We start from the raw sequence: 41,507 nt of genomic DNA on the forward strand, positions 1-41,507 counted from the left end.
GGGATCGTTGATTCAAGATCTCTGAGGGAGATCTTCTACGGCACATCGCGCTGCTTGATCAATTCCGCAGCCAACGCCATCAAGATTCTTGGCCGTGCTCAGCATGGCGCACTGCGCACCCAAGCTAAATCCGAAGGGTGACCCCAACAAGTACCTGTCTGACAAGGGCGCGCCGTGGAAGAAGTTGGCCAACGAGAAGCCGAAGGGCGAGACGATTCAGTATGACAAGCTGTTGAACGCCTGGAAGGAAGGCAAAGTCCGCTGATCGCCATCGATCGGTTTGACTGGACGTGAGCGCCCCACTGTCGAGCCGGCGTTCTTGAAACCCTCGACGAAAAAACGTCGGGGGGCTTCTTCTTGGTTGGTCACCGAACTCGGGGGCAGGCAGCCGTTGGCTTGAATTGCTGCCCCGTTCGTTGGAACTCCCCAGAGCTGGATAGCCGGAACGGATCGCGCGTTTCTACAGCGGAACTTTGACGTCGGCCAGGACGCGCTTGACGCCGTCGAGGAATTTCACTGCGTGGTCGCGTGTGCCCTGTTCGACCGCACTCCAGACACGAGGCGGAAAGTTGCTCGGCAAGACAATTTGAACCCGGGCAAGTGCCGCATCGACCCCTTCCACCATCTCCACCATCTGCCCCCACATCCCGGCGATGCCGCTTTTCTCGGCAAGCCCGAACCAATGCTCCGTCCGGATCTCGAGCAGCTTGTAGTGCGCATTTTTCGAACGCACAGCCATCGCAAGTGTCGCCTTGTGGCGTGAGATCTTGTTCGGTGCCTCGCCCATGACGGGCCATGCCGAGAGGATGTCGTAGAGCGGTGTCATTGCGAAGCTGCCGCCACGCCGGTGGAAGATCGAATAGTTCTTGGCATGGCCATCGATGGCCGCGAGCAGCCAGAACGCCAGTTGGGTGCGGATGAAGCGGCTGCGATCGAGCTCGCTTTGCTCGCTGGCTGCCAGCAGTTCGAGGCTGGTCCGCATGGACGGGCCACCGTCTTTTTCATATTTGTTGTCGGGAGAGGTGCCGGTGGCTTGGCAGAAGTCTTCTTGAGGCAGTCGGGCGATCCAGGTGCCGGTTTTCGGATTGAAGCCGGCTTGGTCTTCTTCACCGGCGCTTGCAACACCTTGCCACCGGCGGTCGAAGCGCTTGACGACGAGCGCCTTTTTCTTGCCGAAGGTGGCCATTTCCGTCTCGGCCGACGTCAGGCCTAGCTCGCGAACGATTTGTGCGCACAGCCATTCGTTTTCGACCGACTCGGACATGTCGATCAGTCGTCCACCGATGAGGCCGAGCGGCAGCTTGAGGATGTGGGTGGTCGGGGTGGCGCCGTGCGGACGCCGCCAGATGTCCCCGAACTTGAGCAGCGCGGTTTTTTCCTGGGCGCCCGCGATGGAGATGCGGAAGTCAATGTCGTCATCGGTGTCGCGCATGCCGAGTGGTGTGTCGGAGGTGACGCCATTGAGGATGCGCTCGACAGCATCGTCCGTGAGGGGCTCGCTTTCAATGCGGTCCCACCCATCGGGGCTCATGTTCGTGGGCAGGAGCTGCACGGCGCCCACGCAGTCGCGGCCGATGGCCGACAACAGGTCGAAAGCTTCGGTTGATCGGGCCTTGAAGCGCGAGCGCAGGCGCTTGCGGATCTGCTCGTTGTCCGGCAAGAGGTTATCGAAGTAGTTCTCGACCGCTGGCCCGCGAATCTCGCGGCCTGCGGTGATCGGCAGCGACAGCGACAGTGCTCGTGCCGCCGGCGAGCGTAGCCACGATTCTTCGTAGGCAAACGCGGGGTTGCCTGAGCGAGTGGAAAACCAGACGCCGACCAGTTCCCCATTCATCCAGACGTTGAGTGCATCGCGCATCACCAGTCGCCTTCGCCGGCCTTGGGCAGCCCATTGGGTACGGAGGGTTCATTCGCCTTGAGCTCGGTGGCGCCCATCGGGCTCAGCGACATCTGGACGCCGAGGGCCGACAGCAGTTGGAGCAATTGGTCCACGCTGATCGATGTCGGATTGGCTTCGATGCGCGCGATGCGTGCCTGCCCCACACCCAGAACCTTGCCCAGCGCCGTCTGGCTCAAGCCTTTGGCTTGGCGCAGTGCACGCAAGTGAGCTGATAGTTGAGCAGGGGTCAGGATGAAGTAGCTCATTGGTGCAGCGTATTCCTCTTTTGGCATATATGTCAAATATTGCCAATAAGGAATATGTGTAAACATATGCCTAAATTGGCATAAATTGCGTCCCCACGCCAAAGGTGATTGCGCGCATTCCTCGAGCCGTTTCAGCGACCACTGCGGTACGCTGTCGCCCCAAGACCAACAGGACGCTGTCATGAAAAATCTCCCAGCACGCGAAAAACTTGACCTGGCCGAGAAGGTTGCCCTCTACCTCGTACTCGTCGGATCGCTCGACAAGACCTCTCCTGTCGAGGATTACGACCGCGCCAACGAACTGAGCCTGGAGCTCGCCATGCTGCTGCCGAGCAACCTGTACCGAAACATGGTCGAGGCAGCGGCGCACCCGAATAGCAAGGTCAATCCGGCGTCGGTGGCGATATCGATGCGGTCCGAACTGATTGCGCCGGACGAGGGCAACCTCCAACCGGAACAAGTCGCCTTCCACGCGCCCGGCGCGGCGATGGAGCGTCCCAAGGGCAAGGCGCACTGAGAGTGCTGAGAGGATTTCGATCATGCCCGCTTATCACGCCAAAAGACCCCTGCTCGTCGTTGCAAATGCTGGCCATAGCACGAGCTATGGCTGCGCTTTGCGCCTAGATCAGGTGCCTTTTGACGTGCTGCTCGGACACGCTCGAAATACTCTCAGCCTCTGAGAGGCTGAGAAGCTCCAGCGAACCTCGCACGAGAGAGCTCGAACCATGGCCCCGAACAGCATCTTGTCGTGCATTGCGATCACTGCATCGCTCGCATTGACCCCGTCCGTGTCGACCTTCGCGCAGTCCGCGCCCGACGGGCCGATCACTTCGCTGCCGTACTCGCCGAGCCTCGACCTCACGTCGATGGACAAGACCGCAGAAGCCTGCATGGATTTCTATCGCTACGCCTGCGGCGGCTGGGAGCAGAAGAATCCGATTCCCGCCGACCAATCGAGCTGGAGTGTCTACGGCAAGCTGCATGACGAGAACCTGCACTTCCTTTGGGGCCTGCTGAACGAGGTCTCGGTGGCGCGCCTTGATCGCACGCCCTCAGAGCAGAAGACCGGTGATTACTTTGCGTCCTGCATGGATGAGTCGGCCATCGACGTCGCGGGCGCCGACCCCATCCAGCCCGCGCTCGATAGAGTCGCCAAGCTTACGAAGACGAAGGACGCGGCCCGGCTCACCGCGTGGCTGCACCTGACGGGCACCGACAACGCAATCTTCCGGTTTGCCTCCGAGCAAGACTTCGCCAACTCTTCGCAAGTCATCACGACGGCGGACGCTGGCGGCCTGGGTCTGCCGGACCGCGAGCAGTACTTGAAGACGGATGCCAAGTCCAAGGACATCCGCAGCGCCTACCGCGCGCATCTCGCGCGCATGTTTGAGCTGCTGGGAGACTCGCATCAAACGGCCTCTGCCAATGCCGACACCGTGCTCGCGATGGAAACCGATCTGGCCCGCTCGTCGCTCAAAAGCGAAGACCGCCGCGATCCGCACAAGGTCTATCACAAGATGACGCTTGCGCAGCTCAAGAAAATCGCGCCGAACTTCGACTGGCCGGTTTATCTCGAGACCCTTGACGTGCCCGTCGAAGCGGCCATCAACGTCGCCCAGCCGGCGTTCTTCAAGAAGCTCAACATCATGCTCGGCAAGCGCTCGCTGGCCGACTGGAAGACTTACCTTCGCTGGAAGATTGTCGACGCGCAGGCGGCCAATCTGTCCAGGCCATTCGTGCAGGCGAACTTCGATTTCTTCTCGACCAAGCTGCGCGGCATCGAGAAGATGCCCCCGCGCTGGAAGACTTGCGTGCGCGCGGTCGATCGAGACCTTGGCGAAGCACTCGGCCAGGTATTTGCCAAGCGCACCTTCGCGGCCGAGACCAAGCAACGAGCCGCGGACATGACGAAGGCGATCGAGCGCGCCATGGAAGCGCGCATCGCGACCCTCGACTGGATGAGCGCATCGACGAAAGCGGCTGCGCTCGAAAAGCTTCGCACCCTCGTCAACAAGATCGGATACCCCGACAAATGGCGTGACTACGGTGCACTTGAAGTGCGCCGTGGTGACCATTTCGGCAACGTCCAGCGCAGCCAGACCTTTGAGTCGAAGCGCCAGGTTGCCAAGGTCGGCAAGCCTGTGGACCGCAATGAATGGGAGATGACGCCGCCCACCGTCAACGCGTACTACAGCCCCCAGATGAACGACATCAATTTCCCGGCAGGCATTCTTCAGCCGCCACTTTTCGATCCCAAGCTGGACGATGCACCCAACTTCGGCAACACCGGCGCCACCATCGGCCACGAACTTACGCACGCCTTCGACGACGAAGGACGCCAGTTCGATGCGAAGGGCAACCTGCGTGACTGGTGGACGAAGAAAGACGCCGACGAGTTCACGAAGCGGACGTCCTGCATCGTCGACCAGTACTCAGGGTACACAGTCATCGACGACATCAAGATCAACGGCAAGCTGACCGTCGGTGAAGACGTGGCCGATTTGGGCGGCACCATCATCGCGTACCTGGCGTGGAAGGCGACCACGGCCAACCAGAAGCTCGAGCCGGTGGACGGCTTCACGCCCGAGCAGCGGTTTTTCATCGGCTACGCCCAATGGGCCTGCACCAACGCACGGCCTGAAATCTTGCGCCTGCGCGCGCTGACCGATCCGCACTCGCCGGCGCGATATCGCATCAATGGCGTGGTGGCCAACATGCCCGAGTTTGCACAGGCGTTCATGTGCAAGCCCGGCCAGCCCATGGTGCGCGAGAAGCCCTGCAAGGTGTGGTGAGACGGTCGTGTTCATTGGAGCCCTGTTCGCGCTGGCTGCGGGCCTGATGTGGGGTTTGGTCTTCATTGCCCCGCTGATGCTGCCGGAGTACCCTGCGGCATTGCTCTCGTTTGCACGCTACCTGGCTTTCGGCGTGATCGCCGTTCCCCTCTCCTGGTTCGATCGCGCAAGGCTCGCGCAATTCACGCGCAGCGACTGGACAGAGGCGCTCAAGCTGTCGACGGTGGGCAACTTGCTGTACTACCTGTGTCTCGCCGCCGCGATCCAGCGTGCGGGCGGGCCGCTGCCGACGATGATCATCGGCACCTTGCCGGTGGTGATAGCCATCAGTTCCAACTTGCGCGATGCGAAACGCGATGGACGGCTCCCCTGGCGCAAGCTCGCAACCTCGCTTGCCTTGATCGGAATCGGCATCGCGCTCGTGAATCACGTCGAGATCGACCATCTGCGTGCGCAGAACCATGCCGACATCGGCAGCTATGTGTGGGGCGCGCTTCTCGCCATCGGTGCTCTGATCTGCTGGACCTGGTACCCCATCCGCAATGCCGATTGGCTGCGTGCCCATCCCGATCGCAGCCCGCGCACGTGGGCGACGGCGCAAGGTCTCGCGACGCTTCCGATGGCTTTCTTGGGCTACGCGGGGTTCTGGATATGGAACAGCGTCAGTGGGCAGGCGTTTTCCATGCCGCTCGGACCGACGCCTGCGCTCTTCGTTGGCCTCATGCTCGCCATCGGCCTGCTGGCTTCATGGCTGGGCACCATGTGCTGGAATGAAGCCAGCCAACGCCTGCCGACCACGCTGGCAGGGCAGTTGATCGTCTTCGAGACGCTGGCGGCCCTTGCCTATGCCTTCATTCTGCGGGGCGCGCTGCCTGCAAGCGCTACCCTTGCGGGCGTAACGCTGCTCTTGGCCGGGGTCATGTGGGCACTGCGCGCCAAGCCCGTCCCGCTCGTGGCCAAATCCTAGAGGCTGAGAGTGTTGATCATGCCCTCATTCGCCCAAAACCCCCGGACGCTTTTGAAAAACTCTCAGCCCCTGAAGTGCGGAAAATTGCCTGCGTGGAGCTGTAAATTCGATATGTCGCGCAAGGAGGTCAGAACTCCTTTGCCAAGATCGTCCCCAAACTTTGTTGCCATGCACCACCTGGAAGGACCCCGTTACGTGAATCGCCAACGTTCCCTTATCAACGCGAGCGTGCTCGCAGTTCTTGCTCTGACCCTCGCTGCCTGCGACAAGCCGGCACCGACTTCGGAGTCCGCCACCACAGCGACGCCGGCCGCATCCAGCGCCTCGGCCACAACGGCCAGTCCTCAGTCTTCGCCGCGTGACGTTTACGAAGCCGCATCCAAGGGCACCGGCTTCACCACCGGCCCGGTGATGGCAGCCAACACGGTCTACGTCTTCTTCGACCCCACTTGTCCACATTGCGCCCAGTTGTGGACGAACGCCAAGTCGTTGTCCACCAAGCTGAAGATTGTGTGGATGCCCATCGGCCTGCTGCGCAGCTCGTCGGCGCCTCAGGGCGCAACCATTCTGGCCTCACCCGACCCGGCGGCCGCAATGAACGAGAACGAGACCAGCGTGCTTGCCCATGGTGGAGGCATCACCGCCAATCAGAGCGTGGGCGGCGAAGTCATCAAGAAGGTCCAGGCCAACACAGACATCTTCAAGCAGCTCGGCGCAGAAAGCGTGCCGCTGATCGTCTACCGCAACAGCAAGAACGGACAGTTCGGCAAGCACGACGGGGCAGTGACAGCCGAGCAGTTGGTAGAAATGGTGGGGCTTTAACAAGCACCTGAACGGAAGGCCTCGCTAGGCTAGAAGGCAAAAAAAAGGGACCTTTCGGTCCCTTGGGAATGCCCGCTTCGGCCTTTTGTGCTGAATCGCACTTCGAAGTGCCGCGGCGCCACGTTGTGGGTCGCCTCCCCGCGGGGAATGAAAAGAATTGTCTTCGTTGGAAGAGTCGTCGTCCTGAGAGTGGTATTAAACGTTCTGAAAATCACGCCCCTGCATGGGATTTGGGACGTTTGAAACAGACCGGAATCCTGTCATGAGGTCCCCGGTCGAAGACCGTCCTGCCCGAATTGAGCACCCGCCTCCTGAAAACACTGCCCCCGGAGTTCCCTGCAAATGCGTTTTTCAAGAGTTTCCACCTGCATCCTGGCCCTCTGGGCTGGGACAGCGCTCGCCGATCCGAGCCCGAAGCAGGCGGCGGCTTGTGTGGCGGCACTGCATGCCCGAGCCGAACCTATGGCCAAGCGGATGCGCGAAGGCGATGCGGAAGCAGAAGTGCAATTGCTGCCGGTCGTGACGGCCTCGTTTGCCTTCGTCGGCTCCGTCTACAAGCAAGGCGTGCGCGGCCCTGAAGCCGATGCACTGCTGAAAGCCGCTGAAAAGGCGCAGTCCACCGTGTCGCCAGACGATCTTGCCCGCGCGCAGGACGCTTGCCAGGCGCAGGGCCAACAACTGCTCACGCAGGCGAACTATTTCGAGCGTCAGTTCGTTTCGCGCGCTGCCCGCCAGCGCATCGACAAGCTGCGCGGCTCGTCTTAGGCTTAGGCCTGCTCTCAAGCTTCGGTGTTCGCCATGGTGCCGCGACACGCCGCCGCCCCGCACCGGCATGGGTAGTCCGCCGGCTCTGAATCGCCCACGTCGAGGCGATAGTCTATGAAGAGTTCTTCCCCGCGTCGAACTCGCCGTCGTGTGTGGATCAGGATTTGCAACTGACCGTCCTCGTCGGTTTCTTCGCAGGCCTCGCAATTCGGCGCACACGAGTGGTTGATGTGCCGGGTCGCGTTGCCGCCTTCCGCGCCGTCGATCAGCGTGCCATCGGACAGGCCGAAGACATAGGTCAGCTCTTGATCCCACTGCCGGTCGTTCTCCTCTTCCGGGGCATAGCGCCGCCCCTCGTAACGGCCCACGAGATGGCCACGTGGCATGCCGCACAGGGCGAAGGTGCCGATGCCGTGGATGTCGCTGTGCCGCACTTCAAGTTCAGTGTCTTCGGCGATGGATGAGAGCTTCGTCTTGGTAATCATGTCTATCGAAAGATAAAGGCCAGGCCATTTGCTGCAAGCAAGATGCTGCTTGCGCTCGATGGTCAGGGAGTTGATACACGAAAAAAATAATGAGCGATTGATATGCCGGCAGGCTCGTCCCGATTCTGCAAGCTCCGTTCCAGAACGAAGCCGAGATTCGTGCCTTTCGGGCTACCAAAGCGCTTCGTCCACGACCTCCACCCAATGCCTCACCGGCGTCTGCGTCCCGCTCTGCAAATGCTGGATGCAGCCAATGTTGGCCGATACGATAGCCTGTGCCTTCAAGGGTTCAAGCTGGCCGAGCTTGCGGTCGCGCAAGGCATAGGCCATCTCCGGCTGAAGCATCGAATACGTTCCCGCCGATCCACAGCACAGGTGACTTTCTCGTGGCGCGACTTGCACGTCGAAGCCGAGTTCGTTGAGTGCCGTTTCCACACCGCCTCGCAATTGCTGCCCATGTTGCAGAGTGCACGGCGAATGGAAGGCGAGGCGCGTGACCTTGCGGCGACGAACCTTGTTCTTGAGCGTTGGCATGAGACCGGGCAGCAGTTCACTCAAGTCCTTCGTGAGCTCCGAAATTCGCTGGGCCTTGTCGGCATACGCCGGGTCATGGGCCAACGCACGCCCGTAGTCCTTCACTGTCGCGCCGCAGCCCGACGCGTTCATCACGATCGCCTCGACCTTTCCCGACGACACGGTGGGCCACCATGCATCGATGTTGCGCCGCATGTCGGCGAGACCGCCCTCGTGGTCACTCAGGTGTAGCCTGATGGCTGCGCAGCAGCCTGCCTCGTCGGCCACCAATGTCTGGATGCCGGCCGCGTCGAGCACGCGCGCAGTTGCGCTGTTGATGTTGGGCATCATCGCCGGCTGCACGCAGCCCATCAGCAAGAGCACGGCACGCGGGTGCGACCGGTTGGGCCAGCGATGCGTCTCTTCTCCTGCCTTGGCAGGAACCTTGTTTTGCAAGTTCGCGGGCAGCAGGGGCCGCACCAATTGGCCGACTTTCATCGCTGGCGCGAAAAGAGGCGATGTGAGACCTTCTTTGAGCAGCCATCGAACGGCCCGCTCGCCCGCAGGCCGTTGCACGCGCTCTTCGACGATGTTTCGCCCGATCTCCACCAGTTGTCCGTACTGCACGCCCGAGGGGCAAGTTGTTTCGCAATTGCGGCAGGTGAGGCAGCGGTCGAGGTGCAATTGGGTCTTGCGCGTGGGTGCATGGCCTTCGAGCACCTGCTTGATGAGATAGATTCGTCCACGCGGCCCGTCGAGTTCGTCGCCCAGCAACTGGTAGGTGGGGCAGGTGGCGGTGCAAAAACCGCAATGCACGCACTTGCGAAGAATGCCTTCCGCCGCTTCGCCTTCAGGCGTGTTCTTGAATTCAGGCGCGAGTTGGGTTTGCATGAAGACTCAGTCTCAGAGCCCGGTATACAGACGGCCGGGGTTGAACACACCGGCTGGGTCGAAGGATTTCTTGAGATTGCGGTGGATGCGCATGAGCGCCGGCGCGAGCGGTGCGAACACACCCGCCGACTTGTCCTTGCCGAGAAAGATCGTCGCGTGGCCACCCGCCAATTTCACCGCCTCGCGCACCTGGGCTGCGGCCTGTGCGCTCACAAGCCAGCGCTGGGCTCCGCCCCATTCCACGAGTGTCTCGCCGTGTAGTTTCAATGGTGGTGTGGTGCTCGGTACCGACAAGCGCCAGAGCGTCGCGCCACCGTCGACGGCCTTGCCTGCATGCGCGAAGAACTCGTCGGTATGATCGCGAAGCCCTTGCCAGAACGGTGGACCCAAGTCGGCTTCGATCAGGTCGCCGCCCAGGGCATCGATGGCCGCATTGACCGCCGCGAACGCACCGCGCAGCCGCACCACGAGCGTGTCGCTCCACCAGGCACTCGCGTTGATCGGCAAGGGCTTTCCAGCCCATTCGTTCAGACGCTGCAGCGCGGTGGCCTCGTCAATCTGGAACCGCACCGTGGCGCTCGCGCTCGCCATCGGCAGCACCTTGAGCGAGACCTCGAGGATCACGCCCAGCGCGCCCATCGACCCGGCGAGGAGGCGCGAAACGTCGTAGCCTGCAACGTTCTTCATCACCTGGCCTCCGAAGCTCAGCACGTCGCCGCGACCGTTGAGCAGCGTGGCGCCGAGCACGAAGTCGCGCACCGATCCGACCGCGGCGCGCGACGGCCCCGACAAACCTGCGGCCACCATGCCGCCGACGGTTCCGCCGCCGGGCGCGAAATGCGGCGGCTCGAAGGGCAGGTACTGGCCGCGTTCGGCGAGCGTCGCCTCGAGCTCGGCCAGCGGCGTCCCGCAGCGTGCAGTGATGACGAGTTCGGTTGGTTCGTAGACCGAAATGCCTCGAAGTCCAGTCGTGTCGAGAATGGCGCCTTGCTGTTTTTCTCCATAGAAGGCCTTGGTGTTGCCGCCGCGAATGTCCAGGGTCTCGGCGTGGGTGCCGGCCGATTTCACCTGGTCGACCAATCGCCTCAGCGCGGGGTCGGTGTCCGGCATGTCAGTCTTCTTCAGAAGCGAGGGATGTCAGCGAAGGGCAGCAAGCCGCGATGCACGTGCATCTTGCCTCCTTCCGCGCAGCGCGCCAGGGTGGGAATCACCTTGCCGGGGTTGAGCAGCTCCTTCGGGTCGAAGGCATGTTTCACGCCGAGCATCTGTTCGCGTTCGTTGGCCGAGAACTGCACGCACATCGACATGAGTTTCTCGACGCCCACGCCGTGCTCGCCCGTCACCGTGCCGCCCAGGGCCACGCTCGTTTCGAGGATGTCAGCGCCGAACTGCTCGCAGCGACGGAGCTGGTCGGCGTCGTTCGCGTCGTAGAGGATGAGCGGATGCAGGTTGCCGTCGCCCGCATGAAAGACGTTGACGCAGCGCAGGCCGTACTTCTTTTCCATCTGCGCAATGGCGATCAGAATGTCGGCCAGCCGCTTGCGCGGGATGGTCGAGTCCATGCACATGTAGTCGGGGCTGATGCGACCGCTGGCCGGAAAGGCATTCTTGCGGCCGCTCCAGAACTTGAGCCGTTGCGCCTCGTTCTCGCTCACCTGGATGCCGTTCGCACCACTCGAGCGCAGCACGTCGACCATGCGCGCGATCTCCTCGTCCACTTCCTCGGGCGTGCCATCGCTCTCGCATAGCAGGATGGCTGCGGCATCGAGGTCGTAGCCAGCATGCACGTAGGACTCGACGGCCGCCGTCATTGGTTTGTCCATCATTTCGAGCCCCGCGGGGATGATGCCGGCGGCGATCACGTTTGCCACCGCATCTCCTGCATGCCGGATGTCGTTGAAGCTCGCCATGATGCAGCGCGCCTCCTGCGGCATCGGAATGAGCTTGACGGTGACCTCGGTCACGACCGCGAGCATGCCTTCGCTGCCGACCAGCACGGTCAACAGGTCGAGGCCAGGCGCATCGAGCGACTCGCTGCCAATGTCCACCGCCTCGCCGTCGGCCAGGAAGCCCTTCACGCGCAATACGTTGTGCAGCGTGAGTCCGTACTTGAGGCAGTGCACGCCACCCGAGTTCTCGGCCACGTTGCCGCCGATGGTGCAGGCGATTTGGCTGCTCGGGTCGGGTGCGTAGTACAGGCGATGTGGTGCGGCGGCCTCGCTGATCGCGAGGTTGCGCACGCCGCATTGCACCCGCGCCGTGCGCGCGTGGGGGTCGAGCGAGAGGATCTTGTTGAACTTGGCGAGGCTGAGGGTCACCCCCCGCCGATGTGGAAGCGCACCGCCCGACAGGCCCGTTCCGGCGCCTCGAGGCACCACTGGCACGTCGAGCCGATGGCAGGTGCGAAGCACGGCGGCGACTTGCGCTTCGGTCTCGGGAAGAGCCACGACCAGTGGTTGCTGGCGATAGGCGGTGAGCCCGTCGCATTCGTAGGGAATGGTGTCCTCGGTATGCCAGAGCAAGGCATGCTTGGGCAGCACGGCGCTGAGTTCGGCCACCACCTGGGTGCGACGTTGGACGCGGTCGGTGACGGGGGTGGCAGAGTCGTTTCGCAGTGGGGCGTTCATAGGCAGGTCCCCGGGCCTCTCAGGCTGTGAAAACAGTCAGGACGCCCGTGTACCCGTAGAGGTGATGCCGTGCTATCTCGCCGCTTGCGAAAAACCCGACCAGCGGAACATCGCCCAAGGCGTGCCTCACGATTGCAAGCTCCGCCGACGGCGCACCGAAGTGTCCGCCGCCTCGTCCGGCACAACTCACGTACACCGCGCCCGCGATCCGCTGCGGTGCCTGTTCGATGCCGGTTCCCTTCAAGGCAAGCGCCGTCTCCAGCGACAAGGCTGCCGGCGCCAGCTCCTCCCGGATCTCGCTGCAGATGCGCACCAGGTCGCGCCTCGCCGCCATCGTGTTACGGCTGCAGAACGTGAGTTGCGTGCCTACCGGCGCGACATCGCCGATGGCGATGCCATTGCGCGCCGGATCGAGTCCCACCAGATGCCGCACCCGCGTGTCGTTGCCGAACTGCCCGGCCCGCGACAACGCGTTGTCCTGTGAATCGCTCAAACCCACGAGTGTCTGGCGCAGCCGGGGCAGGGCTTCACGAGGCTCGCGGTCGTTGATGTCCATGTCGCGCAGCAGGCAGTCGAGTGCGGGCTCATCGTCGAGGGTGAGCACGACGTTGCGCTGGGAGGCAGTGACGCGCCGCACTGGCCCAACCGGCTGGCAGCCCTGAGTCACGCGCGACATCATCGCCACGTCTGCGCTGAAGGCAACCCCCGACAAGCCGCCTTCGAATACGCCGTCGGCGATGTGCGCGCACCGTGCCGGCCAGCGCTCACCGGGCGGCACGTCCGCCCGCGCTGACGCCAGGCCGCCGAAGAGATAGCCGGTCGATGTGCGGTCCGCCAGCTCGCCGATCAACTCAGACAGATCGCTCGTGTTCGGGTCAGCGTGAACCTGCGCTGTGGCCGCATCGAAGGCGCCGAGCGGGCGAATGCCCGAAAACACCTTGAAGCACTCGCGCGGGATGTCACCCAGCATCAGGGACACCGCAGGTTCATCGAAGTACTCGACTCCGTTGCCCGAGATGCCCACGCCTACCGCACCGACCCAGGCCGTGCCCGGCCAGCGCCGTTGCGCGTCCGCAAGAAGCGCTTCGGCCTGCCCGCCAAGGTGATCGGTCAGGTAGAGCCAGCCGATGGTCGGCTGACTGATGACCGCGTGGACACGCTGCGCCTCGATCTGCGCCGCCGCCTGGGCGAGGGCCGTTTTCCCGTCCGCGTGCGTGGCGTGTGCGTGCAGAAACAGTTTCATGGCCGGCGCCGTGAGAATTTAAGTATCTAGGTGGATTTGCGCTTGCGGGCGGCCGTGGTCGACTTGCGCGCCACGGGGGCGGGCGCGCTGACGGTTTTCTTGATTGTCTGTTCGGCCGCGTCGACGCCTTGTTTGACCATCGCCGTTGCAAGGTTCTTCGCGGCGTCGGCAGCGGTGTCTTTCATCGCGGCGGTGGCAAGTTCAGTGAACTGCTTGGTCAGCGCGCCCCACCACTGCATCGGGTCGACGGGCGACGTGCCGGTGTCGGCCTTCGCCGAACGGGATGTCTTCTTTGCGGCCGTCTTGGCTGCAGGCGGCGGGGGTGCCTCGGCCTTGTCCGCCGCGGGCGCCGCCGTGTCCGTTCCCGGCATGCGGATCTTGAGCGAGTCGCGCAGGTCGTCCATCTGCACGTTCATGGTCTTGAGGGTCGACAAGGTCATTCGCTGCACTTCCATTGCCTGGATGGTGGCGCCTAGCATGCGAGCGTTCTGCTCCAGCCAGAACTGCACCGTACGCAGCTCCTCGATGCGCCTCTCCAGTTCCTCGGGATTCAGCGTCGGCGCGATCCATTGCCCGATGTTGGGCAAGGCAGAGCCGGCGTTCTTTACTAGGTCCTGAAGAAAGTCGAAACCGGGGACTAGCTTGGTGAAGGCAGGCGCGTCGGCCATGAAGTCTCCTTGCAGTCGTTATGCGACTCATTGTGCATGGGTTGTGGCGCCCTTGGCAGATGCGACCCCGACCTTCGCGCAAGTATCACTGGTGCAGTGATTCACTGCTCTGCGGAACTTAGGACATGGCCCGAAACAACTTGCCGTTTTGGGGGTGCTGGGCGGGCGCGCTGCGGCGTTGCTCCGCACTTGTGTGGCTCGCCACACGGCGCTCGGAGCGCCTTGCATCGCATCCCGCCCAGCGCCCCCAAAACGGGAACTTATTCCGGGCCATGTCCTTATTCACTGCCTCGCGAATTCGACCTTTTCCACCTTGTAGCCCCGTTTGGCCAGAAGTTGTGGCAGGCCCAGCGGCCCGATCATGTGCAGGCTGCCCACAGCGGCGAACACGCGCTTGCCGCCGACATGCAGTGCGTCGATGCGCTGCGCCATCGCAGGGTTGCGGTCGTCGAGCAATCGCTTCATCAAGGCGCGCTCGGAGTCGGTGGACATGCACTGGCACCACTCGTCGTAGCGATCGAGCTCGCCGTAGCGGCTCTCGGCCCACACGCGGGCAATGCGGCGCAGCATGGGACTCGCCTCACCGGTCTCCAGAGAATGAAGTGTTTGTTCGATGCTCTCCCGCGCTTCCTGCCGGGTGCGGCTGCGAAGCGCCGCCAGTTGCTGCTCGGGCGTCTCAAGGGAGATCACCGGCCGACCGAGCTTGTGGCCAAGCAGGGACAACGATCGATCGATCGCGTAGGTCGGGTCGAGCCCGTCGCGCCGGGCGGACATCGCCACGAGGGTTGTCGAAGCCATCTCAGCTGACATCAACTCCAGCAACTGCTCGGGCAGGCAAGCGGCCTGGATCTGCGTGATCAGTCGCGCCTTCAGCGCATCGTCAACGGCGTCCTGCGGACGAGGTGCCATGCCCGCGAAAAGGCGCTGCATGATGGCCGGGTCCAGCACGTCGAGCTCCAGCGCGACCACGTCGCTGTCCCGCATGGCGCTCATCAGCGTTGCACCTGGATAGGCCCAGTCGTGCCTTGCAACATGAACGGTGCCGTAGAGGTAGGAGACCCGCCCGTCCTTCTGGATTCGCCACATGAAACCGCGATCGACCGCCGTCTGGGACGCGGCGTCCTCCAGCGCTGGTGGTTGTGCCGCCGGCGGGCAGGGCCGCGCGCTGTCGGCATGGGCATGAAAGCCGGTGCTCACCAGCAATGCGGCGATGAGCCATCTGAACGGGCGCCCTGCGATGAGATGGTGGATCAATTTCATTGCGAGAGCTTAAGTCCTGGTCCAGGCGCCGCGAAGGATCAGGCCGAGGCTGTGTACAGCGGCGCGATCTTCTGATCGATCGCGCCAAAGATGCTCGCACCATCCGATCCCTTCATCTCGATGCGGATGGTGTCGCCGAAGCGCATGAATTCCGTCTTGGGCGCGCCTGTCTCGATGGTCTCGATGGCGCGCTTTTCTGCGATGCACGAGTAGCCGCGCGACCAGTCCTTGTTGCTCACGGTGCCCGATCCGATGATGCTGCCCGCGCGCACATTGCGAGTCTTGGCAATGTGCGCGATCAACTGGCCGAAGTGGAAGGTCATCTCCGTCCCGGCGTCGCACAGGCCCACGCGCTTGCCGTTCCAGACGCTTTCGAGGTTCAGGTGCACTCGGCCACCCTTCCAGGCGCCGCCGAGTTCGTCGGGCGTGACCGCGACGGGGCTGAACGCGGTGGCGGGCTTGCTCTGAAAGAAGCCGAAGCCCTTGGCGAGTTCGGCCGGAATCAGGTTGCGCAGGCTGACATCGTTGACGAGCATCAGCAGTCGGATGCCTTCGAGTGCCTCGTCCGGGGTTGTGCCCATGCCCACGTCGGCCGTGATCGCCGCCATCTCCGCTTCGAAATCGATGCCGAAGCCTTCGCTCGGCACGATCACGTTGTCGCAGGGGCCGATGAAGTCGTCGCTGCCGCCCTGGTACATCAGCGGATCGGTGTAGAAGCTCTCCGGCACCTCGGCGTTGCGGGCCTTGCGAACGAGCTCGACGTGGTTGATGAATGCCGAGCCGTCGGCCCATTGGTATGCGCGGGGCAGGGGGGCGGCGCACAGTTTGGGATCGAAGGCGAACGCGTGGCGCGCCTTGCCGTGGTTGAGCGTCTGGGAAAGCTCTTCGAGCTGCGGCGAGAGGAAGTTCCAGTCGTCGAGAACCTGCTGCAGTCGGGTGGCGATGCCCGTCGCATAATGGGCCGTGCTCAAGTCGCGCGACACGACGACGAGTTGACCGTCGCGAGAACCATCCTTGTAGCTTGCGAGTTTCATGGTTGCCGAGGGCGTGTCGTGGGCCCGATGTTTTTTGATCCTCCCATTGTCGATGCTCACCGATCCCTCGCAGCTTTTGCCTCGCAGTCATCGGCGCCCGAGATTGCGCGTGCTGTGGTGTTCGGTGATCGTTGCTGCCGTGATGCACTGGTGCTTGCTGGGGACAGGTGATGTGGAAATCGGTGTGCTGGAGCCGTCTGGCACAGTCGCGGCGATGCAGGTGCGGGACGTGCCTGCCCCGATGCCTTCGCATGCTGTTCCAACGCCGGTTCCTGTCGTGCAGCGCTCGCATCCTCGGGCATCCATTGAAGGTGTGGCTGCCCCGTTAGCGGAACCGGCTCCGTCTGTCGCCTCATCCGGCGCGATCGAGACACCGAGCGAACTCGCCGCCATCCCCGCCGATACCGAACTCGTGAATGCCTTGGCCATGCCTGCCGGCCCCACCGAAGTGACGGTGCCCGTATATCGCACCGAGATGCCGCCGGCCGCAACCCTGCATTACGAGCTGCGCAAGGGATCCCTTTCAGGATCCGGTGAACTTGCCTGGAAGCCTGCTGCAGACCGGTACGAAGCTCGCCTTGAAGGCAGCGTCGCCGGCATGAACCTGATCACACAGATCAGCGTCGGTGTTTTTGATGCCAACGGTCTCGCGCCGCTGCGCTACACCGATACCCGTTCGCGCCGAGCCGCCAATGCTGCCAATTTCCAGCGCGACAAAGGAAAGATCACCTATTCCGGCCCGCAGGTCGAATACCCCCTCATCCCCGGTGCCCAGGACCGCGTGAGCTGGATGATTCAGATCGGAGCCATCCTCAACGCCGACCCGAAACTCGCCACTCCCGACGGAAAAATCTCGATGTTCGTCTCGGGCGCCAGCGGCGATGCCGACTTGTGGGTCTTTCGTTATGTGGGGGCGGAAACCCTGCGCAGCGATTCCGGCCCGTTGCACACGGTCAAATTTACACGCGAGCCGCGCAAGGTCTACGACAGGTCGGTAGAGGTGTGGCTCGCGCCCACGCGCCACCATCTCCCGGTGCGTGCCCGTTTCACCGCTACCGCGGGTGGCGACATTTTCGAATTGCTGCTTCGAGACATCCAGTCGCCATGATCCTGAGGATTTGGCCCGATTGAGACACATCTTCCGGCGGTAGACCCATGGCTTGAAATTTGCGTTGTAGGACTCAGCTTCCTGATCAAGGAGTTCTTGATGCAAATGCTTTACAACTCGGATAGTTTCGCGGTCGTGATGTTCGACGTGCCCAACGCGTCCGAAGAGGGAAGCGAGTCCGCCCTCAATCGCGGCGGTTATGAAATCGTCGACAAGTTCGCGCGGCGCGAAATCTTCATCGAAGGTGCCCTCGCGCAAAGTTTCAAGGAGGGTGTCGAAGCGCTCATCGAAAGCCAGCCCTCGGAAGAAGAGATCGACGAGTACCTCGGCCGGTTCTCGTCGTTGATGCAGCACCCCGTGATCCTGCATTGAAATACCGGCGAAATGGCCTCACGACGGTTCAAGCAATATCTCACGCGTGACCTGTAGCCGATCGGGCCCAGGATAAAAGGGGCTTGCTGCTTGGTGCATGCTGCGCCAAGATGGTTGTCCCCTTCCCGGAGGGTCCCATGGGCAAGAGCTTGAGCGATGCACGCGCGGTGTTGTCCCCCGGCCTGAAAGAGGCGCCGGTACTGGACCGCATGTGTTCGCAGTTCGTCCTCACGCTGACCATGCGCCACGTCGGCCGCTTCAACTTGCGTCGCGACTGGAACAGTCTGCTCTCGCTCACCGGGCGTCACCTGGTCTGGCCCACTTCCGTGCTCGCGCGACTGCGCGAATTCCTCAACGGTCGTTGCAAGGGCAATGAGCAGTGGAAAGGCCATGAGTCGCTGAGCGACGAGGTCTTCATGGCGCGCCACGGTGGCTGGCGCGGCCCCTATGAAGAAGCCACGCTGTTTTTCTACGTCGATGAATACATCAAGGACGCACCCAAGGATCTGCTCGCTGTCTTGGGCGCGACGGCAGACTGGCTCGATCGGAGTCTGAAAAAGGAGTCGACGCTCGTCGAGAAGAACATCGACGCATTGGCTGGTCTGCTGCAGCTCAACCCCGCCGAGCGCGCCTTGCTGCTCTATGGAACGCTGGCTCGTTACCAGCGCGACCTGCGCGGCTTGCTGGTTGAGTTCAAGGTCTCGAATGCGCAGGAGGCTTATGCCGCGATCGCGTCCGTGGCGGGTGTCAACGAGACCGAAGTGGCCGAAGCGCTGCGCGCAGGCTCGCGACTCGAACGCATCGGCATGGTCGAGAATCTGATTTCGGAACACAACATCACCGACCTCGCCGACTTGATGAAAGTGAGCGAGCAACTGCCGCCGGTGCTCATGCGCCAGTACGAGGGTCCGTCGGATTTGATGGCTGTTTTCACGCGGCCCGCAACGCGCAGCGAGCTGACGCCGGCCGACTTCCATTACGTGGGCGACGACCAGAAGGTCTTGACCGCCATGTTGCGCAATGCGGTCGCGCACAAGGAGCCGGGCGTCAACGTGCTTCTGTACGGCCCGCCCGGCACCGGCAAGACGGAACTCGCCAAGGTGGCGGCGCAGGCGGCGGGGCTCGAGTTGTACGAGGTGGAATACGCCGACCGTGACGGCAACTCGCTCAGCGGCCGCGACCGGTATCGCTCGCTGCAGATCAGCCAGGTTTTCCTCAAGGGCGGCAGCAACGTCGCGCTCTTGTTCGACGAAGTGGAAGACGTCTTCCCGCCAATCTCCACCGATGCTGCGCAGTTGATGGCGCGGCTTGACACCGGCGACGGTGCGCCCAGCGGCAGTGTGAGCGGCAAGGCCTGGGTCAACCAGATCCTCGAAACCAATCCCGTGCCGGTGATCTGGGTGACCAATCGCATCGAGCAGATCGATCCGGCGTTTCGCCGCCGCTTCCAGTACCACCTCGAATTGAAGAGCCCGCCGCCCGGCGCGCGCGAAGCACTTGTGACGCGTGCCTTGGCCGGCGTCCCCGTCTCCGAAGGCTTTGCAGCCAAGCTGGCCGAGCGCAAGGGCCTCACACCGGCACAGGTGCGAACCGCGGTCAAGTTCGCCCGCCTGGCGAACGAGGCCGGCCACGTCGAGGCGCTGATCGAGCGGCAGATCGGCAATGCAGACAAGGCGCTGGGCAACGGCCTTTTCGGGCGCGGACCGCGCCGCGTGGTCACGTCCTACGATCTCTCGCTCGTCAATACCGCGTCGCGTTTCGAGGTGCCCAAGATCGTCGAGGCACTGCGCCGCAAGGGTCTGGGCACCTTGTGCTTCTACGGGCCGCCGGGCACCGGCAAGACGGCGTTGGCCGAGCACATCGCGCACGAATTGCAACGTCCCTTGATGGTCCGCCAAGCATCGGACCTCGTGAGCAAGTTTGTCGGTGAGACCGAGCAAAACATGGCTGCGATGTTCGAGGAAGCCGAGGCCGAACAGGCGGTGTTGCTGCTCGATGAAGCCGACAGTTTCCTGCGGAGCCGGCGCATGGCCGAGCGCAACTACGAAGTGAGCGAGGTCAACGAGATGCTGCAAGGTATGGAGCGCTATGCCGGCATCTTTATCTGCACGACCAATCTCTTCGACGAACTGGATGAGGCGGCACTGCGGCGTTTTACGTTCAAGATCCGCTTCAAGGCGCTCACTGTGGAGCAGCGCGAGCGAATGTTCATCGCCGAGGTGCTGAACGGCGATGCAGCGGCGCTGACGGTGGAACAGCACGATCGGCTGGTCGAACTCGATCAGATATCACCAGGCGATTTCGCTGCGGTGAAGCGGCAGGTGGACATCCTGGGCGTTGGTTTCGCGCCGGACGAATTCCTCGCCCAACTCGAGACCGAACACAAGGTAAAACCCGAAGTCCGCCAGCGGCGGGGCATTGGTTTTCGTCACTGAAATCCACAGTGTGTGGCCTGGCGGCGAAACCGGTGCGGCAGGGGCTTGACGGCCTTTCTACAATGGTCAGATGAAAGCCATTCAGTACACCCGCGCCCAGTCGCTGCCAGAGATCCTCAAGCAACGCATTGCCGTCCTCGATGGCGCGATGGGCACAATGATCCAGCGCTACAAGCTCGGCGAGGCGGATTTTCGGGGCGAACGCTTTCGCGATCACGGGAAAGACCTGAAGGGCAACAACGACCTGCTGCAACTGACACGGCCGGACGTGATCCGTGAGATCCACGAGCAATATCTTGAGGCGGGCGCGGACATCATCGAGACCAACACCTTCGGCGCGACCACGGTGGCGCAAGAGGACTACAGCCTGGCCCATGTGGCCCGAGAGTTGAATGTGTCCGGGGCAAAGCTGGCCCGCGAGGCCTGCGAGAAATTCAGCAGCGCCGACAAGCCGCGTTTCGCTGCGGGCGCCATCGGCCCCACGCCGCGCACAGCGAGCATCAGCCCCGATGTGAATGATCCAGCCGCGCGCAACGTGACTTTCGACGAGCTCAAGGTGGCGTACTACGAGCAGGCATCAGGGCTGCTCGAAGGCGGCTGCGACCTGTTCCTGGTCGAAACCATCTTCGACACGCTCAATGCGAAGGCCGCGATCTTTGCGCTCGATGAATTGATGGAAGACAGCGGCGAACGCCTGCCGGTGATCATCTCGGGCACGGTGACCGACGCATCGGGCCGGATTCTCTCGGGGCAGACGGTCAGCGCCTTCTGGCACAGCGTGCGTCATGCCCGGCCGTTGGCGGTGGGGCTGAACTGCGCGCTTGGTGCGACCCTGATGCGGCCGTACATCGAGGAACTGGCGAAAGTCGCGGGCGACACCTTCATCAGTTGCTACCCGAACGCTGGGCTACCCAATCCGATGAGCGACACGGGCTTCGACGAGACGCCCGAGATCACCGGCAGCCTGGTCGAAGAGTTCGCCAAGTCGGGCTTCTTGAACATCGCGGGTGGGTGCTGTGGCACGACGCCGGCGCACATTGCGCAGATTGCACAGCGGGTAGGGAAGTATCAGCCGCGGTGCTTGCACAACGTGCCGTTCACGGGGTTGTTGGCCGCATAGGCCCATCCGGGGTTTCACCAGGGCTGCAGCGACTTGTAGCCCTAATCTGCTTCACCCCATCTGCAACACACGCTGCAGATTGAGCCTGATCTTCACCTCGTGCGGAGCCACGCCGCCGGTGATCTCGAACGCCTTCTGACGGATGTCGCGCGTCGAGGGTTCACCCAGCGGTGTTCCGTTGCGGCTGATGATGCAGGCCACTTTGGGTTGGTTCGCGCGCAGACCGCGGCGCAGCACGATTGCGACCTCGGTGCTTGCAAGGCGCACGTAGCTTCCCGGCGGATAAATCCCTACGCCCTTGATGATCGCAGCGCCCGCCTCATCGGCCTTTTTGTTCTCATCGAGGTAGGCCGCCTTGGCTGCGGCGATCGCCGGCATCGCCTGCCGCATCTTGCGGGGGCTCAACCGCGCCGCGAAGATGTCCGCGCGCTGGATCACTCGGGCCATCTGCAGCATGGGAGGCAGGTCTTTCAGCGGGCCGGCCGGCGAGGCATGGTGATGCTCCACAGCCCGAAGCCAGAGTTCATCCTTCACGCCCAGCTCATGCATCTGCGTCGCTGCCTTGAGGGCGTGACCGTCGATGACATCGCGCTGCCGCGGTGTCACAGGACCGTCCTGCAAGGCGAGCATGTCCTGCAATGTCGTCATCGCGATGTTCATCGTGAGCGCAGCTCGGCGCATCGATGGCCGCCATTCCGCCGGCCACGGCAGATTTCGCGCCGCAAGTTCGCAAATCGAAGTGACCAGCAGCGCATGCGTCACGCTGTACTGATGCAGCTCGCTTGTCGTGCTGTGGATCAGCGTGAGCAGGCCGGCATCGGTGTCCGCATCCAGCAGATCGAGCAAATCGCGATCGAGCTTCTCGACGCGCGAAGGGAAGTCGGATTGCGGCGGATCGTGCAGCAGCGAGCTTGCATGCAGCATGAGATTGTTCCACTCCGAGATGGGGTCGCCACCTGCCTTTCGCGCTGCCGTGCCGCCGAGTTCCGACACATCCGGCTGCGCCTTGGCAATCTCGCCCAGCAGCGCATTGCTGCGCACCATGGAATCGACCTTGCCCGCGAGCGCCTTCTTGAACTGCTCCGAGTCGTTCTCGTCGACGTAGATCCCGCGCGTGATCAACTGCTGCCGCTGCGCCTCGGTCGCCACCATCGTGCCGCGTGGCACGAGCAGATGCCCCGAAGCGTCGCGCAAGGCGAACGGCACCGGGAACCCGATTTTCAGAACAGTGGACGGGAGTTGGATGACAGCCATAGAAAGGGCCAGCAAAAAGCACTTCTTGCGGCCTAACGCCGCGTTGCCCTCATTTCGGCAGTTCCGCACCCGACTTGAACCCCGGGCCTTGGGCTGCGCCCGTACAATTGCCGTTCGCCCAAGGAGCGTTGCGACAGCCGATCGGCTGCCAGGCTTGGGCCGATTCTTCTCAACGGCGCTCACCCGACCTTCTGGCCGCGGTGAGTTGCGCGGTCGATTCGCTGTTTGGACGATCCCGCTGCCATGACCACCGCCTCCACTTCCGTTCACGTGCCGCCTATGAAACTCTCGGGGCTTGAACCCGTGCTCATAGGCGATGGGTCGCTGTTCGTCAACATCGGCGAGCGCACCAACGTCACGGGCTCCAAGGCCTTCGCGAGGCTCATCCTCAACGGCGAATTCGAGAAGGCATTGGCTGTCGCGCGACAGCAGGTCGAGAACGGCGCCCAGGTCATCGACATCAACATGGACGAGGCCATGCTCGACAGCAAGGCGGCGATGGTCCGTTTCCTGCATCTCATCGCATCAGAGCCCGAGATTGCGCGGGTGCCGATCATGATCGACAGCTCGAAATGGGAGGTCATTGAGGCCGGCCTCAAGTGCATCCAGGGCAAAGGCATCGTCAACTCGATCTCGCTCAAGGAAGGCGAAGAAAGCTTCCGGCATCAGGCCAAGCTCCTGCGCCGCTACGGCGCCGCGGCCGTGGTGATGGCCTTCGATGAGAAAGGGCAGGCCGACACCTACGAACGCAAGATCGAGATTTGCGAACGGGCATATCGCCTCCTCGTCGACGAGATCGGCTTTCCACCTGAAGACATCATCTTCGACCCGAACATCTTCGCCATCGCAACGGGCATCGAAGAGCACGACAACTACGCCGTCGACTTCATCAATGCGACGCGCTGGATCAAGCAGAACATGCCGGGCGCCAAGGTGTCGGGTGGCGTGTCCAACGTGAGCTTCAGCTTCCGCGGCAACGACCCGGTTCGTGAAGCCATCCACACCGTGTTTCTGTACCACGCGATCAAGGCGGGCATGGACATGGGCATCGTCAACGCCGGCATGGTGGGCGTGTATGACGACCTCGAGCCCGATCTGCGCGAGCGGGTGGAAGACGTGGTGCTCAACCGCCGGCCGGATGCGGGCGAGCGCCTGGTGGAGGTGGCGGAGAGCGCCAAGGGCGCGGCGAAGGACGACAGCGCCAAGCTCGCGTGGCGCGCCAAACCGGTGGACGAGCGCCTGAGCCACGCCTTGGTGCATGGCATCAACGACTTCATCGTCGAAGACACGGAAGAGGTCTACCAGCGCATCAAGGCCGGGGGCGGGCGTCCGCTGCACGTGATCGAAGGCCCTTTGATGGCCGGCATGAACATCGTGGGCGACCTCTTCGGCCAGGGCAAGATGTTCCTGCCGCAGGTGGTCAAGTCAGCCCGCGTGATGAAGCAGGCTGTCGCCCACCTGCTGCCCTACATTGAGGAAGAAAAGCGCCTGCTGATCGACGCTGGCGGCGAGGCCAAGCCCAAGGGCAAGATCGTCATCGCGACCGTGAAGGGCGACGTGCACGACATCGGCAAGAACATCGTTACCGTCGTGCTCCAGTGCAACAACTTCGAGGTTGTGAACATGGGCGTGATGGTGCCCTGCCAGGACATCCTCGCGCGGGCAAAGGTTGAGGGCGCGGACATCATCGGCTTGAGCGGCCTCATCACGCCCAGCCTCGAAGAAATGCAGCACGTCGCCGCTGAAATGCAGCGCGACGATCACTTCCGCATCAAAAAGATCCCGCTCCTGATCGGCGGCGCGACGACGAGCCGTGTGCACACGGCCGTCAAGATTTCTCCGCACTACGAAGGGCCCGTGGTCTACGTGCCGGATGCGAGCCGCAGCGTGAGCGTGTGCAGCGACCTCCTGAGCGACGACAAGGCCGCGGCTTACATCGAAGAGCTGAAGAACGACTACGAAAAGGTGCGCGTGCAGCACGCGAACAAGAAGGCCACGCCGCTCGTTACGCTGACGCAGGCGCGCGCCAACAAGACACCGATCGATTGGGCGAGCTACGCCGCGCCTCAGCCCAGATTCACCGGCCGTCGGGTGTTCAAGAACTACGACCTCGCCGAATTGGCGCAGTGCATCGACTGGGCGCCGTTCTTCCAGACCTGGGACCTGGCCGGGTCGTACCCCGGCATCCTCACCGACGACATCGTCGGCGAATCGGCGCGCCGCGTGCTGAGCGACGGCCAGCGCATGCTCAAGCGCCTGATCGAGGGCCGCTGGGTGACGGCGAACGGCGTCATCGGTCTCTTCCCCGCGAACACGGTGAACGACGACGACATCGAGATCTACACGGACGAGGCACGCAGCGAAGTGCTGATGACATGGCGCGGCTTGCGCATGCAGAGCGAACGCCCAGTGGTCGACGGCGTGATGCGGCCCAACCGCTGCCTCGCTGACTTTGTGGCGCCCAAGGAATCGGGCGTGGCCGACCATGTCGGCCTCTTCGCGGTGACCGCGGGGCTCGGTGTCGACAAGAAGGAAAAGCAGTTCCTCGACGACAACGACGACTACAGCGCGATCATGCTGAAGGCCCTGGCCGATCGATTGGCGGAAGCCTTCGCGGAGCGCATGCACCAACGCGTGCGCACGGAGTTGTGGGGCTATGCTGCGGACGAAACGCTGAGCAACCCCGATCTCATCGCGGAGAAGTACCGCGGCATCCGCCCGGCGCCCGGCTACCCGGCCTGCCCCGATCACACCGTGAAGGGCGAGATGTTCCGCGTGCTGCAATGCGAGGACATCGCCATGGGCCTCACCGAGAGCCTTGCGATGACGCCAGCGGCAAGCGTGAGCGGCTTCTACATTGCGCATCCGCAGGCGGCCTACTTCAACGTCGGCAAGATCGGCGACGACCAGCTTCGCGATTGGTCCGAGCGCAACGGGCTCGACATCGCGCAGGCGAAGCGGTCGCTGGCGCCGCTTCTTTGATCTCGCGCTGGTGGCGATCGCGCGACGCATGGCCGAATCTGACGAACTTTGATGCGGCCAAGCGTAGTCCCGGATACATAGCCTGATTACAGGAGTGCGGGCTCGCCAGCCTGCACACTCTTACAAATGAATCAGGGCTGTGGGCAACGATCGCGAGTGTTCAGTCGTTCAAATGCCTGAGAGGCTGAGTGCGCAACAGCGCGCCAGCAAATGAACAAGGAAACATCAATGAGCACCACCCTCGAAAGTCCGGTGTCCGCCGGCACTGGCCCTCGCAACCTCTTTGCCCGAAACGCATGGCTTGCTGCCGGCGGCCTGGCTCTCACCGGCCTCGGGCTGGCTGCGGGCCTCGCGTGGCATCCGGCGCCGCAGTCTGAATTGCTTTCGGCCGGTTCGATGGAAGCGACTCGGGCATCGCTTGCATCCAATGAAGCGGTTGTCGACACGGGTGCGAAGGCCGGCGACAAGCTCGCCGAGAAATCGACGACGGGTACGCTGGTGCCGCTCGTCGCCAACAACGGCACGCAGGCACCGCCCGCCCGCGTCGCGCCCAATCGCAGCAGCCCGGCACATCGGACGTCGCCTGCGCAGTCGCAGCAATACGCAAGCGTCGGCAGCACGACACCTCTTGCGACGCAGCCTGCAGCAGTTTGTGCGCATTGCGGCGTGATCGAGGCCGTCCGGGAAGTGACAGTCAAAGGCCAAGGCACGGGCCTTGGTGCCGTGGCAGGCGGCGTGCTTGGCGGGGCAGTGGGCAATCAGATGGGCAAGGGCAACGGCCGCGCGGTAATGACCGTGCTCGGCGCCATCGGCGGCGGCTTTGCAGGCAACGAGGTCGAGAAGCGCACCCGCAGCGAACAGATCTATGAAGTGCGCGTGCGAATGGATGACGGCCAGGTTCGCACATTCCAGCAGAAGAGCGCCCCGACGCCGGGATCGCGGGTCACGGTGGAGGGCAACGTGCTGCACATCACCCACGGCAATGGCAGCGGCAACGGCGACGAGAAGATGATGCGCACCTCGACGGGCTCAAGCAGCTGACGTCAACACCCGCCGATATTGAATGGCCTCCGCGAGGTGGCCAATCTTCACGTCGGCGTCACCTGCAAGATCGGCGGCGCTGCGTGCCACTCGCAGCACACGATGGAAGCTGCGGGCCGACCATCCGAGCTTGGTCGCGGCGTTCTGAAGAAACTTGGACGCCGCGGTGTCGAGCGCGCAGTGTGCATCGATGCCGTCGCCATCGAGCGCCGCGTTCAGGCGGCCTTGACGTGTGCGCTGGCGCTCCTGGGCCTTTGCCACCCGCGCAGCCACCAATGCGCTGGTGTCGCCATCGGGTGCGGCGGCAAGCGTCTCGGGCGCAACCGCTGGCACCTCCACCTGCAGATCGATGCGATCAATCAAAGGTCCGCTGATCTTGCCCTGATAGCGGAAGATGCCATCGGGCGTGCATCGGCACGATCGCAAAGGGTTGCCGTGGTGTCCGCACGGGCATGGGTTCATGGCCGCGATCAATTGAAAACGCGCCGGGAATTCTGCTTGGCGCGCCGCCCTGGAGATCACGATGCGGCCAGTCTCCAAGGGCTCACGCAGCGCCTCCAAAGCTGCCCGGGGGTACTCGGCCAATTCGTCCAGAAACAGAATGCCTTCGTGAGCCAGGGAAATCTCGCCTGGTCGCGGTGGAGACCCGCCTCCGACCAGCGCCACCGACGAGGCTGTGTGATGCGGGCTGCGCAACACGCGCTGTGCCCAGCGCGACGGATCGAAACTCGCCGTGAGGCTCAATACCGCGGCAGATTCCAGCGCTTGTGTTTCGGTCAAGGGCGGAAGCAGCCCCGCGAAACGCTGGGCGAGCATCGACTTGCCAGTGCCGGGCGGTCCCACCATCAGCATGCTGTGACCCCCGGCTGCGGCAATCTCCAGCGCGCGCTTGGCACCCGACTGCCCTTTTACTTCACGCAGATCCGGATACGAGGGGGCCGCCGTCCTGCGCTCCGCGATCGCATTTGGCAGGCCCTGTGCCGCATCGCCGGGCAGCAGCGCTTGCACGACGTCGAGCAAGTGCTTGGCGGCCTGTATCTTCAGGCCTTCAACCAGCGCCGCCTCGCGCGCGCTTGCCTGTGGAAGCACCAGTGCCCGCGCCGAGCCGCTGCGCCGCATGGCGAGCGCCATGGCCAACGCACCGCGCACCGGCCGCAACTCGCCGGCGAGCGACAACTCCCCCGCGAACTCGAATCGGGACAGGCGCTGCGCATCGATCTGTTCGCTGGCCGCGAGGATTCCCAGCGCGATTGGCAAGTCGAAGCGGCCTGATTCCTTGGGTAAGTCGGCGGGCGCCAAATTCACCGTGATCCTTCGGTTATGTGGAAATTCGAGGCCGCTGTGGAGCAATGCTGCTCGTACTCTTTCCCTCGCCTCCTTCACCTCGGTGTCGGCCAAACCTACGAGCGTGAAGCTGGGCAGGCCGTTCGCAAGGTGGACCTCCACCGTGACTTCAGGGGCGTCGAGACCGTTCAGGGCTCGGCTGTGCAACACGGCCAATGACATTTGATTCCTGCTCTTTTCTTGAGGCAAACGGGGCTCGATTCTGACGAGGCTGCCCGCACTTGGCGCACCCCTTGCGGGTCACTCCGATGGGCGGGAAAGTGCACCAACAAGCGGCTCACCAAAAAGCAACACCAGCCTGACTGAAGGCCTTTTTGGTCGAAATTCGCACTCAACTCGGGCATAAATGAGCTTCAGCGGTGCGGTCAGCCTTTCGTCATCGCGGGCACAGAAGCTGCAGAGCCTGCCGCGCACCCTTTCTAAACGATCCCGGAGAGCCAATGAAGAAGACCCTATTGAGTGTGGCCGCCGCTACCGTGTTCACCTCGGTACCCGTCCTCGTGCATGCCGAAGACGCGAACCCCCTGTCATTCAACGTCAGCCTGACGACCGACTACCGCTACCGCGGCATTTCGCAAAGCCGCCTGAAACCTGCACTGCAAGCCGGCGCCGACTACGCATTGCCCAACGGCTTCTATGTCGGTACCTGGGGTTCGACCATCAGGTGGATCAAGGACGCCGGCACCATTGTCGGCGTGGACACTGGCAGCGCGCCGGTCGAAATCGACTTCTACGGCGGCTACAAGGGCGAAATTCAGAAGGACTTTACCTACGACATTGGCCTGCTGCAGTACTGGTACCCCGGCAATCATCTGGCGAACATCGCCAAGAACGCCAACACTCTCGAGATTTACGGCGCATTGACTTATGGTCCTGTGACCGTCAAGTACTCGCATTCGCTCACCCCCCTCTTCGGTGCGGTCACTTCAGCTGGCGACAGCAAGGGCAGCGGCTACCTCGACGTGAGTGCCTCGTTCGACGCCGGAAGCGGCTTCACGATTGCCCCACACATCGGCCACCAGAAGGTCAAGAACTGGAGCGACGGCTCCTACACAGACTACTCGCTGACCGTGAGCAAGGATGCCGCAGGCTTCACTTGGAGCGCAGCGGTTGTCGGCACTGACGCCAAGCACGATCCCAACGCAGTGTTCGCTTACCCGTCCCCCTCGGGCAAGAACCTTGGCCGCAACGGCTTGGTCCTCGCGGTCAAGAAGACCTTCTGATCTTTTTTTAACCTGGAGATGACCATGAAGATGGTGACTGCCATCGTCAAGCCGTTCAAGCTTGATGAAGTGCGTGAAGCCCTGAGCGCCATCGGCGTGCAGGGAGTCACGGTGACTGAGGTGAAGGGCTTCGGTCGCCAAAAGGGCCACACCGAGCTGTACCGCGGCGCGGAATACGTTGTCGATTTCCTGCCCAAGGTAAAGATCGAAGTGGCCGTGGACGACGCCATCGTGGATCGCGTCATAGAAGCGGTCGAGGTCGCTGCCCGCACGGGCAAGATCGGCGACGGGAAGATTTTCGTTTCGGCCTTGGAACAGGTCGTCCGCATTCGCACGGGCGAAACCGGTAAAGACGCGCTCTGAAGTCATCACACCAGAGAGAGACCACCATGAAAAAACTGATTGCCTCATTGGCTCTGGGCTTGTCGGCCCTGGGCTTCGGCGGCGCGAGCTTCGCGGCCGACGATGCCGCTTCGGCGCCTGCCGCACCTGCGGCAGCCTCGGCTGCTGCTGCCACCATCACGGCCGCGACCGCTGCCCCTGCGGCGTCCGCGGCCACCACCGCAGCGGCGAGCGCGTCGGCGCCCGCCGTCGCAGCCAGCGCACCGGTGCCCAACAAGGGCGACACCGCCTGGATGCTCCTGTCCACCGTGCTCGTGATCATGATGTCGATCCCGGGCCTTGCACTGTTCTACGGCGGCCTCGTGCGCAGCAAGAACATGCTGTCGGTGCTGATGCAGGTGTTCGTTACCTTCTCGATGATCGTGGTGCTGTGGGTGCTTTATGGCTACAGCCTCGCATTCACCGAGGGCAACCAGTTCTTCGGCGGCGTCTCTCGACTCTTCCTGAACGGGGTCTTCGACCCGATGAAGGGTGAGTTTGCCAACGCGGCCACTTTCAGCAAGGGCGTGGTCATCCCCGAGATCGTGTTCGTGGTGTTCCAGGCGACCTTCGCCGCCATCACCTGCTGCCTGATCGTCGGTGCCTTCGCCGAGCGCATCAAATTCTCGGCCGTGCTCGCTTTCATGGTGCTGTGGTTCACCTTCAGCTACGTGCCGATCGCGCACATGGTCTGGTATTGGGCAGGTCCTGACGCCTACACCAGCAAAGAGGTGGCGGAGAAAGTCACCTCGACTGCCGGTCTGATCTGGCAATGGGGTGCGCTCGACTTCGCCGGCGGTACGGTGGTTCACATCAACGCGGCCGTCGCCGGTCTGGCGGGCGCCTACATGATCGGCAAGCGCGTCGGCTACGGCCGCGAAGCCTTCACGCCGCACTCGCTGACGCTCACGATGGTCGGTGCCTCGCTGCTGTGGGTGGGCTGGTTCGGTTTCAACGCCGGCTCTGCCCTCGAAGCCGGCAACAGCGCCGCGCTCGCCTTCTTGAACACTTTCTCTGCCACTGCCGTCGCGGTGCTCGCCTGGTGCATTGGTGAATCGCTGCTCAAGGGCAAGGCCTCGATGCTTGGTGCCGCTTCCGGTGCCGTCGCGGGTCTCGTCGCCATCACGCCTGCCGCCGGCAACGTCGGCATCATGGGTGCGCTGGTGGTAGGCGCCGTCGCCGGCTTCGTTTGCCTGTGGGGTGTGACCGGCCTGAAGAAGATGCTCGGCGCGGACGACTCGCTCGACGTGTTCGGTGTGCATGGCGTCGGCGGTATCGTCGGTGCATTGCTGACCGGCATCTTCAACCACCAGTCGCTTGGCGGCCCGGGCATGGTGACCGACTGGGTCACCGCCACGGTCGGCTCCAACGGCATCTGGGCGCAGTTCATCATCCAGGCCAAGGCTGTCGGCGTCACCGTTGTGTGGTCCGGCGTGGTCGCAGCGATCAGCTTCAAGCTGGTCGACCTGGTCATCGGCCTGCGAGTCACAGAAGAAGAAGAGCGAGAAGGCCTGGACATCTCGTCACACGGCGAGACGGCTTACAGCAAGTAGGCACCAACACTTCTGCTGATTGGAAAAAGGCCGCCCCCGAGTGGCCTTTTTCTTTTGGGGCGTCAGGCGCACCGACTGTGACGCGAAGGGGCTTGCGACAGGCGATAGGCACCCCAAATGCCTAGAATCCTTTGAAACTCCAAACGCCCTGCTGCCCGGCAGGGCGTCCTCTTCGGATTCCCCCCATGGTTCCTCACCTCATCACGGCGCTTACCGGCCCGATCAACGAACTGGAGCAGCGCATCCTGGAATCGCTGCCCGCCATCGAGCGTTGGTTCCGCCTGGAGTGGATGGAACACACGCCGCCGTTCTACACGTCGGTGGACGTGCGCAACGCCGGCTTCAAACTCGCGCCGGTCGACACCAACCTCTTTCCGGGAGGCTTCAACAACCTGACCCCCGAGATGCTGCCGCTGGCAGTGCAGGCGGCCATGGCGGCGATCGAGAAGATCTGTCCGGAGGCGCGCAACCTGCTGCTGATTCCCGAGAACCACACGCGTAACAGCTTCTACTTGATGAACGTTGCGCGCCTCGTGCAGATCTTTCACCAGGCAGGGCTGAATGTGCGGCTCGGTTCGCTCAACGATGAGATCAAGGCCCCGACGCAGATCGACCTGCCCGACGGCAACTCTCTGACTGTCGAGCCACTGGTGCGCAACCGCGGCAGGCTCGGGCTGAAGGACTTCGACCCCTGCACGATCCTGCTCAACAACGATCTGTCTGCGGGTCTTCCCAAGGTGCTCCAGAACCTGCACGAGCAGTACCTGCTGCCGCCGCTTCACGCGGGCTGGGCGGTACGGCGCAAGACAAATCACTTCCAGGCCTACGAGGAAGTGGCGAAGAAGTTCGCAAAGCTGCTGGGCATGGATCCATGGCTTATCAACCCGTTGTTCGCTCGCTGCGGCGAGGTCAACTTCTCCGACGGCACGGGCGCCGAATGCCTGATGAGCAACGCCGAGACGCTTCTCGCCAAGGTCCGCCGCAAGTACAAGGAATACGGCATTCAGGAGAAGCCCTTCATCATCGTGAAGGCGGATGCCGGCACCTACGGCATGGGCATCATGACCGTGCGTGATCCGAAGGATCTGGCCGACCTGAACCGCCGCGCACGCAACAAGATGAGCGTGATCAAGGACGGCCAGGAGGTGAGCGAGGTCATCCTGCAAGAAGGCGTGCCGACCTATGAGCGCGTGCACGACGCGGTGGCCGAACCGGTGGTCTACATGATCGACCGCTACGTGGTTGGCGGCTTCTACCGCGTGAACGCCGAGCGCGGCATCGACGAAAACCTGAACTCCCCGGGGGCAAGCTTTGTTCCGCTGGCCTTCGCCGAGTCCAGCCAGTTGCCCAAGCCCGGCGTGAAGCCGGGAGCAAGCGCACCCAACCGGTTCTACATGTACGGGGTGATTGCCCGTCTGGCGATGGTGGCTGCGAGCTACGAGCTCGAGGCGACCGACCCGGATGCAGAGGTCTACGAATAGCGCGTCGCTGCAATGCTGCAATGGGAAGCCTGACCGGCTTCTTCATTGCAGCGCTCCAACAGAGAGGCTGAGCCGGAGTCGGCTGATCGGCCTTCCCGTGGCCGAGGGGGTGCCACAATCGGCTTCCCAAAACAATGCCGCGCGGGGCCGAGCCCGCCGCGGTAGACCGTGACTCAGATCCGACCTACCTCCAGCCTGGCCGTCCTGACCCTGGGCGCTCTGGGCGTCGTCTATGGCGACATCGGCACCAGTCCGCTGTATGCCTTCAAGGAAGTCTTCGCACACGGTCACGTCCCGCTGACGCCGGAGAACATCTATGGCGTGCTGTCGCTGATGTTCTGGACGCTGACCGTTGTGGTCTCTTTCAAGTACGTGGTGCTCATTCTGCGCGCCGACAACAACGGCGAAGGTGGCTTGATCGCCATGCTCGCATTGGCATCACAGGCTGTGAAAGACCGGCCGGTACTGCGACAGCGGCTTCTGATGCTGGGCATCTTCGGTACGGCCATCTTCTTCGGCGATGGCGTCATCACCCCGGCGGTGTCGGTGCTGGGTGCGATGGAAGGTCTCGAAGTGGCTGCGCCGGGACTGCACAGTTACATCGTCCCGGTGTCGCTGGTTGTCATTACCGTGCTTTTCATGGTGCAACGGCACGGCACGGGCGGCATCGGAAAGTTCTTCGGGCCAGTGACGGCAGCGTGGTTCGCGGTGATCGCTCTACTGGGTCTCGTGCACATCTTGCGCAATCCGGCCGTGATGTTCGCGCTGAGCCCGCACCATGCCCTGCGATTCCTCTTTCTGCAGCCGGCTGTTGCTTTCGTTGCACTTGGCTTCGTCGTGTTGTGCGTCACGGGTGCCGAGGCGCTTTATGCCGACATGGGCCACTTCGGCAAGCGGCCAATCCGCACCGCCTGGTTCGGCCTCGTGATGCCTTCACTGGTGCTCAACTATTTCGGCCAGGGTGCGATGCTGCTCGAATCGCCCGAAAAGGCGCACAACCCGTTCTACGAAATGGCGCCTGAGTGGGCCTTGTACCCACTGATTGCGCTGGCGACCTGCGCGGCAGTGATTGCCTCGCAGGCCTTGATCTCAGCCGCGTTCTCGGTGACCAAGCAGGCCATCCAGCTCGGCTACATGCCGCGGCTTCGCATCACCCACACGTCCGTGCGCGAGACCGGTCAGATCTATGTGCCTTTCGTGAACTGGGGGCTGTACGTCTGCATCGTGGGCGCGGTGCTGGTGTTCGGTTCGAGCAGCAAGCTGGCGGGAGCCTATGGCATCACAGTGACGATCGACATGACGATCACGACAATCATGACCTTCTTCGTGATCCGCTACGGCTGGGGTTTTCCGTGGGTGCTCAGCACCGCCGCCACTGTGTTCTTCTTCGTCGTGGACGTCACCTACTTTGCCGCGAACATCGTCAAGGTGTTCGATGGCGGCTGGTTCCCTCTCGCCATCGGCGCGGTGATGTTCACGCTGATGATGACCTGGAAGCAGGGTAGGGCGATCATGGCCGAACGCCTGCGCGACGACGCCATCGAGCTCAAGAGTTTCATGGAAGCAGTGTTCGTGAGTCCGCCTACGCGTGTTCAGGGCACGGCGGTGTTCCTCGTGAGCGAACATGGCATTACCCCGAATGCGCTCTTGCACAACTTGAAGCACAACAAAGTGCTGCATGAGACGAATCTCTTCGTGACGGTGAGGCAGCACGAGATTCCGTGGATCGGCTTCGACAAGCGCAGCGAGATGGAGCCTTTGGGGCGCGACTGCTGGCAGGTGACGCTGCACTTCGGCTTCAAGAACGAGCCCGATGTGCCTGAAGCCCTGGCGCTGCTGCACAACCGCAGTTTCCAGCTCGACGACATGGAGACGTCTTACTTCCTGTCGCGCGACATCGTCATCCCGACGATCGGCCGCGGTATGTCAGCGTGGCGCGAAAAGCTCTTCGCAGGCATGCACCGCAACGCATCGGCAGCGGCGGACTACCTGAGCCTGCCGACGAATCGCGTGGTGGAGTTGGGGTCGAAAGTCGAGATCTGAACCGCGAGGTCATGCCTTCTGCTTGGGAGACACGAGCAGCGAGGGCAGCTCACGCTTCACTTCATCTTGTACCTCTCCTACGGGTAAGGCCTAGGTGTCCACCAAGCCCGCAGATGATGATGATCAGCTGCTGGAGCCGCGGTCGACGCGGCGATTTCATTGCGGCGCATGCCTCGATCCGCAGGCTGCGTTGCGCGTCACCGGACGACCCCGAGGAGACACGCATGAACATTCCTGTTTCGTTGACCGTCAATGGCAAGCGCGTCCAGGCCGATGTCGACCCGCGAACGCTGCTCGTGCAGTTCATCCGCGACGAGTTGAGACTGACCGGCACGCACGTGGGCTGCGACACCGCACAGTGCGGCGCGTGCACGGTGCACATGAACGGCCGCGCCGTGAAGTCGTGTTCGATGCTCGTGGTGCAGGCGCAAGGCGCCGAGGTCACGACCATCGAGGGTCTCGCCAAGAATGGCGAGTTGCACCCGATGCAGGCGGCGTTTCGCGAATGCCACGGCCTGCAGTGCGGGTTCTGCACCCCCGGAATGGTCATGTCGGCCGTGCAGATCCTGAAGGACAAGCCCAACGCTTGCGAACAAGAAATTCGCGAAGGTCTGGAAGGCAACATCTGCCGCTGCACGGGCTATCACAACATCGTCAAGTCGGTTCAGCTTTGCCAATCGGGCAAGGTCTCGACCACCGTCTGATGACCGGAGTACGCCATGACCGACATGTCTCAACCTCCCATTTCTCCAATTGGCCAATCCGTACAGCGCCGTGAGGACTATCGCTTCCTGACCGGCGCCGGGCAATACACCGACGACGTGGTGCTGCCGGGTCAGACCTTCGGCGTGTTCCTGCGCTCGCCCTACGCGCACGCACGCATCAAGTCCATCGACACGATCCAGGCGCTGAAGGCGCCCGGGGTCGTGCAGATCTTTACCGGAGCTGACCTCGCCGAAGCCAAGGTCGGCGGCCTGCCTTGCGGGTGGTTGATCCACAGCAAGGATGGATCGCCGATGAAGGAGCCCGCACACCCGGTGCTGGCGCAAGGCAAGGTACGCTACGTCGGCGACCAGGTGGCGCTGGTGGTGGCCGAGACTCAATGGCAGGCCAAGGACGCCGCCGAACTCATCGACGTGGTCTATGAGGAACTGCCGCCGGTCATCGACATCCGCACCGCCGGCACGGCGACCAGTAGCGTGCATGACGACGTGCCCGGCAACGTCTGCTACGACTGGGGCCATGGCAACAAGGATGCTGTGGATGCGGCGTTCGCGAAAGCGCACAAGGTCAGCAAGCTGGAGTTCACCAACAACCGGCTCATTCCCAATGCCATGGAACCGCGTGCAGCCAACGCACAGTACACGCGGCATGACGAGAGCTATACGCTGTATGTCGCCAACCAGAACCCGCACGTGGAACGGCTGCTGATGAGCGCCTTCGTGCTGGGCCTGCCGGAATCGAAGGTGCGCGTGATCGCGCCCGACGTGGGCGGCGGCTTTGGTTCCAAAATCTTCCTGTATGCGGAAGAGACGGCTCTGGTATGGGCCAGCAAGCGCGTAGGCCGGCCGATCAAGTGGACGGCGGAGCGCAGCGAATCCTTCCTCACCGACGCGCATGGACGCGATCACGCGACCACCGCCGAACTTGCGACGGACGACAAGGGAAACTTCCTCGCGCTGCGAGTGAAGACCATTGCCAACATGGGCGCCTATCTGTCAACGTTCGCATCGAGCGTGCCGACCATCTTGTACGCGACGCTGCTGGCGGGCCAGTACAAGACGCCGGCCATCTATGCCGAGGTGAAAGCAGTGTTCACCAACACCGCGCCGGTCGACGCCTACCGCGGCGCCGGACGGCCCGAGGCCACCTACGTGGTTGAGCGGCTGGTCGAAACGGCTGCGCGCGACATGAAGATGGACCCGGCCGCCATTCGCCGGCAGAACTTCATCACCGAGTTCCCGTACACGACACCCGTCGGGCTGACCTACGACACCGGCAACTATGCCGCGCACCTCGACAAGGCGCTGGAGCTGGCCGACGTCGCGGGATTCCCGGCACGCCGGGCCGCGTCGGTTGCCAAGGGCAAGCTGCGTGGGCTGGGCTATAGCTGCTATATCGAAGCCTGCGGCTTGGCGCCCAGCAACATCGCGGGCGCGCTCGGCGCGCGTGCAGGCTTGTTCGAGGCCGGCGAGGTGCGCGTGCATCCGACAGGCACGGTGACGATATTCACTGGATCGCACAGCCACGGGCAAGGACACGAGACCACCTTCGCCCAGGTTGTCGCGGCCAAGCTGGGCATCCCCATCGAAAGCGTCGAGATCGTGCACGGCGACACCGGGCGTGTGCCCTTTGGCATGGGTACCTACGGCAGCCGCTCGCTCGCGGTGGGCGGCACGGCCATCGTGAAGGCGGTAGACAAGATCATCGCAAAGGGCAAGAAGATCGCAGCGCACCTGCTCGAAGCGGCGGACACCGACATCGTCTTCGAGAACGGCGTGTTCAAGGTTGCGGGCACGGACAAGAAGGTGCCATTCGGCTCCGTCGCGCTCACCGCCTACGTGCCGCACAACTTCCCGCTCGACAAGTTGGAGCCGGGTCTGAACGAGAACGCGTTCTACGACCCGACCAACTTCACCTACCCCGCGGGCAGCTACGTGTGCGAGCTCGAGGTCGACCCCGAGACCGGTCGCGTGCGCGTCGAGCAGTTCACGGCGGTGGACGACTTCGGCAACCTCGTGAACCCGATGATCGTGTCGGGCCAGGTGCACGGAGGCATCGCCCAAGGCTTGGGCCAGGCCATGATGGAATGCTGCCAGTACGACCCGGCATCGGGTCAGTTGCTGACCGGCTCGTACATGGACTACTGCATGCCTCGCGCCGATGATCTGCCGAGCTTCACGCTCGACCACACCGTCACGCCATGCACGCACAACCCGCTGGGCGTGAAAGGCTGCGGTGAAGCCGGCGCGATCGGGTCGCCGGCGGCCTACATCAATGCACTGACCGATGCACTGGGTATCCGCGACATCGCCATGCCCGCCACGGTGGAGCGCGTCTGGCGCGCCGCCAATCGCTGAGGACTGGTCAACGCACAACGTCAAAGGAGCACACATGTACAGCTTCGACTATCAACGTCCCACCGACCGCGCTGCGGCCACCGCGGCCATGAAAGGCGATGCCCGCTATCTCGCCGGAGGACAGAGCCTCGTGCAGGCGATGAAGCTCAGGCTGTCGTCGTCCGAGCGGCTTGTAGACCTCTCGGGCGTGGCGGAGCTCAAGGGCATCAAGGTGGATGCGAGCAATGTGGTCATCGGATCGATGACCACGCATGCTGCCGTCGCCGCATCCGCAGAGGTTCAACGCGCCATTCCTGCGCTCGCCGAACTCGCTGGCGGCATCGCTGACCAGATGGTGCGCAACATGGGAACGCTGGGCGGCTCCATCGCCAATGCAGACCCCGCGGCGTGCTATCCGGCGGCGTTGCTCGGGCTCGGTGCCACGGTGACGACCAACCAGCGCAGCATCCCGGCCGAACGTTTCTTCACGGGGCTGTACGAGACGGCATTGCAGCCCGGTGAGCTCATCACAGCGGTGAGCTTTCCCATTCCGCAGAAGGCCGCGTACGTCAAGTTCAAGCAGCCTGCCTCTCGCTTCGCGCTGGTCGGCGTGTTCGTGAGCCAAGGCGCTGGCGGCGTGAAGGTGGCGGTGACGGGCGCGAAGAGCACCGTGTTCCGCGTCAAGGCGATCGAAGACGCATTGACTGCGAGCTTCACACCCGAGGCGGCGAAGGCCGTCAAGGTGCTGAGCACCGACATCAATGGCGACATGCATGGTTCGGCGGAGTACCGCGCCGCGATGATCAGCGTGATGGCGTCGCGAGCGGTTTCTGCGGCGTTGTCACGCTGAGAGGCTGATGACCGAGGTCACGCCCTTCGCCCTGCCCGAGTCGGTCGATGCCGTCATTTCCCTGCTGGCCGCAGAGAACTACGTCTGCGACCGGCAACTCGCGACCGCGCTGTTCCTGAGCCTGAAGCTCTCGCGCCCGCTATTCCTCGAAGGGGAGCCTGGCGTTGGCAAGACTGAACTCGCGAAGACATTGGCGCGCGGGCTCAACACCGCCTTGCTTCGGGTTCAGTGCTACGAGGGACTGGACGTCGCGCAGACTGCTTACGAGTGGAATGTCGCGCGGCAGATGATGGAAATCCGGCTGGCTGAAGCGGCACACGAGGTGGACCGCGAGCGGCTTGCGCAAAGCCTCTATTCGCGCAGCATGCTGATCGAACGACCGTTGCTGCAGGCGCTCACGCAGATGCGCTCGCCGGTCTTGCTGATCGACGAACTCGATCGCGCTGACGAGCCTTTCGATGCTTTCCTGCTGGAGGTGCTGGCGGAGAGCCAGATCACCATTCCAGAGTTCGGCACGGTGCGCGCCGTTGCGGCACCCATCACCATCATCACGAGCAACCGCACCCGCGAGATCCACGATGCGTTGAAGCGGCGATGCCTCTATCACTGGGTCGATTTTCCCGATGTCGCGCGTGAGCTCGACATCGTCCGCCGCAAGGCGCCAGGGGCGTCCGAGCGGCTCTACACGCAGGTGGTCGAGTTCGTTCAGCGCATGCGCACGCTTGATCTCTTCAAGGCGCCCGGTGTGGCGGAAGCCATCGACTGGACCAACGCCTTGCTCGCGCTCAATGCCATCCGGCTCGACCCGGCGACAGTGCAGGACACACTGGGCGTGCTGCTGAAATACCAGGACGACATCGCGAAGCTGCGCGCCGGGGACGCTGCGAAGATTCTCGATGAGCTGAGAGGCTGAGCGTATTTCGATCATGCCCGCTCATCACGCCAAAAGCCCCATGCTCGTCGTTGCAAATGCTCGCCATAGCAGGGCGCGGCCCCTCCTCGAATGAGCCTCTCGAGTCGCCTCGAGTCGGCTCCTTTCCCCAGCGGGCGAAGGAGCGAACGAAGCGCTGCGCGCTGAAATCATGCTGGCCGACAACATCGTCCATTTCGCTCGCGTGCTGCGCGACGCCGGGATGCCCATCGGCCCCGACCGCGTGATTGCAGCCATGGCTGCCGTCGAGTGCGTGGGGCTCGATCGGCGCGAGGACGTGCACGCCGCACTCAGCGCGGTGATGCTCGACCGGCACGAACAACAGGTCTTGTTCGATGCCGCCTTCGATGCGTTCTGGCGCGATCCGAAGTTGCTCGAACGGTTGATGCTTGAGCTGTTGCCCAAGATCAGCGGCCGTGGCGACCGGCCGCACACACCGCGCTCGAATCGTCTCGCCGAAGCCTTGTCCGCGCCGCGTGAAGCACAGGCGCCCAACCCTGCAAACGCGACTGCCAAGGAAGAATTGCAGTTCGACACCACGTTCACCTTTTCCGATCGCGAACGTCTGCAACACGCCGACTTCGAAACCATGACTGCCGAGGAGTTTGAACTCGCCAAGAAGCTTGCCGAACAACTGCCGCTGCCGGTGTCACCGGTTCGCAGACGCCGACACGAATCGGCTTCGCGCGGCGCGCTCGACCTGCGCGCGACGATGCTTCGCATGGCGCGACAGCCGCAGACCCTGAGCCCCGCCTTCACGCGGCCGCGCTGCGAGTTGCCCGCCATCGTGGTGCTGCTCGACATCTCCGGTTCCATGGAGCGCTATGCACGCCTGCTGCTGCACTACGTGCACGGTCTCACGCGACGCTATCTGAAGGTCCACGCCTTCACCTTCGGAACGCGCCTCACCCACATCACGCGTTGCCTGAAAGACCGCGACCCTGATGTGGCGCTCAGGCTTGCCGACGAACAGGTGAAAGACTGGAAGGGCGGTACGCGGATCGCGTCGTGCCTGGATGAATTCAATCGGCTATGGGCTCGCCGCGTGCTCGGCTCCAACGCCGCAGTGCTCTTGATGACCGACGGGCTGGACCGGGACGACCATGGTGATCTTGCAGCAGCCGCTGCCAGGCTGCGCCGCGTGGCGCACAGCATTGTCTGGCTCAACCCTTTGCTGCGCTACGACGGCTTCGAGCCGCGTGCTGCCGGCGTGCGTGCACTCTTGCCGCATGTGGACCGCTTTCTCCCCGTGCACAACCTTGCGAGCCTGGCCGACCTTGGCCGGGCATTGCGCATGGGCGCTTCGCTTCCTTCGACTCTTCTGGATTGAATGCCTCATGGAACTGACTGGTGAACGATTGATCCCTGCGCCCTTGCTTGCCACGTGGGCGGCGCTGAACGATCCGGAGATCCTGAAGCAATGCATTGCCGGATGCGAGTCGCTGGAACGCACCGAACCCGATGCCTTCGCGGCCGTGGTGGCCGTGAAAGTCGGGCCGGTCAATGCACGATTCAGGGGCACGCTCAAGATGACGAACGTGCATGCGCCGCACACCTACACCATCAACTTCGATGGGCAAGGGGGCGTGGCTGGCTTCGGGAAGGGGTCTGCCGACGTGGCTCTGTCGGAAGAGGGCAAAGACCAGACTCGATTGCGTTATGCGGCGCAGGCGCAAGTCGGAGGCAAGATGGCCCAGGTCGGGGCGCGCCTCATCGACGCGGCGGCGGGGAAGATCGCCGAGGATTTCTTTGCTGCGTTCGACGCGCGCTTGCGACCGGCGCAAGCGCCTGCTGCTGAACCTGCCGTCCCCGAGGAAGTCGCATCCGCGGCGTCTGCCGCGAGCAAGACATGGATGTGGATCGCCGTCGGCGCTGCGGTGCTGATAGCGTTGCTGTTCTGGCTGACCCGCTGACCCGCCCTTTCAAAGTCTTGTATTGGCTCCTCTCCCCTCTGGCTGACCTTTACGCAGGCTGGACACGCGGAAAGTTGCGCGTCTTTACTGGCTTTGACGACATTCTCTTGCAGTGATGTGAGTTTTCGACCGAAATCGATGTGAATTTCAGATGCTGGGAGATGGGGGTGATTTTTGAGAGACCCCTCACCCCAACCCTCTCCCC

At 63.1% G+C, this 41,507-nt stretch carries 34 protein-coding genes, 1 pseudogene and 1 riboswitch; of the genes and pseudogenes, 23 read left to right on the plus strand and 12 right to left on the minus strand.

All coding sequences use genetic code 11. The annotated features are described in order from the left end of the window. Window positions 1-103 precede the first annotated feature (103 nt). Window positions 104-265, plus strand: a pseudogene (locus AC30NL_RS05100) (hypothetical protein); the annotation flags it as partial. Window positions 266-460: 195 nt separating this feature from the next. Here AC30NL_RS05100 and AC30NL_RS05105 read toward each other — a convergent pair. Both AC30NL_RS05105 and AC30NL_RS05110 read right to left on the minus strand, forming a co-directional pair. Beyond that, a complete protein-coding gene (locus AC30NL_RS05105) occupies window positions 461-1,858 on the minus strand; it encodes a type II toxin-antitoxin system HipA family toxin (protein ID WP_489462930.1) in 1,398 nt (465 codons plus the stop codon). Beyond that, complete coding sequence (locus AC30NL_RS05110) at window positions 1,858-2,145, minus strand: helix-turn-helix domain-containing protein (RefSeq protein ID WP_489462931.1); 288 nt, start codon at window positions 2,143-2,145, stop codon at window positions 1,858-1,860. The genes AC30NL_RS05105 and AC30NL_RS05110 overlap by 1 nt, the downstream gene beginning before the upstream one ends. Window positions 2,146-2,326: 181 nt before the next feature. On the opposite strand from AC30NL_RS05110, the gene AC30NL_RS05115 reads away from it, so the two are divergent. The 5 genes from AC30NL_RS05115 to AC30NL_RS05135 all read left to right on the plus strand — a co-directional run bounded on the left by AC30NL_RS05115 (window position 2,327) and on the right by AC30NL_RS05135 (window position 7,491). After that, on the plus strand, window positions 2,327-2,662 hold the full coding sequence (locus AC30NL_RS05115; protein WP_489462932.1) for a hypothetical protein: 336 nt from the start codon (window positions 2,327-2,329) through the stop codon (window positions 2,660-2,662). A 208-nt stretch (window positions 2,663-2,870) separates the two neighbouring features. After that, window positions 2,871-4,937 carry a M13 family metallopeptidase gene (locus AC30NL_RS05120; RefSeq protein WP_489462933.1) on the plus strand — a complete coding sequence of 689 codons (2,067 nt, stop codon included), beginning with the start codon at window positions 2,871-2,873 and terminating at the stop codon, window positions 4,935-4,937. A gap of 7 nt (window positions 4,938-4,944) precedes the next feature. Then, window positions 4,945-5,904 (plus strand): DMT family transporter, encoded by a 960-nt coding sequence (locus tag AC30NL_RS05125; RefSeq protein ID WP_489462934.1) that lies wholly within the window; start codon window positions 4,945-4,947, stop codon window positions 5,902-5,904. A 195-nt stretch (window positions 5,905-6,099) separates the two neighbouring features. Next, window positions 6,100-6,726, plus strand: coding sequence for a thioredoxin fold domain-containing protein (locus tag AC30NL_RS05130; RefSeq protein ID WP_489462935.1), 627 nt, complete (start codon window positions 6,100-6,102; stop codon window positions 6,724-6,726). 342 nt (window positions 6,727-7,068) lie between these two features. Beyond that, window positions 7,069-7,491: a hypothetical protein gene (locus AC30NL_RS05135; RefSeq protein WP_489462936.1), complete on the plus strand. Its 423-nt coding sequence runs from the start codon at window positions 7,069-7,071 to the stop codon at window positions 7,489-7,491. Between the two features lie 14 nt (window positions 7,492-7,505). Here the strand turns inward: AC30NL_RS05135 and AC30NL_RS05140 are convergent, their stop codons facing one another. The 8 genes from AC30NL_RS05140 to AC30NL_RS05175 form a co-directional block, all read right to left on the minus strand. After that, on the minus strand, window positions 7,506-7,976 hold the full coding sequence (locus AC30NL_RS05140) for an SET domain-containing protein (RefSeq protein ID WP_489462937.1): 471 nt from the start codon (window positions 7,974-7,976) through the stop codon (window positions 7,506-7,508). Window positions 7,977-8,147: 171 nt separating this feature from the next. Further along, window positions 8,148-9,380, minus strand: coding sequence for a glycolate oxidase subunit GlcF (glcF, locus tag AC30NL_RS05145; RefSeq protein WP_489462938.1), 1,233 nt, complete (start codon window positions 9,378-9,380; stop codon window positions 8,148-8,150). Window positions 9,381-9,392: 12 nt separating this feature from the next. Further along, entirely contained in the window at window positions 9,393-10,490 is a 1,098-nt protein-coding gene (glcE, locus tag AC30NL_RS05150) for a glycolate oxidase subunit GlcE (protein ID WP_489462939.1), read from the minus strand. 11 nt (window positions 10,491-10,501) lie between these two features. After that, a complete protein-coding gene (locus tag AC30NL_RS05155; RefSeq protein ID WP_489462940.1) occupies window positions 10,502-12,007 on the minus strand; it encodes an FAD-linked oxidase C-terminal domain-containing protein in 1,506 nt (501 codons plus the stop codon). 19 nt (window positions 12,008-12,026) lie between these two features. Next, window positions 12,027-13,250 carry an FIST signal transduction protein gene (locus tag AC30NL_RS05160; RefSeq protein WP_489462941.1) on the minus strand — a complete coding sequence of 408 codons (1,224 nt, stop codon included), beginning with the start codon at window positions 13,248-13,250 and terminating at the stop codon, window positions 12,027-12,029. Window positions 13,251-13,276: 26 nt separating this feature from the next. After that, window positions 13,277-13,918: a PhaM family polyhydroxyalkanoate granule multifunctional regulatory protein gene (locus AC30NL_RS05165; protein ID WP_489462942.1), complete on the minus strand. Its 642-nt coding sequence runs from the start codon at window positions 13,916-13,918 to the stop codon at window positions 13,277-13,279. Between the two features lie 282 nt (window positions 13,919-14,200). Next, entirely contained in the window at window positions 14,201-15,178 is a 978-nt protein-coding gene (locus AC30NL_RS05170) for a TraB/GumN family protein (RefSeq protein WP_489462943.1), read from the minus strand. A gap of 38 nt (window positions 15,179-15,216) precedes the next feature. Next, the gene (locus tag AC30NL_RS05175; RefSeq protein WP_489462944.1) at window positions 15,217-16,212 is read right to left on the minus strand and encodes a fumarylacetoacetate hydrolase family protein; all 996 of its coding nucleotides are present in this window, start codon (window positions 16,210-16,212) and stop codon (window positions 15,217-15,219) included. A 52-nt stretch (window positions 16,213-16,264) separates the two neighbouring features. On the opposite strand from AC30NL_RS05175, the gene AC30NL_RS05180 reads away from it, so the two are divergent. The 4 genes from AC30NL_RS05180 to AC30NL_RS05195 all read left to right on the plus strand — a co-directional run bounded on the left by AC30NL_RS05180 (window position 16,265) and on the right by AC30NL_RS05195 (window position 21,247). Further along, window positions 16,265-17,320, plus strand: coding sequence for a DUF3108 domain-containing protein (locus AC30NL_RS05180; protein ID WP_489462945.1), 1,056 nt, complete (start codon window positions 16,265-16,267; stop codon window positions 17,318-17,320). 99 nt (window positions 17,321-17,419) lie between these two features. Then, the gene (locus tag AC30NL_RS05185; protein WP_489462946.1) at window positions 17,420-17,692 is read left to right on the plus strand and encodes a BTH_I0359 family protein; all 273 of its coding nucleotides are present in this window, start codon (window positions 17,420-17,422) and stop codon (window positions 17,690-17,692) included. Between the two features lie 137 nt (window positions 17,693-17,829). After that, window positions 17,830-20,127 carry an ATP-binding protein gene (locus AC30NL_RS05190; protein ID WP_489462947.1) on the plus strand — a complete coding sequence of 766 codons (2,298 nt, stop codon included), beginning with the start codon at window positions 17,830-17,832 and terminating at the stop codon, window positions 20,125-20,127. A gap of 70 nt (window positions 20,128-20,197) precedes the next feature. After that, window positions 20,198-21,247 (plus strand): homocysteine S-methyltransferase family protein, encoded by a 1,050-nt coding sequence (locus AC30NL_RS05195; RefSeq protein ID WP_489462948.1) that lies wholly within the window; start codon window positions 20,198-20,200, stop codon window positions 21,245-21,247. Window positions 21,248-21,298: 51 nt separating this feature from the next. Here the strand turns inward: AC30NL_RS05195 and AC30NL_RS05200 are convergent, their stop codons facing one another. Further along, window positions 21,299-22,501, minus strand: a complete 1,203-nt coding sequence (locus AC30NL_RS05200) for an HD-GYP domain-containing protein (protein WP_489462949.1) — start codon at window positions 22,499-22,501, stop codon at window positions 21,299-21,301. A 114-nt stretch (window positions 22,502-22,615) separates the two neighbouring features. Then, window positions 22,616-22,689: riboswitch (S-adenosyl-L-homocysteine riboswitch) on the plus strand. A 55-nt stretch (window positions 22,690-22,744) separates the two neighbouring features. Here AC30NL_RS05200 and metH point away from each other — a divergent pair. Both metH and AC30NL_RS05210 read left to right on the plus strand, forming a co-directional pair. After that, window positions 22,745-25,483 (plus strand): methionine synthase, encoded by a 2,739-nt coding sequence (gene metH, locus AC30NL_RS05205; RefSeq protein WP_489462950.1) that lies wholly within the window; start codon window positions 22,745-22,747, stop codon window positions 25,481-25,483. Window positions 25,484-25,711: 228 nt separating this feature from the next. Further along, window positions 25,712-26,524 carry an outer membrane lipoprotein gene (locus AC30NL_RS05210; RefSeq protein ID WP_489462951.1) on the plus strand — a complete coding sequence of 271 codons (813 nt, stop codon included), beginning with the start codon at window positions 25,712-25,714 and terminating at the stop codon, window positions 26,522-26,524. Here AC30NL_RS05210 and AC30NL_RS05215 read toward each other — a convergent pair. Further along, window positions 26,513-28,030, minus strand: coding sequence for a YifB family Mg chelatase-like AAA ATPase (locus tag AC30NL_RS05215; RefSeq protein ID WP_489462952.1), 1,518 nt, complete (start codon window positions 28,028-28,030; stop codon window positions 26,513-26,515). The genes AC30NL_RS05210 and AC30NL_RS05215 overlap by 12 nt on opposite strands. Before the next feature lie 278 nt (window positions 28,031-28,308). On the opposite strand from AC30NL_RS05215, the gene AC30NL_RS05220 reads away from it, so the two are divergent. The 11 genes from AC30NL_RS05220 to AC30NL_RS05270 all read left to right on the plus strand — a co-directional run bounded on the left by AC30NL_RS05220 (window position 28,309) and on the right by AC30NL_RS05270 (window position 41,302). Further along, window positions 28,309-29,091: a TorF family putative porin gene (locus AC30NL_RS05220; RefSeq protein ID WP_489462953.1), complete on the plus strand. Its 783-nt coding sequence runs from the start codon at window positions 28,309-28,311 to the stop codon at window positions 29,089-29,091. 24 nt (window positions 29,092-29,115) lie between these two features. Then, window positions 29,116-29,454, plus strand: a complete 339-nt coding sequence (locus tag AC30NL_RS05225; protein WP_489462954.1) for a P-II family nitrogen regulator — start codon at window positions 29,116-29,118, stop codon at window positions 29,452-29,454. A 26-nt stretch (window positions 29,455-29,480) separates the two neighbouring features. Beyond that, window positions 29,481-31,025 (plus strand): ammonium transporter, encoded by a 1,545-nt coding sequence (locus AC30NL_RS05230; RefSeq protein ID WP_489462955.1) that lies wholly within the window; start codon window positions 29,481-29,483, stop codon window positions 31,023-31,025. Window positions 31,026-31,210: 185 nt separating this feature from the next. Further along, a complete protein-coding gene (gene gshA, locus AC30NL_RS05235) occupies window positions 31,211-32,506 on the plus strand; it encodes a glutamate--cysteine ligase (RefSeq protein ID WP_489462956.1) in 1,296 nt (431 codons plus the stop codon). Between the two features lie 168 nt (window positions 32,507-32,674). Continuing rightward, window positions 32,675-34,549 (plus strand): potassium transporter Kup, encoded by a 1,875-nt coding sequence (locus AC30NL_RS05240; protein WP_489462957.1) that lies wholly within the window; start codon window positions 32,675-32,677, stop codon window positions 34,547-34,549. Window positions 34,550-34,773: 224 nt separating this feature from the next. After that, window positions 34,774-35,253 carry a (2Fe-2S)-binding protein gene (locus tag AC30NL_RS05245; RefSeq protein ID WP_489462958.1) on the plus strand — a complete coding sequence of 160 codons (480 nt, stop codon included), beginning with the start codon at window positions 34,774-34,776 and terminating at the stop codon, window positions 35,251-35,253. 15 nt (window positions 35,254-35,268) lie between these two features. Next, on the plus strand, window positions 35,269-37,629 hold the full coding sequence (locus AC30NL_RS05250) for a xanthine dehydrogenase family protein molybdopterin-binding subunit (protein ID WP_489462959.1): 2,361 nt from the start codon (window positions 35,269-35,271) through the stop codon (window positions 37,627-37,629). A gap of 34 nt (window positions 37,630-37,663) precedes the next feature. Continuing rightward, complete coding sequence (locus tag AC30NL_RS05255) at window positions 37,664-38,458, plus strand: FAD binding domain-containing protein (RefSeq protein ID WP_489462960.1); 795 nt, start codon at window positions 37,664-37,666, stop codon at window positions 38,456-38,458. A gap of 7 nt (window positions 38,459-38,465) precedes the next feature. Continuing rightward, on the plus strand, window positions 38,466-39,371 hold the full coding sequence (locus AC30NL_RS05260) for an AAA family ATPase (protein WP_489462961.1): 906 nt from the start codon (window positions 38,466-38,468) through the stop codon (window positions 39,369-39,371). A 169-nt stretch (window positions 39,372-39,540) separates the two neighbouring features. Next, a complete protein-coding gene (locus tag AC30NL_RS05265; RefSeq protein ID WP_489462962.1) occupies window positions 39,541-40,719 on the plus strand; it encodes a vWA domain-containing protein in 1,179 nt (392 codons plus the stop codon). A 7-nt stretch (window positions 40,720-40,726) separates the two neighbouring features. Beyond that, window positions 40,727-41,302, plus strand: a complete 576-nt coding sequence (locus tag AC30NL_RS05270) for an SRPBCC family protein (RefSeq protein WP_489462963.1) — start codon at window positions 40,727-40,729, stop codon at window positions 41,300-41,302. Window positions 41,303-41,507 lie beyond the last annotated feature (205 nt).

This window comes from Rhizobacter sp., from assembly GCA_021153565.1.
Taxonomy (GTDB): domain Bacteria; phylum Pseudomonadota; class Gammaproteobacteria; order Burkholderiales; family Burkholderiaceae_C; genus Albitalea.

Bases quoted from the DNA above. Each gene is read 5' to 3' on its own strand.
- AC30NL_RS05105 (WP_489462930.1), bottom strand. From the start codon at position 1,858: ATGCGCGATGCACTCAACGTCTGGATGAATGGGGAACTGGTCGGCGTC.
- AC30NL_RS05110 (WP_489462931.1), bottom strand. From the start codon at position 2,145: ATGAGCTACTTCATCCTGACCCCTGCTCAACTATCAGCTCACTTGCGT.
- AC30NL_RS05115 (WP_489462932.1), top strand. From the start codon at position 2,327: ATGAAAAATCTCCCAGCACGCGAAAAACTTGACCTGGCCGAGAAGGTT.
- AC30NL_RS05120 (WP_489462933.1), top strand. From the start codon at position 2,871: ATGGCCCCGAACAGCATCTTGTCGTGCATTGCGATCACTGCATCGCTC.
- AC30NL_RS05135 (WP_489462936.1), top strand. From the start codon at position 7,069: ATGCGTTTTTCAAGAGTTTCCACCTGCATCCTGGCCCTCTGGGCTGGG.
- AC30NL_RS05140 (WP_489462937.1), bottom strand. From the start codon at position 7,976: ATGATTACCAAGACGAAGCTCTCATCCATCGCCGAAGACACTGAACTT.
- glcF (WP_489462938.1), bottom strand. From the start codon at position 9,380: ATGCAAACCCAACTCGCGCCTGAATTCAAGAACACGCCTGAAGGCGAA.
- glcE (WP_489462939.1), bottom strand. From the start codon at position 10,490: ATGCCGGACACCGACCCCGCGCTGAGGCGATTGGTCGACCAGGTGAAA.
- AC30NL_RS05155 (WP_489462940.1), bottom strand. From the start codon at position 12,007: ATGAACGCCCCACTGCGAAACGACTCTGCCACCCCCGTCACCGACCGC.
- AC30NL_RS05160 (WP_489462941.1), bottom strand. From the start codon at position 13,250: ATGAAACTGTTTCTGCACGCACACGCCACGCACGCGGACGGGAAAACG.
- AC30NL_RS05165 (WP_489462942.1), bottom strand. From the start codon at position 13,918: ATGGCCGACGCGCCTGCCTTCACCAAGCTAGTCCCCGGTTTCGACTTT.
- AC30NL_RS05170 (WP_489462943.1), bottom strand. From the start codon at position 15,178: ATGAAATTGATCCACCATCTCATCGCAGGGCGCCCGTTCAGATGGCTC.
- AC30NL_RS05175 (WP_489462944.1), bottom strand. From the start codon at position 16,212: ATGAAACTCGCAAGCTACAAGGATGGTTCTCGCGACGGTCAACTCGTC.
- AC30NL_RS05180 (WP_489462945.1), top strand. From the start codon at position 16,265: ATGCTCACCGATCCCTCGCAGCTTTTGCCTCGCAGTCATCGGCGCCCG.
- AC30NL_RS05185 (WP_489462946.1), top strand. From the start codon at position 17,420: ATGCAAATGCTTTACAACTCGGATAGTTTCGCGGTCGTGATGTTCGAC.
- AC30NL_RS05190 (WP_489462947.1), top strand. From the start codon at position 17,830: ATGGGCAAGAGCTTGAGCGATGCACGCGCGGTGTTGTCCCCCGGCCTG.
- AC30NL_RS05195 (WP_489462948.1), top strand. From the start codon at position 20,198: ATGAAAGCCATTCAGTACACCCGCGCCCAGTCGCTGCCAGAGATCCTC.
- AC30NL_RS05200 (WP_489462949.1), bottom strand. From the start codon at position 22,501: ATGGCTGTCATCCAACTCCCGTCCACTGTTCTGAAAATCGGGTTCCCG.
- metH (WP_489462950.1), top strand. From the start codon at position 22,745: ATGACCACCGCCTCCACTTCCGTTCACGTGCCGCCTATGAAACTCTCG.
- AC30NL_RS05210 (WP_489462951.1), top strand. From the start codon at position 25,712: ATGAGCACCACCCTCGAAAGTCCGGTGTCCGCCGGCACTGGCCCTCGC.
- AC30NL_RS05215 (WP_489462952.1), bottom strand. From the start codon at position 28,030: ATGTCATTGGCCGTGTTGCACAGCCGAGCCCTGAACGGTCTCGACGCC.
- AC30NL_RS05220 (WP_489462953.1), top strand. From the start codon at position 28,309: ATGAAGAAGACCCTATTGAGTGTGGCCGCCGCTACCGTGTTCACCTCG.
- AC30NL_RS05225 (WP_489462954.1), top strand. From the start codon at position 29,116: ATGAAGATGGTGACTGCCATCGTCAAGCCGTTCAAGCTTGATGAAGTG.
- AC30NL_RS05230 (WP_489462955.1), top strand. From the start codon at position 29,481: ATGAAAAAACTGATTGCCTCATTGGCTCTGGGCTTGTCGGCCCTGGGC.
- gshA (WP_489462956.1), top strand. From the start codon at position 31,211: ATGGTTCCTCACCTCATCACGGCGCTTACCGGCCCGATCAACGAACTG.
- AC30NL_RS05245 (WP_489462958.1), top strand. From the start codon at position 34,774: ATGAACATTCCTGTTTCGTTGACCGTCAATGGCAAGCGCGTCCAGGCC.
- AC30NL_RS05250 (WP_489462959.1), top strand. From the start codon at position 35,269: ATGACCGACATGTCTCAACCTCCCATTTCTCCAATTGGCCAATCCGTA.
- AC30NL_RS05255 (WP_489462960.1), top strand. From the start codon at position 37,664: ATGTACAGCTTCGACTATCAACGTCCCACCGACCGCGCTGCGGCCACC.
- AC30NL_RS05260 (WP_489462961.1), top strand. From the start codon at position 38,466: ATGACCGAGGTCACGCCCTTCGCCCTGCCCGAGTCGGTCGATGCCGTC.
- AC30NL_RS05265 (WP_489462962.1), top strand. From the start codon at position 39,541: ATGCTGGCCGACAACATCGTCCATTTCGCTCGCGTGCTGCGCGACGCC.
- AC30NL_RS05270 (WP_489462963.1), top strand. From the start codon at position 40,727: ATGGAACTGACTGGTGAACGATTGATCCCTGCGCCCTTGCTTGCCACG.